52 protein-coding genes and 1 other RNA gene (2 of these 53 running past the window's edge) are annotated in these 56,486 nt (G+C 61.0%); 42 read left to right on the top strand and 11 right to left on the bottom strand.

Annotated features, from left to right (window positions below):
- Window positions 1-1,116 carry the 5' portion of a Do family serine endopeptidase gene (locus CWI66_RS01900; RefSeq protein ID WP_016913495.1) on the bottom strand. 129 nt of this gene lie to the left of the window's left edge, so the window shows 1,116 of its 1,245 coding nt (coding positions 1-1,116); the start codon lies at window positions 1,114-1,116; its stop codon lies off the left edge, out of view.
- Between the two features lie 139 nt (window positions 1,117-1,255).
- On the opposite strand from CWI66_RS01900, the gene CWI66_RS01905 reads away from it, so the two are divergent.
- Entirely contained in the window at window positions 1,256-2,017 is a 762-nt protein-coding gene (locus CWI66_RS01905; protein ID WP_100730782.1) for a Nif3-like dinuclear metal center hexameric protein, read from the top strand.
- A gap of 56 nt (window positions 2,018-2,073) precedes the next feature.
- On the opposite strand, the gene CWI66_RS01910 is transcribed toward CWI66_RS01905, so the two are convergent.
- Window positions 2,074-2,517, bottom strand: a complete 444-nt coding sequence (locus tag CWI66_RS01910; RefSeq protein WP_081194160.1) for a ZapG family protein — start codon at window positions 2,515-2,517, stop codon at window positions 2,074-2,076.
- A gap of 237 nt (window positions 2,518-2,754) precedes the next feature.
- Between CWI66_RS01910 and zapE the strand changes: the two genes are divergently transcribed.
- The 8 genes from zapE (at window position 2,755) to CWI66_RS01950 (ending at window position 9,100) form a co-directional block, all read left to right on the top strand.
- Window positions 2,755-3,936 (top strand): cell division protein ZapE, encoded by a 1,182-nt coding sequence (gene zapE, locus CWI66_RS01915; RefSeq protein ID WP_016913498.1) that lies wholly within the window; start codon window positions 2,755-2,757, stop codon window positions 3,934-3,936.
- 201 nt (window positions 3,937-4,137) lie between these two features.
- Window positions 4,138-4,566: a 50S ribosomal protein L13 gene (gene rplM / locus CWI66_RS01920; protein WP_016913499.1), complete on the top strand. Its 429-nt coding sequence runs from the start codon at window positions 4,138-4,140 to the stop codon at window positions 4,564-4,566.
- A gap of 13 nt (window positions 4,567-4,579) precedes the next feature.
- On the top strand, window positions 4,580-4,969 hold the full coding sequence (gene rpsI, locus CWI66_RS01925) for a 30S ribosomal protein S9 (RefSeq protein ID WP_016913500.1): 390 nt from the start codon (window positions 4,580-4,582) through the stop codon (window positions 4,967-4,969).
- A 208-nt stretch (window positions 4,970-5,177) separates the two neighbouring features.
- Window positions 5,178-5,768, top strand: coding sequence for a ubiquinol-cytochrome c reductase iron-sulfur subunit (gene petA, locus CWI66_RS01930; RefSeq protein ID WP_016913501.1), 591 nt, complete (start codon window positions 5,178-5,180; stop codon window positions 5,766-5,768).
- Window positions 5,768-7,027 carry a cytochrome b gene (locus CWI66_RS01935; RefSeq protein ID WP_016913502.1) on the top strand — a complete coding sequence of 420 codons (1,260 nt, stop codon included), beginning with the start codon at window positions 5,768-5,770 and terminating at the stop codon, window positions 7,025-7,027. The genes petA and CWI66_RS01935 overlap by 1 nt, the downstream gene beginning before the upstream one ends.
- Window positions 7,027-7,794, top strand: coding sequence for a cytochrome c1 (locus tag CWI66_RS01940; protein ID WP_016913503.1), 768 nt, complete (start codon window positions 7,027-7,029; stop codon window positions 7,792-7,794). The genes CWI66_RS01935 and CWI66_RS01940 overlap by 1 nt, the downstream gene beginning before the upstream one ends.
- Window positions 7,795-7,943: 149 nt before the next feature.
- Window positions 7,944-8,570 carry a stringent starvation protein SspA gene (gene sspA / locus CWI66_RS01945; protein ID WP_026001643.1) on the top strand — a complete coding sequence of 209 codons (627 nt, stop codon included), beginning with the start codon at window positions 7,944-7,946 and terminating at the stop codon, window positions 8,568-8,570.
- Between the two features lie 59 nt (window positions 8,571-8,629).
- On the top strand, window positions 8,630-9,100 hold the full coding sequence (locus CWI66_RS01950; RefSeq protein ID WP_039177413.1) for a ClpXP protease specificity-enhancing factor: 471 nt from the start codon (window positions 8,630-8,632) through the stop codon (window positions 9,098-9,100).
- Window positions 9,101-9,190: 90 nt separating this feature from the next.
- Here the strand turns inward: CWI66_RS01950 and CWI66_RS01955 are convergent, their stop codons facing one another.
- The 4 genes from CWI66_RS01955 to CWI66_RS01970 are packed head-to-tail and all read right to left on the bottom strand — an operon-like array spanning window position 9,191 to window position 12,296.
- Window positions 9,191-9,763 (bottom strand): BON domain-containing protein, encoded by a 573-nt coding sequence (locus tag CWI66_RS01955; protein ID WP_016913506.1) that lies wholly within the window; start codon window positions 9,761-9,763, stop codon window positions 9,191-9,193.
- A gap of 46 nt (window positions 9,764-9,809) precedes the next feature.
- On the bottom strand, window positions 9,810-10,403 hold the full coding sequence (locus CWI66_RS01960) for a phosphoheptose isomerase (protein WP_016913507.1): 594 nt from the start codon (window positions 10,401-10,403) through the stop codon (window positions 9,810-9,812).
- 23 nt (window positions 10,404-10,426) lie between these two features.
- Window positions 10,427-10,798: a YraN family protein gene (locus CWI66_RS01965; RefSeq protein WP_016913508.1), complete on the bottom strand. Its 372-nt coding sequence runs from the start codon at window positions 10,796-10,798 to the stop codon at window positions 10,427-10,429.
- Window positions 10,788-12,296, bottom strand: coding sequence for a penicillin-binding protein activator (locus CWI66_RS01970; RefSeq protein WP_016913509.1), 1,509 nt, complete (start codon window positions 12,294-12,296; stop codon window positions 10,788-10,790). Before CWI66_RS01970 ends, CWI66_RS01965 begins: the two co-directional genes overlap by 11 nt.
- A 112-nt stretch (window positions 12,297-12,408) precedes the next feature.
- Here CWI66_RS01970 and rsmI point away from each other — a divergent pair, with 112 nt between their 5' ends.
- The 17 genes from rsmI (at window position 12,409) to lpxC (ending at window position 31,459) form a co-directional block, all read left to right on the top strand.
- Window positions 12,409-13,266, top strand: coding sequence for a 16S rRNA (cytidine(1402)-2'-O)-methyltransferase (rsmI, locus tag CWI66_RS01975; protein WP_100730783.1), 858 nt, complete (start codon window positions 12,409-12,411; stop codon window positions 13,264-13,266).
- 32 nt (window positions 13,267-13,298) lie between these two features.
- An RNA gene (gene rnpB / locus CWI66_RS01980) (RNase P RNA component class A) lies at window positions 13,299-13,670 on the top strand.
- A 52-nt stretch (window positions 13,671-13,722) separates the two neighbouring features.
- Window positions 13,723-14,679 carry a 16S rRNA (cytosine(1402)-N(4))-methyltransferase RsmH gene (rsmH, locus tag CWI66_RS01985; protein ID WP_157808940.1) on the top strand — a complete coding sequence of 319 codons (957 nt, stop codon included), beginning with the start codon at window positions 13,723-13,725 and terminating at the stop codon, window positions 14,677-14,679.
- A gap of 2 nt (window positions 14,680-14,681) precedes the next feature.
- Entirely contained in the window at window positions 14,682-15,017 is a 336-nt protein-coding gene (gene ftsL, locus CWI66_RS01990; protein ID WP_100730785.1) for a cell division protein FtsL, read from the top strand.
- On the top strand, window positions 15,014-16,720 hold the full coding sequence (locus tag CWI66_RS01995; protein ID WP_026001646.1) for a peptidoglycan D,D-transpeptidase FtsI family protein: 1,707 nt from the start codon (window positions 15,014-15,016) through the stop codon (window positions 16,718-16,720). Before ftsL ends, CWI66_RS01995 begins: the two co-directional genes overlap by 4 nt.
- Before the next feature lie 16 nt (window positions 16,721-16,736).
- Window positions 16,737-18,227: a UDP-N-acetylmuramoyl-L-alanyl-D-glutamate--2,6-diaminopimelate ligase gene (locus CWI66_RS02000; protein WP_100730786.1), complete on the top strand. Its 1,491-nt coding sequence runs from the start codon at window positions 16,737-16,739 to the stop codon at window positions 18,225-18,227.
- Window positions 18,224-19,582 (top strand): UDP-N-acetylmuramoyl-tripeptide--D-alanyl-D-alanine ligase, encoded by a 1,359-nt coding sequence (locus CWI66_RS02005; RefSeq protein ID WP_100730787.1) that lies wholly within the window; start codon window positions 18,224-18,226, stop codon window positions 19,580-19,582. The genes CWI66_RS02000 and CWI66_RS02005 overlap by 4 nt, the downstream gene beginning before the upstream one ends.
- Window positions 19,583-19,591: 9 nt before the next feature.
- Window positions 19,592-20,674 (top strand): phospho-N-acetylmuramoyl-pentapeptide-transferase, encoded by a 1,083-nt coding sequence (mraY, locus tag CWI66_RS02010; protein WP_016913516.1) that lies wholly within the window; start codon window positions 19,592-19,594, stop codon window positions 20,672-20,674.
- A gap of 74 nt (window positions 20,675-20,748) precedes the next feature.
- The gene (murD, locus tag CWI66_RS02015; RefSeq protein WP_016913517.1) at window positions 20,749-22,128 is read left to right on the top strand and encodes a UDP-N-acetylmuramoyl-L-alanine--D-glutamate ligase; all 1,380 of its coding nucleotides are present in this window, start codon (window positions 20,749-20,751) and stop codon (window positions 22,126-22,128) included.
- A gap of 11 nt (window positions 22,129-22,139) precedes the next feature.
- Window positions 22,140-23,321, top strand: a complete 1,182-nt coding sequence (gene ftsW, locus CWI66_RS02020; protein WP_026001648.1) for a putative lipid II flippase FtsW — start codon at window positions 22,140-22,142, stop codon at window positions 23,319-23,321.
- Window positions 23,322-23,339: 18 nt separating this feature from the next.
- The gene (gene murG / locus CWI66_RS02025; RefSeq protein WP_269799664.1) at window positions 23,340-24,437 is read left to right on the top strand and encodes an undecaprenyldiphospho-muramoylpentapeptide beta-N-acetylglucosaminyltransferase; all 1,098 of its coding nucleotides are present in this window, start codon (window positions 23,340-23,342) and stop codon (window positions 24,435-24,437) included.
- Window positions 24,438-24,490: 53 nt separating this feature from the next.
- On the top strand, window positions 24,491-25,903 hold the full coding sequence (gene murC, locus CWI66_RS02030; protein ID WP_100730813.1) for a UDP-N-acetylmuramate--L-alanine ligase: 1,413 nt from the start codon (window positions 24,491-24,493) through the stop codon (window positions 25,901-25,903).
- The gene (locus CWI66_RS02035) at window positions 25,900-26,838 is read left to right on the top strand and encodes a D-alanine--D-alanine ligase (RefSeq protein WP_100730788.1); all 939 of its coding nucleotides are present in this window, start codon (window positions 25,900-25,902) and stop codon (window positions 26,836-26,838) included. The genes murC and CWI66_RS02035 overlap by 4 nt, the downstream gene beginning before the upstream one ends.
- A gap of 22 nt (window positions 26,839-26,860) precedes the next feature.
- On the top strand, window positions 26,861-27,583 hold the full coding sequence (locus tag CWI66_RS02040; RefSeq protein ID WP_100730789.1) for a cell division protein FtsQ/DivIB: 723 nt from the start codon (window positions 26,861-26,863) through the stop codon (window positions 27,581-27,583).
- A 304-nt stretch (window positions 27,584-27,887) separates the two neighbouring features.
- Window positions 27,888-29,177, top strand: coding sequence for a cell division protein FtsA (gene ftsA / locus CWI66_RS02045; RefSeq protein ID WP_039177368.1), 1,290 nt, complete (start codon window positions 27,888-27,890; stop codon window positions 29,175-29,177).
- Window positions 29,178-29,210: 33 nt separating this feature from the next.
- Window positions 29,211-30,392 (top strand): cell division protein FtsZ, encoded by a 1,182-nt coding sequence (ftsZ, locus tag CWI66_RS02050; RefSeq protein WP_100730790.1) that lies wholly within the window; start codon window positions 29,211-29,213, stop codon window positions 30,390-30,392.
- Window positions 30,393-30,547: 155 nt separating this feature from the next.
- Entirely contained in the window at window positions 30,548-31,459 is a 912-nt protein-coding gene (gene lpxC / locus CWI66_RS02055; protein WP_081137060.1) for a UDP-3-O-acyl-N-acetylglucosamine deacetylase, read from the top strand.
- A 125-nt stretch (window positions 31,460-31,584) separates the two neighbouring features.
- On the opposite strand, the gene CWI66_RS02060 is transcribed toward lpxC, so the two are convergent.
- Window positions 31,585-32,046 carry a DUF721 domain-containing protein gene (locus tag CWI66_RS02060; protein ID WP_081137062.1) on the bottom strand — a complete coding sequence of 154 codons (462 nt, stop codon included), beginning with the start codon at window positions 32,044-32,046 and terminating at the stop codon, window positions 31,585-31,587.
- A gap of 110 nt (window positions 32,047-32,156) precedes the next feature.
- Between CWI66_RS02060 and CWI66_RS02065 the strand changes: the two genes are divergently transcribed.
- The 4 genes from CWI66_RS02065 (at window position 32,157) to CWI66_RS02080 (ending at window position 37,618) form a co-directional block, all read left to right on the top strand.
- Window positions 32,157-32,507 (top strand): hypothetical protein, encoded by a 351-nt coding sequence (locus tag CWI66_RS02065; RefSeq protein ID WP_081137063.1) that lies wholly within the window; start codon window positions 32,157-32,159, stop codon window positions 32,505-32,507.
- A 93-nt stretch (window positions 32,508-32,600) separates the two neighbouring features.
- On the top strand, window positions 32,601-35,324 hold the full coding sequence (gene secA, locus CWI66_RS02070) for a preprotein translocase subunit SecA (RefSeq protein ID WP_100730791.1): 2,724 nt from the start codon (window positions 32,601-32,603) through the stop codon (window positions 35,322-35,324).
- A 30-nt stretch (window positions 35,325-35,354) separates the two neighbouring features.
- The gene (gene argJ / locus CWI66_RS02075; protein WP_100730792.1) at window positions 35,355-36,584 is read left to right on the top strand and encodes a bifunctional glutamate N-acetyltransferase/amino-acid acetyltransferase ArgJ; all 1,230 of its coding nucleotides are present in this window, start codon (window positions 35,355-35,357) and stop codon (window positions 36,582-36,584) included.
- A gap of 77 nt (window positions 36,585-36,661) precedes the next feature.
- Window positions 36,662-37,618, top strand: a complete 957-nt coding sequence (locus CWI66_RS02080; RefSeq protein WP_026001651.1) for a Nudix family hydrolase — start codon at window positions 36,662-36,664, stop codon at window positions 37,616-37,618.
- Window positions 37,619-37,764: 146 nt separating this feature from the next.
- Here CWI66_RS02080 and CWI66_RS02085 read toward each other — a convergent pair whose 3' ends face one another.
- Window positions 37,765-38,667: a carbon-nitrogen hydrolase gene (locus CWI66_RS02085; RefSeq protein WP_016913531.1), complete on the bottom strand. Its 903-nt coding sequence runs from the start codon at window positions 38,665-38,667 to the stop codon at window positions 37,765-37,767.
- Between the two features lie 66 nt (window positions 38,668-38,733).
- Window positions 38,734-39,804 (bottom strand): agmatine deiminase family protein, encoded by a 1,071-nt coding sequence (locus tag CWI66_RS02090; protein WP_198517422.1) that lies wholly within the window; start codon window positions 39,802-39,804, stop codon window positions 38,734-38,736.
- 198 nt (window positions 39,805-40,002) lie between these two features.
- Between CWI66_RS02090 and CWI66_RS02095 the strand changes: the two genes are divergently transcribed.
- The gene (locus tag CWI66_RS02095; RefSeq protein WP_016913533.1) at window positions 40,003-41,244 is read left to right on the top strand and encodes a lipoprotein-releasing ABC transporter permease subunit; all 1,242 of its coding nucleotides are present in this window, start codon (window positions 40,003-40,005) and stop codon (window positions 41,242-41,244) included.
- A 10-nt stretch (window positions 41,245-41,254) separates the two neighbouring features.
- Window positions 41,255-41,965: an ABC transporter ATP-binding protein gene (locus CWI66_RS02100; protein ID WP_016913534.1), complete on the top strand. Its 711-nt coding sequence runs from the start codon at window positions 41,255-41,257 to the stop codon at window positions 41,963-41,965.
- 11 nt (window positions 41,966-41,976) lie between these two features.
- Here the strand turns inward: CWI66_RS02100 and CWI66_RS02105 are convergent, their stop codons facing one another.
- Window positions 41,977-42,528, bottom strand: a complete 552-nt coding sequence (locus CWI66_RS02105) for a DUF2062 domain-containing protein (RefSeq protein ID WP_016913535.1) — start codon at window positions 42,526-42,528, stop codon at window positions 41,977-41,979.
- A 95-nt stretch (window positions 42,529-42,623) separates the two neighbouring features.
- On the opposite strand from CWI66_RS02105, the gene CWI66_RS02110 reads away from it, so the two are divergent.
- The 7 genes from CWI66_RS02110 to murB are packed head-to-tail and all read left to right on the top strand — an operon-like array spanning window position 42,624 to window position 50,193.
- Window positions 42,624-44,918 carry a DNA internalization-related competence protein ComEC/Rec2 gene (locus tag CWI66_RS02110; RefSeq protein WP_100730793.1) on the top strand — a complete coding sequence of 765 codons (2,295 nt, stop codon included), beginning with the start codon at window positions 42,624-42,626 and terminating at the stop codon, window positions 44,916-44,918.
- Window positions 44,919-44,974: 56 nt separating this feature from the next.
- The gene (gene msbA / locus CWI66_RS02115) at window positions 44,975-46,711 is read left to right on the top strand and encodes a lipid A export permease/ATP-binding protein MsbA (RefSeq protein WP_100730794.1); all 1,737 of its coding nucleotides are present in this window, start codon (window positions 44,975-44,977) and stop codon (window positions 46,709-46,711) included.
- Window positions 46,708-47,724, top strand: a complete 1,017-nt coding sequence (lpxK, locus tag CWI66_RS02120) for a tetraacyldisaccharide 4'-kinase (protein ID WP_081137076.1) — start codon at window positions 46,708-46,710, stop codon at window positions 47,722-47,724. Before msbA ends, lpxK begins: the two co-directional genes overlap by 4 nt.
- Window positions 47,717-47,926: a Trm112 family protein gene (locus CWI66_RS02125; protein WP_026001654.1), complete on the top strand. Its 210-nt coding sequence runs from the start codon at window positions 47,717-47,719 to the stop codon at window positions 47,924-47,926. Before lpxK ends, CWI66_RS02125 begins: the two co-directional genes overlap by 8 nt.
- Window positions 47,926-48,708: a 3-deoxy-manno-octulosonate cytidylyltransferase gene (kdsB, locus tag CWI66_RS02130; RefSeq protein WP_100730795.1), complete on the top strand. Its 783-nt coding sequence runs from the start codon at window positions 47,926-47,928 to the stop codon at window positions 48,706-48,708. Before CWI66_RS02125 ends, kdsB begins: the two co-directional genes overlap by 1 nt.
- Window positions 48,705-49,172 carry a low molecular weight protein-tyrosine-phosphatase gene (locus CWI66_RS02135; protein ID WP_081194104.1) on the top strand — a complete coding sequence of 156 codons (468 nt, stop codon included), beginning with the start codon at window positions 48,705-48,707 and terminating at the stop codon, window positions 49,170-49,172. The genes kdsB and CWI66_RS02135 overlap by 4 nt, the downstream gene beginning before the upstream one ends.
- Before the next feature lie 25 nt (window positions 49,173-49,197).
- Window positions 49,198-50,193 (top strand): UDP-N-acetylmuramate dehydrogenase, encoded by a 996-nt coding sequence (gene murB, locus CWI66_RS02140; protein WP_100730796.1) that lies wholly within the window; start codon window positions 49,198-49,200, stop codon window positions 50,191-50,193.
- Between the two features lie 52 nt (window positions 50,194-50,245).
- Here the strand turns inward: murB and rne are convergent, their stop codons facing one another.
- Entirely contained in the window at window positions 50,246-53,587 is a 3,342-nt protein-coding gene (gene rne, locus CWI66_RS02145) for a ribonuclease E (RefSeq protein WP_198517423.1), read from the bottom strand.
- Window positions 53,588-54,284: 697 nt separating this feature from the next.
- On the opposite strand from rne, the gene CWI66_RS02150 reads away from it, so the two are divergent.
- The 3 genes from CWI66_RS02150 to sppA all read left to right on the top strand — a co-directional run.
- A complete protein-coding gene (locus tag CWI66_RS02150) occupies window positions 54,285-55,235 on the top strand; it encodes an RluA family pseudouridine synthase (RefSeq protein ID WP_100730798.1) in 951 nt (316 codons plus the stop codon).
- Window positions 55,236-55,245: 10 nt separating this feature from the next.
- Window positions 55,246-55,896 (top strand): HAD family hydrolase, encoded by a 651-nt coding sequence (locus CWI66_RS02155; protein ID WP_081137088.1) that lies wholly within the window; start codon window positions 55,246-55,248, stop codon window positions 55,894-55,896.
- A 128-nt stretch (window positions 55,897-56,024) separates the two neighbouring features.
- Window positions 56,025-56,486: the start of a signal peptide peptidase SppA gene (gene sppA, locus CWI66_RS02160; RefSeq protein ID WP_081194094.1), read on the top strand. The gene runs 654 nt beyond the window's last position; the window shows 462 of its 1,116 coding nt (coding positions 1-462); the start codon lies at window positions 56,025-56,027; its stop codon lies off the right edge, out of view.

Below are 56,486 nucleotides of genomic sequence, written 5' to 3' on the forward strand. Positions count from 1 at the left end.
GGAGGCAATCTCGCTCATGGTGGCGCGTGCATCCATGATCACCTGGTCATCGATGGAGAGCAGCACATCGCCAGGCTGAAGCCCTGCCTCCGCTGCTGGCCCACCGCTGACCACGCCGGCCACGATGACGCCTTGGGGAGTACGTAACCCAAACGAGGCGGCCAGTTCCCGCGATAGCGCCTGAGCCTCGATGCCCAGCCAGCCACGAATCACCCGGCCGCGGGTGACCAGTTCGTCGAGGATGCTGTGGGCAAGGTTGGCCGGAATGGCGAAGCCTATTCCCTGTGAGCCTCCCGAGCGTGAAAAGATCGCCGTATTGATGCCTACCAGTGCACCGTCAGGGTTGACCAGTGCTCCGCCTGAGTTGCCCGGGTTGATGGCCGCGTCGGTTTGGATGAAATCTTCATAGGCATTCAACCCCAGGTGGCTGCGCCCCGTGGCGCTAATAATGCCCATGGTCACTGTCTGGCCAACCCCAAAGGGGTTGCCTATTGCCAGCGCCACATCGCCCACGGCCACTTCCTTCGAGTCAGCCAGTTCGATCACAGGTAGGTTGTCCAGTTGAATGCGCAACACTGCCAGATCGCTTTCCGGGTCGGTGCCAATCACTTGAGCCAGTGTTTCGCGGCCGTCGCGCAGCGCCACTTGTATCTGGTCGGCGCCGCTGATCACGTGATGATTGGTAAGCACATAGCCGTCGTCACTGACGATGACCCCGGAACCCAGGCTGGACAGCATGCGTTGGTGGGTCGTGGCGTCGTCACCGCCGAAAAATTGCTGGAAGAACGGGTCAGACATCAGCGGGTGCTGGTCCCGCGACACGATGCGCGACGAATAAATGTTGACCACCGCTGGCGCGGCCTGGTTGACGGCGTTGGCGTAGCTGGCAGGCCCCTGGCTACGCGTAAGTGGCGCGGCCTGGCGTATTTCGGGGGCGGGCCGGTTGGCCGTCGACTCGCTATTGGTCGCGACCAGCGCTGGCTGGGGTTCTACGCTGGCAGGGGGAGATTGACGAAACGGGTTGGGAATCTGTTGAGGGAAGGCCAGCAGAATGACTGCGGCCAGCAGAAGGCCCGTGGTAATGGGCCAGAGATAGGGCAGCACAAGGCGGTGCATGCAAGCATTCCTCAGCGGATGGCGGTCTTCAGCAGGTCGCGAGGTTCGCGATAACGTGCAGCGAGTTTACAATGGAGGTTATGGTAACACTTAACGCCTCGCTTCCCCACGGGGCAGTGGCAACAATTAAGGAGACCACGTGAACCATCGCGATCAACTCGTCGCTGCATGTGACCACCAGCTCCGCGCTGGTCAATTCAAGGATTACACCATCAATGGCCTGCAAGTCGAGGGGCGAGAGACGGTTCGGCGGGTCATGACCGGCGTGACGGCCTGCCAGGCGTTGCTCGACGAGGCGGTGGCCTGGCAGGCGGATATGGTGCTGGTACATCACGGCTATTTTTGGAAGAACGAGCCAGTAGCGATTACCGGGATGAAGCAGAAGCGCATCAAGACGCTGATGGACCACGACATGAGTTTGCTGGCGTATCACCTGCCGCTGGATGCCCATGCAGAGCTGGGCAATAACGCCGAATTGGCGCGGCGCCTGGGATGGAAGGTCGAGGGGTGTCTGGACGGCGAGCTGGGCGAAGGGTTGCTGTGGTCCGGGCGTCTGGTGACGCCGCAGCCGCTGACCACGTTGGCCGATCAGTTGAGCCATGCCCTTCAGCGTCAGGCGCTGGTCGTCGAGGCGCCGCTGGCGGGGCCAGTGGAGCGAATTGCCTGGTGCACGGGTGGGGCCCAGGACATGATCACGGCTGCCCACCAAGCAGGTGCTCAGGTATTCGTGTCAGGGGAGATTTCCGAACGCACTACGCACCTGGCGCGTGAGCTGGGTATTCATTACATCGCGGCAGGGCACCATGCTACCGAGCGTTACGGGGTGCAGGCCTTGGGCGAGTGGTTGGCGAGCCAGTTCGATGTCGAGCATCGTTTCGTGGATATCGACAACCCGGCCTGACTCGGAGAAAAGTGACGTGCGACCAGGGCGCTCAGGGGCGCCCTGGTGAGCGTAGATCAGTAGCGTGGGGGTTGCGCAAGCGTATCGCTGTCTGATTTCTGATGCTCTTTCAGCCCGAAGTCTTCGGAAAGCGTGCCGTTCTTGCCAGCCGCGTAATCGCGGGGCATGGCAAGGTCGGCATCGTTTTCTGCCGTGGCCGCTGCTTTGTGATGGGAGGCCTTGACGCTGGTGAGCTGCCATTGAGCCGCCTCGTCGGCGATCTGGGCTTCGATTTGGTCCGCCTCCTGACGAATGCTGTCAAGACGTTGCTGGATGCCCGTCAGGCTGCTGCCCATGGCTTGTTTAAGTTCCGCGATCTTGTGCTCGCGCTCCAGTAGCGTTTGCTTCAGCGCAGCCATGTCTTTCTCGCTCTTGCTGAACAGGCGATAGCAGGCAAGGCCAATGAGAAAGCCAACGACGAGACCTACAACGGCAAAAATGATTGGCGAGCTTGCTTCCACGGTATTCTCCCTGATAGTGGTGCGCGCCATGTCATCGATGGCATGGCGTCACCGATCGCATGGCTGCATGGTCAGCCCCATTATAGGCGCGTCACGGCTGGTTGGGTCAATCCGCTCATGCGCTTAGCGCTCAGTCGGCGTATAATTAGGCTCTTTTTATCGGTCAGGCCGGTGCTCGGCGGATGTGCAGGTGCGCGTCGATGCATACGCCTGGCTACGCGCTGCGGGAGCATTTTAATGTCATCAGTATCTGCACGTCAGGCGTCTGAACACCCCCATCGCTTGACGCCACTGGAGCGTTATCAGCAGGATTTGACGCGCAGTGACTTTCAATACGACCCGGCTCAGGAGCAGGCGGTCAAGCATCTTCAGCGTCTTTACGATGACCTGCTGTCGACCACCACCACCGTGCCCAAAGCAGTGGTCGCCAGTAAAGGCTTGAAGGCGAAGATGGCGGGGCTGCTGGGCAAGCGCAGCGAGCCAGACAAGCCCCCGGTGCCCCAGGTGAAGGGGCTCTACTTTTGGGGTGGGGTCGGACGTGGCAAGACCTACCTGGTGGATACGTTTTATGACGCCTTGCCCTTCCCTGAAAAAATGCGCACGCACTTTCATCGGTTCATGCAGCGGGTGCATAACGAGCTGACGCACTACAAGGGCGAGAAGAACCCGCTGACGCTGATTGCCGGCAAGTTTGCAACCGAAGCCAGGGTGATCTGCTTCGACGAATTTTTCGTCAAGGACATCACGGATGCCATGATCCTGGCCAATCTCATGGAGGCGCTGTTCGAGCGTGGTGTCGTGCTGGTGGCGACCTCCAATATCGTGCCCGACGATCTCTACAAGGATGGTCTGCAGCGCGCTCGGTTCCTGCCCGCCATCGAACTGGTCAATCGCCACTGTGACGTCGTGAATGTAGACTCCGGCATCGATTATCGGTTACGGGCGCTGGAGCGTGCGGAGATCTTCCATGCGCCGCTGGATGAGGCTGCCGACCAGGAGCTGGCGCGCAGCTTCAAGGAGATTGCCGGTCATGCGGGAGAAGAGGGCGCGCCGCTGGAAATCAACCATCGAGTATTGAAGACGCGTCGACTTCATGAGGATGTCGTCTGGTTCGAATTTGCCGAACTGTGCGATGGGCCGCGTAGCCAGAACGACTATATCGAGCTTGCTCGAGAGTTTCATAGCGTGCTGGTGGCCAATGTGCCGCGCATGGATGCCAAGAGCGACGATCAGGCGCGCCGCTTCATCAATATGGTGGACGAGTTTTATGATCGGGGCGTCAAGCTCTTGATGTCGGCAGAAGTGCCCGTCGAGTCGCTTTACAGTGATGGCAAGCTAACGTTTGAATTTCAGCGGACGCTGTCGCGCTTGCAGGAGATGCAGTCGCGGGAGTATCTGGCGCTGCCGCACAAACCCTGAGCGCCTCTGTTGCCTGAGTGCGATGCCAGGGGCGTGCGAGAAAAGTAAAGATGGCACTTAACTTGTCCACTCTCTTACTGTAGAATGCCGCCTCGCTGTACGTTGTAGCTGTTTTCTGGCTGCAACCAAAAAGAATAGGGATGGTGCTTCGCTACTGTATAGCGTTAGCTACCCAACACACTTAATCTGGTGATTTCATCCATGAAGACGTTCAGTGCTAAGCCGCAGTCCGTCCAGCGCGACTGGTATGTTGTCGACGCTACGGACAAAACGCTCGGTCGTCTGGCAACCGAGATTGCTCGCCGCCTGCGTGGCAAGCATAAGCCCGAATTTACCCCTCACGTTGATACCGGCGACTACATCGTTGTCATCAATGCCGAGAAAGTCCAGGTGACCGGTAACAAGGCGAAGGCCAAGACCTACTACCGCCACACTGGCTACCCGGGCGGTCTGCGCTCCATGACCTTCGACAAGATGCTGGATCACGCTCCCGAGCGCATCATCGAGTCTGCTGTCAAGGGCATGCTGCCGAAAGGCCCGCTGGGTCGCGCCATGTATTCCAAGTTGAAAGTGTACGCCGGTGCCGAGCATCCGCATGCTGCCCAGCAGCCGCTTGAACTGAACATCTGAGGAAATCTTCGCCATGACACAGCAGTATTACGGTACCGGGCGCCGCAAGACTTCCACCGCTCGTGTGTTCCTGAAGCCGGGCTCCGGCAAAATCACCGTCAACAACCGTGAGCTCGACGAGTACTTCGGTCGCGTTACCGGTCGCATGGTTGTTCGTCAGCCCCTCGAGCTGACCGAGACTCTCAACCAGTTCGACGTGTATGTGACCGTCGAAGGTGGTGGTGGCTCTTCACAAGCTGGCGCCATCCGTCACGGCATCACGCGTGCTCTGATGAACTACAACGAAGACCTGCGCCCGACTCTGCGCGCCGCTGGCTACGTCACCCGTGACGCACGTCAGGTAGAGCGTAAGAAAGTCGGTCTGCGCAAGGCGCGTCGTCGTCCGCAGTTCTCCAAGCGTTAATTTTACGCTATGCGGCAAAAACGCCCAGGTCCAGGACCTGGGCGTTTTTTATTGGAATATCAAAAAATTATAGTACCTGTACCACCATGGTCCGGGGCGGTTGTTCTTGTGCAGAGCGCTTTGTTTTTTTAACATAGAGCGTATTTGATATTCGTCGCCGCAAGACGCCTTTGCGGCGAAACGGGTAAGCTGATGGGAGAAACCAGAAATGGCAGATAACGGCGTAAACAAAGGCCGGCGCCGTTTCCTCGTGGGCGCCACCTCCGTTGTGGGGGCGGTGGGCGCTGTCGGGGTTGCGGTCCCCTTTGTGGCATCCTGGCAGCCTAGTGCCAGTGCGTTGGCGGCCGGTGCGCCGGTTCGAGCTAACTTTTCCAAGCTCGAACCGGGGCAGCGTGTCACCATCGAGTGGCGCGGGCGGCCGGTATGGATCATCAACCGTACGCCTGAGATGATTGAGCGTACAGAGAGTCTGGACCCGTCTCGCTTGCGGGACCCGGATTCCGAGGAGGAGCAGCAGCCTGCTTATATCACCGGTCCGTTGCGCTCTGTGCGCCCCGAGGTCGGTGTCATGGTTGGTGTATGTACCCACCTGGGTTGTTCTCCGCTGTACCGTCCCGAGCCCGAGGCCGCAGTCACAGACAACTGGCCGGGCGGTTTCTTCTGTCCTTGCCATGGTTCGTACTTCGATCTCGCCGGACGCGTCTTCAATAACGTACCTGCACCCACCAACCTTGAAGTGCCGCCCTATCGTTTCGAGGGTGAGGACATCATCGTTGGTGAAGACGAGGAGGCCGCGTAATGGGTAATCCTAATCGAGTCAAGGCTGAACGCGGCATCATGCGCTGGGTGGACGACCGCTTCCCCGCAACGCAAATGATGCAAGACCACCTCACCAAGTACTACGCACCGAAGAACTTCAACTTCCTCTACATCTTTGGTGTATTGGCGTTGCTGGTGCTGGTCAACCAGATTCTGACCGGTGTCTGGCTGACCATGAGCTACAACCCCACGGCGGAAGGCGCTTTCCGCTCCGTTGAGTACATCATGCGTGACGTCGAGTACGGCTGGATCATCCGCTATATGCACTCGACTGGCGCCTCTGCTTTCTTTGTCGTCATTTACATGCATATGTTCCGTGCATTGATGTACGGATCTTACAAGGCTCCGCGTGAGCTGGTCTGGATCTTCGGCATGGCCATCTATCTGCTGCTGATGGCAGAGGCCTTCATGGGTTATCTATTGCCCTGGGGTCAGATGTCCTACTGGGGTGCTCAGGTCATCATCTCGCTGTTCGCGACCATTCCCGGCATTGGCCCGGATCTGGCGCAGTGGATCCGCGGTGACTTCCTGATTTCCGGTATCACGTTGAACCGCTTCTTTGCCCTGCATGTGGTGGCGCTGCCTATCGTGATTCTGGCGCTGGTCGTGCTGCATATCATTGCCCTGCATGAAGTTGGCTCCAACAACCCTGATGGCATCGAGATCAAGGATAAGAAAGACGAAACCGGCAAACCGCTGGATGGCATTCCTTTCCATCCGTACTACACCGTGAAGGATCTGGTGGGTGTGGCGGTCTTCCTGTTCGTCTTTGCGGTGGTGCTGTTCTACTTCCCGGAAGGGGGTGGTTACTTCATCGAGCGTCCCAACTTCGAGCCAGCCAACCCGATGGTAACGCCTGATCACATTGCGCCGGTGTGGTACTTCACGCCGTTCTATGCCATCTTGCGGGCCATTACCTTCGACTTCCTGGGATTGCGTGCCGAGTTCCTGGGCGTGCTGGCCATGGGTGGCGCCATCGCCATTCTGTTCGTACTGCCCTGGTTGGATCGTAGCCCGGTCAAGTCCATGCGTTACAAAGGCTGGTTGTCACGTATTGCGCTCATCATCTTTGCGATCAGCTTTGTGATCCTGGGTGTTCTGGGTGCCATTCCGGCGACTCCGCTGCGTACGCTGGTGGCCCAGATCTGTACGGTGCTCTACTTCGCCTTCTTCATTCTGATGCCGGTGTACACCAGTATCGAGAAGACTAAACCCGTTCCTGAAAGGGTGACTGGCTAATGAAAAAGCAACTGTTCGCACTGATGTTCGCGCTGCTGCCTTTGATGGCGGTCGCAGCGCCAGGGCCCGACGTGCCTTACTCCATGACGCCGGATCTGCGTGACCAGGAGTCTCTGCAGCGTGGTATGCAGCTCTACGTCAACTACTGCATGGGATGTCACTCGCTGGAGCATCAGCGCTTCTCCCGTGCAGCAAATGATCTGGGCATGCCGCAGGACCTGGTCGAAGAGAACCTGATTTTCTCTTCATCGCTGGGTTACAACGACCTGATGCACATCGCCATGCTGCCGGAAGATGGTGAAAGCTGGTTCGGCGCTGCGCCGCCCGATCTGACGCTGCATGGTCGTCTGCGCGGTCCCGACTGGATCTACTCCTACCTGCTGAGCTTCTACCGTGACCCGAGCCGTCCACTGGGCGTCAATAACGCGGTATTTGATCTGGTGGCCATGCCCAACGTGCTGGAGCCGCTGCAGGGTGTTCAGGAGATGGTCTGCTCGGAAACCGACCAGCCGGTAGCAGGGCAGTCGCCCGACCCGCTGTCTGGCAAGTACCAGTCTTGTGAAGTGCTGCAAGTCACTCAGCCAGGTTCCATGGAGCCTGCCGAGTTCGAGGAAGCCGTCTATGACCTGACCAACTTCCTGGCCTACGTCGGTGAGCCTTCCAAGCTGCAGGCTCAGGCACTGGCGCCCAAGGTGCTGATCTTCATCTTTATCTTTGGTGTGATCGCCTACCTGCTCAAGCGTGAGTACTGGCGGGATGTTCACTAAGCATTAGCCTATGCTTGGTGGGCGGGGCGCACGGCGAAAGCCGTGCGCCCTTTGTTTGTTTATGTGCCCCCAGGGGCTTTGCGTCGCTTTACCATAAAAGGCGGCGGGCGTGTTACTATCGTCTATTGTTTTGATGCGAGGATGCTTTCATGGGTGTTGTGGCCAAGCGGTCGTCAATGATCTTTTACTCAGGTAATGATGATCATTTCAGTCATCGTGTACGCATTGTTCTGGCTGAAAAGGGAGTGGCGGTCGATATCGTCGATGTTGCTGAGGAACAGCCACCTGAAGAGTTAGCGGACCTCAACCCGTACAACAGTGTTCCCACGCTGCTGGATCGTGATCTGGTGCTCTATGAGTCCAAGGTCATGATGGAGTATCTGGATGAGCGCTTTCCTCATCCGCCGCTGTTGCCCGTCTACCCAGTGGCACGTGCTCAAAGTCGGCTGTGGATGCACCGTATCGAACGCGAATGGTGCCCGATGCTCGAGCTGATCCGCACGGGTGGCAAGAAAGAGGCAGACAAGGCGCGTAAAGAGCTGCGCGAAAGCCTGATCGGCATTTCGCCCATCTTCGAAGATATGCCGTATTTCATGAGCGAAGAGTTTACGCTGGTGGATTGCTGTCTGGCGCCCATCCTTTGGCGTCTGCCCGAGCTCAATATCGAGCTGCCGGAGAAGCAGGTGAAGCCGCTGCTGAACTACATGTCGCGCGTATTCGAGCGTGAAGCGTTCAAGGCCTCCTTGAACGAGCGTGAAAAAGAGATGCGCGCCTGAATTCATATGGCCCCTAGCCTGATGGGCAGGGGCCTCACTTGTCAGGAGGAGGGAGACTTATGAAGTCGAGCCGTCCCTATCTCGCCCGAGCCTTGTACGAATGGCTTCTGGATAACGACCTAACGCCTTACCTGGTGGTGGATGCTACGCAGCCGGGCGTAGAAGTGCCGCGCCAGTTCGTTCAGAACGGTCAGATCGTACTCAATGCCGCGCCAACGGCGGTACGCGATCTGTTCATGGAGAACCAGGCAATTGGTTTCAGCGCTCGCTTTGGGGGTCAGCCCATGCAGGTGATGATCCCCATCCCTGCGTTGATCGCTATCTACGCTCGTGAAAACGGGGCAGGCATGGTCTTTGGCCATGAGCCGGAACTGGATGCCGACGAGCTAGAGGGGGGTGAGGAGTCCTCAGCTGATGAAGCTGCACGACCCGAGCTGACCTTGACGGAAGCACCTTCCAAAGAGGCGTCGGATGCATCGACTGCGTCTGAAAAGCCCAAGAAGAAACCGGCTCTCAGAGTGGTCAAGTAGCCGGGCTTTTAGCCTGATTATGGCTAAATGGTTATATTAAAAAAGCCTCGCCAGTCACGCTGGCGAGGCTTTTTGTTGCCAGGACGAAGCTCAGTTCAGGTAATCGAAGACCTTGACGATGCGCTGAATGCCGGCCACGCCGGACGCAGCATTGACGATTCGGTCGGCTTCCTCACGAGTGACCATGCCCATCAGGTACACGGTGGCATTCTCGGTGGTGACTTTCAGCTTGGAAGAGTCGATCTGATCATTGGTGGCAAGGTGGCTGATGACATTGGTGGTCAACCAGGTGTCGGCCAGACGCTGGCTGGCGGGCAGGTTGGCGGCAATGGTCAGTTCGTTGTGCAGCTGATTGACGCCGCGCAGGTTGGAGGCCACGTTGCCTGCCATGCTTTTCAGCTCGTCGCTGGGTACCTGCCCAACCAGAAGCAGGGTGCCGTTGTAGCTATGGGCGCGAATCCGCGCATCACCCAGCCGAGCATCGGCGCGTGACAGGGAGCGCTCCGCTTCGCGTTCGATGGTGGCATCCACGGCTTGGACATCGCTGCTGCGCTGGCCGTAGTTGGAGGGGTTGGAGCCGCTGTTGTTGGCACAGCCGCTGAGCAGCACCGCGCCGCACAGCGTAGCGACCAGAAGGGAGCGAGAAGCAAAACGTAGGGCCATTGAGATGACTCCTTTATCGATATATTCCGTTGACCTGAATGCGCTGTCAGGCAGCGCCGCCAAACAGCTGTTCGTCAATTAAATCACACAGGCAGTGAATCACCAGCAAGTGGACTTCCTGGATGCGAGCCGTCGAGGTGGCGGGGACGCGAATTTCACAGTCGTCCTGGCCGAGCAGCGACGCCATGTTGCCACCGTCACGGCCTGTCAGAGCCACCACCGTCATGTCGCGATCATGGGCGGCCTGGATGGCTTGCACGATATTGGCTGAGTTGCCGCTGGTCGAGATGGCCAGCAGGACATCGCCCGGTTGCCCCAGCGCACGAATCTGTTTGGAAAATACTTCGTTGTAGCTGTAGTCGTTGGCGATGGAGGTAAGCGTCGACGTATCGGTAGTCAACGCCAGCGCAGGCAGGCTGGGGCGCTCGCGTTCGAAGCGGTTGAGCAGTTCTGAAGAGAAGTGCTGGCTGTCGCCTGCGCTGCCGCCATTGCCGCAGGCCAGGATCTTGCCTTCATTGACCAGGCACTGAACCATCATTTGGCTGGCCACTTCGATAAACGGTGGTAGCACCTCGCTGGCATAGGTTTTGGTGTCAATGCTGGCATTGAAGTGGTTGAGAATGCGAGATTGAAAGTCCATCAGGGCTTCCCGGTTATAGAGTATTAATAAGCGTCAAATGCCGCTTGTTCCCATTCGAACGTCAGCGCGGGCGGCATGCCTGTGATCGCTAGAATATCAAAGCGGCAGGGGCAGTCGAGGTCGTGCCTTGCAAGATAGAGCATGGCGGCGCGTACCAGTCGGCGACGTTTCTGTGCCGTCACGGTCTCCAGCGGGTGCCCGTGCTCCGTGGTGGCGCGATGTTTGACCTCGATAAACACCAAAGTATCCCGATCATACATCACCAGGTCCAGTTCGCCGCCCTTCACATGGTGGTTGCTGCTCACCAGTCGAAGGCCTTGCTCCTGCAGCCATTGAGCGGCGATTCGCTCAATGGCTGCTCCTCGGTAGCGTGCGCTTTGCGGGCTACGGCTCATTGCCCAAGAGGCCTGGGATCAGGATGGGGGCGGGAGTGCCGTTCTGGAATTTTGCCCAAGGGAGTTCACGGTGAATGCGGCCGTCGCTGGCCAATGACATGCGACCGGTGCTGCCGTTAAGGCCATTGATGTCCGAGAGGTCCGACATGCGTTTGGCCAGCTCGTAGGCATCGACGCCCATGGCCATGAGGCGGAACATGGAGGCGTCGGACTCGTCGCGCAGCTGCTGGTAGGTAGCGTAGAAAGGCAGGACTTCTTCTCCGCCGACAGCCGCATCAGGAATCTGCCAGGGGATGTCCATGAACATGACGTCGTTGAGGTCCTGGTCCAGACGAGTCTGTCGGCGGCCTTCATGCAGGTGCGAGGTGGCGTAGATCGGCAGGTCAGGGGCGTAATAGTAATCCATGGTGGGCGGTACCTGGCGTGCATAGTCAGGTAGGGCGAGCAGGAACAGGGCGTCGATGTTACCCAGACGAGCCCGTTCGCCGCTGACATTCAGCGCTGTTTGTACCGCATTGGACACCGGGCTGCTCGGGTTGTAGCGCACGGCATTGGTGACTTCTCCGCCCAGACGCTGGTACTCGTTCCAGAAGGCTTCGCCTACTCGGCGGCCCCAGTCATTATCCGGCACCATGACGGCTACCTGGCGGTGCCCGTCCTGATAAGCACGGCGAGCTGCCTGGCGCGCTTCGTCTTCCGCTGACAGGCCATACTGCAGCAGGCGCTGGGCCTGGTTACTGGAGTTGTGCCCGTAGTTGAGCGCCAGCGTAGGAAGTGGAACGCTGTCGCGCTCCTCCAGCTGGGTCACCTGCTCCTTGTCGAGTGGGCCGATCAGCAGCTGTGCGTTCATCTGCTCGGCACGGCTGTAGATTTCATCCAGAGAGTACTGAGAGGCGTCGATGAAGGTCAGCTGTACGCCATCATTACTGATTTCATTGTGGCGACGCATGGCCGTGGTCAGCGTGCTGGCCACGCTGCTCAGAGGGCCGGATTCCGGCAGGGCCACGGCAATGCGTCGCACATCGGTGCCTTCCAGCTCCGGCAGTGCGACCTGTACCTCGTCAGGACGCTGATCCAGCGCTTCCTGGGCCCATTGACGGCGCTCTGCCAGCGTTTGCTGCTGGTTGGCTTGCATGGGCAGCTCATCATCCAGCACTTGCGTGGCGCGCAGGACCGCTTGCGGGTCGTTCATGCCGCGGGCCAGTTCCGAAAACAGCATGGCCCAGCGTAAACGGTCAGTATCGCCCAGCTGGGCTTCGTCGATGCTGCTGGCGGCTTCGAAGGCACTTTCTCGCTGGCCCTGGCGGGCCAGGATGTTGGCCGCTTCCAGGCGCGTTTGGGCAGCCTGTTCGGGAGCCTGCTGCTCTGCCTGGCTGAGCAGTCGTCCTGCGTCCTGATCGGGGGCTCGGTCAACGACGCTGGGCGGCTGCATGGCACACCCGGTGATGAGAAGTGCCATGAAGGCAGTGGCCAACAGGCCACGAAGTGACTGTTTCATGTATCCTTCCTTAGTTTCCATTTGCGCTGTCGCGGCCTATGAGCAGGTTGATCTCACGTTGAGTAAGCATAGCGCACCGTCAGGGCAAGCTATTAATAAATCGGGAGTCACGATGACACACCAACCTCCGGGCACATTGTACGTGGTTGCTACGCCAATTGGGAATTTGGACGATCTGTCGCCTCGCGCCGCTCGGATACTTGCCAGTGTGGCGCGCATCGCCGCCGAGGATACGCGCCATAGCGGACGTTTGTTGGCCCATCTGGGGGTCAATACCCCCATGATATCACTGCATGAGCATAACGAAGTGCAGCGCGTGGATAGCCTGGATCGTTATCTTGTGGCAGGGGAAGACATCGCTCTGATCAGTGATGCCGGCACGCCGCTGATCTGTGATCCGGGATTCGTGCTGGTGCGCGAGCTGCGTGCGCGTGGGCGTCATGTGGTGCCCTTGCCCGGTCCTTGTGCCTTGATCGCGGCGCTGTCGGCGGCTGGCCTGCCCACGGATCGCTTCACCTTTGGCGGTTTTTTGCCTGCCAAGTCCAGTGGCAGGCGCCAGGCGCTGGAGCGGTGGGTGGCCCGGGAGGAGACGCTGGTGTTTTACGAGTCGCCTCATCGTATCCTGGCGACGCTGGAGGCGCTGGCAGAGCAGATGCCCGAGCGCAGCGTGGTGCTGGCCAGGGAGCTGACCAAGACTTTCGAGACGTTTTTGCAGGGAACCCCTGCGCAGCTGCTGGAACAGATGGAGCAGGATGCCAATCAGGCGCGTGGTGAGTTCGTGATCGTCATTGCCGGAGCGGCGCCCGTCGAGCGGGGTGATGAGCAGTCCGTGGAGGCAGATGCTCTGCTGGCGGCGCTATTGGCCGAAGGTGTCGGGGTCAAGCAGGGAGCGGCGGTGGCGGCGCGATTGATGGGGGGGCGCAAGCAGCAGTGGTATGCCAGATTGCAGGCAATCAAAGGCGAGCATTGAGGCCAGGGCGGGGCGCTGGTATGCTTGCCGCCGGAGTTGGCCAGACAGTCGCCGCTAATATGCTCGCAAGAGCCGTTGGGGGAGGAAAGTCCGGGCTCCACAGGGCAGAGTGCCAGGTAACGCCTGGGCGGCGAGAGCCGACGGAAAGTGCAGCAGAGAGTAGACCGCCTAAGCTTCTGACATCAACCTCAGGAGCCGGTAAGGGTGAAAGGGTGCGGTAAGAGCGCACCGCGCGCCTGGTAACAGTGCGTGGCATGGTAAACCCCACTCGGAGCAAGACCAAATAGGGACCCAATGGCGTGGCCCGCGCTGGGTCCGGGTAGGTTGCTTGAGCGCTGTGGTGACGCAGCGCCTAGAGGAATGACTGTCCACGACAGAACCCGGCTTATCGGCCGACTCCCCATTTCCATGAAAGGCGTGCAGGGCACGCCTTTCCAAATTTTGTGTGAGAGTAACATGCCTTCTGCCGACGCCGATCAGGTCGCTTCCCGTTTTCGTCACACCAGCGTGTTATTGGACGGGGCCGTCGATGCGTTGATCCATGATCCCGACGGTGTCTATCTGGACGGCACGTTCGGCCGCGGGGGGCACTCGCGTCTCATCCTGTCGCGGTTGAGTGAACAGGGCCGCTTGTTGGCCATGGACCGCGACCCACAGGCCATTGCCGCCGCTGCGGAAATCACCGACTCGCGTTTTGAGATCACCCGTCGTGAATTTGCGCGGCTGGCGGAATTCGCCCAAGAGCAGGGCGTGCATGGTCGGTTGTCGGGCATCCTGCTGGATATCGGCGTGTCGTCGCCGCAGTTGGACGATCCCGAGCGTGGTTTCAGCTTCATGCGCAATGGCCCGTTGGACATGCGCATGGACCCCACGCAAGGCGAGAGTGCAGCAAGCTTTCTGGCCCGTGCCAGCGAATCCGAGATAGCCAGCGTCTTCAAGACCTATGGCGAAGAGCGCTACGCCAGGCGGTTGGCCAATGCCGTGGTCAAGCGGCGCGTCGAGCAACCTTTCACGCACACCGTGGATCTGGCCGACGTCCTCAAGGCAGCCCATCCCGCCTGGGAGAAGGGCCGACATCCGGCAACCAAAGCGTTTCAGGGGCTGCGTATTTACCTCAACGGCGAACTGGAGCAGCTGGATAGCGCGTTGGACGCAGCCCTGGAGGCTTTGGCGCCGGGGGGGCATCTGGTGGTCATTAGCTTTCATTCGCTGGAAGACCGTCGCGTCAAGCGCTTCATCCGCCACCATGTCCGGGGAGATACCCACTTGCCGCGCGGCGTTCCCATCCGTGATGATCAGTTGAATCGCCGTCTCGAAGCCCTGGGCAAGGGAAGTCGCCCTAGCGATGAAGAAGTGGATGCCAACCCGCGTGCCCGCAGCGCCGTCATGCGTGCCGCCCGTAAGCGAGCGTGATCATGAGTCTCGAGCGCTTCGAACGATGGCTATCCACGTTGCAGGCCGAGTGGCCATTTCAAGTGCGCCTGCGTCTCTGGCCGCTGGTGTTGCTCGCCCTGTTTGCCTTATGTCTGCTGACGGCGTTGTCGGTGGTGATGACCACCCACATGACTCGGGTGCAGTTTGCCGAGTTGCAGCGTCTGGAACAGGAGAAGAACCAGCTGCAAACCGAGTGGGGGCAGCTGTTATTGGAAGAGGGTGCCTGGTCGACACCGGCACGCATCGAGCAAATTGCCACGGAACGGCTAGAAATGCGTATTCCAGACGTCAACGATGTTGAGGTTATTCGTCCATGAGACGCGAAGGTCGGGGAGGGAAGTCCCGTCAATATCCCATTGCACCGCCCTTGGCTGGCGGTCGTTTCTTTTTCATCTTGCTGGTGGTAGGGCTGGCCTCTGCCATTCTGATTGGCCGTATCACGCTGCTCCAGGTCATCGACCGACCCTTTTTGCAAAGCCAAGGTGACGCGCGCACCCTGCGTCATGAAGCCATTCCAGCACACCGCGGCATGATCACCGACCGCAATGGGGAGCCATTGGCCATCTCGACGCCTGTGGTGACCCTGTGGGCCAATCCGCAAGAGCTGCCTGGCGATGCCATTCAGCGAGTCATGCTGGCCCAGGCACTGGGGATGTCGTTGGATGATTTCGATGCCCGGGTCGCGCGCTTTGCCAGTCGAGAGTTCATGTATCTGCGTCGCCATATGACCCCGGAAGCTGCTCAGCGAGTGCTGGATCTGCGTACCCCCGGGGTGTATCCGCAGCGGGAATACAAGCGCTATTACCCGGCAGGGGAAGTGGTGGCCCAGCTGCTGGGCGTCACCAACGTCGATGACGTGGGGCAGGAGGGGCTGGAGCTTGCCTACCAACCTTATCTGGCAGGTCACCCCGGTCAGCGGCGCGTCATCAAGGATCGGCGGGGTCGTTTGGTGCGTGAGCTGGGGGTGATCCGTGATGCCCAGCCAGGGGGCGAGTTGACGCTTTCCATCGACCAGCGCATTCAGTACATGGCCTATCGTGAGCTGCGCGCCGCCGTGACCGAACATGAGGCAGACGGCGGCGTGCTGGTCATGATGGATGCACGCACGGGCGAGGTGCTGGCCATGGCCAATCTGCCCTCCTACAATCCCAATAACCGCGCCGGACTCGACCCTCGGGGGCTGCGTAATCAGGCCCTGGTGGATGTGTTCGAGCCTGGCTCGGTCATGAAGCCACTGGCTATGGCAGCCATTCTCGAAAGCGGCGTGTTCGACCGCGATGTGGTGGTCGATACCTCACCGGGCTGGATGCGCATCGACCAGTTCACCATCCGTGATATCCGTAATTACGGGCAGTTGGATCTGGCGGGTATTCTGGAAAAGTCCTCCAATATCGGCATGTCGCGGCTGGCGCTTCAGCTCAGCGATACGGCGATCTGGGAAAAGTACAATCAGTTGGGCTTTGGGCAGGGACCGGGCACCGGTTTTCCTGGCGAGTCCACGGGTAGTCTCCCGGCGCCGGTGCGGTGGTCGCGCAGTGAGCGTGCGGCGCTCTCCTATGGCTATGGCTTATCGACTTCTGCGCTACAGATCGCCAGTGCTTACACGGCATTGGCCAACGGCGGCGAGCGCCTGCCGCCCTCGCTATTGAGGTTGTCCGAACCTCCCCCTGGTATTCCGGCTATTTCGCCCAGCGTTGCAGATGATCTTTTGGACGTGCTGGAAACGTCCGTGGGAGCCTACTCTGGTGGGCGGCGTGCGCGGGTCGAGGGCTACCGGGTGGGTGGCAAGACCGGTACGGTACGCAAGACCGGTCAGCAGGGTTACGCCACGGATGCCTACCGCAGCGTCTTTGCTGGCATTGCCCCTATCTCTGATCCGCGCATCGTCACGGTGGTGATGATCGATAACCCCCAGGCGGGGCAGTTTTATGGCGGGGCAGTGGCGGCCCCCGTATTTTCCAGCGTCACCGGCAACGCGCTACGTCTGCTGGATGTGCCGCCCGATCATGACGTTGAATAGCTTTCAAGGAGTAGGCATGACTGTGAGCCTCGACCAGTTTCGGGCCGCCCTGAAGGCGGTGTGGCCGGGTGCCGACTTGCCCGAGCTGCCACCGCTGCCCGTGTCGCTCGATCTGGTGACCGATTCGCGCAAGGTGGCAGAAGGGAGTGTCTTCGTGGCGGTGCCCGGTAGCCAAGGGGATGGCCGTGAGTATATCGACCAGGCGCTGGAGGGCGGTGCCTCGCTGGTGCTGGCGCATACGCGGCAGGCCGAGCTGACGCTGCAGGGCAAGGTGCTTTCACTACCTCATCTGGCACGGCGGCTGGGTGAGCTGGGCCGCTCACTTTATCAAGTGCCTGACGACCTGGAGGTGATTGCGGTCACGGGAACCAACGGCAAGAGTTCGGTCACGCACTATGTGGCGGTATTGAGCGAACTACTGGGCATCCCGGCTGGAGTGATAGGTACCCTGGGCGTTGGACGCCCGGGGCAGCTAATGGATACCGGGCTGACCACGCCCGGGCCGCTGGCGTTGCAGGCTACTCTGGGGCAGTTAGGGCGCCAAGGTGTCCAGCGCGTGGCGCTGGAGGCTTCCTCCCACGCGCTGGACCAGCACCGTCTGGAGTCAGTGAACGTGACGGTCGGCGTGTTCACCAATCTGACCCGAGATCATCTGGACTATCACGGCAGCATGGCGGCCTATGCTGCCGCCAAGGCCAAGCTGTTCCGTCGTCCTGAGCTGACCCTGGCGGTGGTCAACGGTGACGATCCTCTGGCTCGGCTGATGCTGGCGGGGTGTGAGCCCCACGTGCGCGTGCTGGCCACGGGTAGCGATGAGGCGGTGACGCTGCGTATTCTCGATTGGCATCCGTTGGAAACCGGTCAACAGGCTCTGGTTGCCACGCCCGAAGGCGAAAAAGCACTTGAGTTGCCGTTGATGGGGCGTTTTAACCTGGATAACGTGCTGCTGGCCATTAGCGTGTTGTACGGGCTGGGTGAGTCGCTGGATGCGCTGTTTGAGGCGGCGGCGAAGTTAAGCCCGGTGCCGGGTCGTATGACGCGCTTTGGCGGTGGCGAAGCGCCTTGTGTGGTGGTGGACTATGCCCACACTCCTGACGCGCTACAAAATGCGCTGGAAGCCCTGCGCGACCATTTGGGGGGGCAGGGAAAACTGTGGTGCCTGTTTGGCTGTGGTGGTGAGCGCGATACCGGCAAGCGTTCGGAAATGGCCAAAGTGGCCGAACGTCTGGCTGACTGTGTGGTGGTGACCGATGACAACCCCCGCCGTGAATCTGCCGCCCAGATTCGTCAGCAAATTTTGGCGGGTTTTCACGAGCCGCAGCGGGTGAAAGAGATTGGTGATCGGCGTCAGGCCATCCTGCATGCCGTGGCTCAGGCAGGTCCTCAGGATGTGGTGCTGGTGGCTGGCAAGGGCCATGAAGCATATCAGGAAATCGAGGGCGTTCGACACGCCTACCAGGATGATGAGCAGGTGCAGCAGGCCATTCGGGCGCGAGGTGGCTGCTGATGTGGACCCTTGGCGGAGTGGCTGCGGCGATGGGTATTCCGTTGGCAGACGATGCGACTGACGTGTCGATCAGCCAGGTAGTGACGGACACTCGCCAGATCGTGCCGGGTTGCCTGTTCATTGCCTTGAAAGGCCCACGCTTCGATGGCCACGATTTCGTCGAGCAAGCCCGAGAGCAGGGCGCCGTAGCGGCACTGGTGGAGCATCCCGTGGATAGCCCGCTGCCGCAATTGTGCTGCCCGGATACTCGGCTGGGATTAGGGCTGTTGGCGGGCGCATGGCGGCGACGCTTTACGCTGCCGCTGGTGGCGGTCACGGGGAATAGCGGAAAAACCACGGTCAAGGAGATGGTGGCAGCCCTGTTGGCGCCACTCGGTGAGGTGTTGGCGACCATCGGCAACCTCAATAACGATATTGGGGCGCCGCTGACGCTGTTGCGTCTTGGGCCGCAGCACCAGGCGGGTGTCATCGAACTGGGGGCCAATCATTTGGGTGAAATCGCCTGGACGGCCGGGTTGGCGGCCCCCAGGGTGGTCATCATCACCAACGTGACGGGCGCTCATGTAGGTGAGTTTGGTGGCATGGGGCAGATTGCCCAGGCCAAGAGCGAAATTCTGTCAGGGCTCGATCAGGATGGCGTGGCCATCATCAATGCCGATGATCGCTACTTTCCTTTCTGGGCGGCCTGTGCGGCCCCCCGCCGAGTGGTCAGCTACGGGGTGCAGGGCAATGCGGACGTAAACGCTTCGGCTCTTTCCTGCGACTCACAGGGGCGTTATGCTTTCACGCTCGTTGTCGACGGTGAGCCGTTGGGGCGCGTAGCGCTACCTCTGATCGGCAAGCATAATGTCAGTAACGCCCTGGCTGCCGCCGCTGCCGCACTGGCGTTGAATGTCCCCGCTCCGCAGGTCGTGGCTGGGCTGAATCGGTTGTCGGCATTGCAGGGCCGCATGAACGTGGTGCCCGGTATTCGTGGCACGACGCTGTTGGACGACACTTACAACGCCAACCCTGGCGCGGTCAAGGCAGCTCTGGATGCCCTGGCGAGCTTTCCTGCCCCTCGCTGGTGCGCCCTGGGCGCGATGGGGGAGCTGGGGGATGAGTCCGACCGGCTACATGCTGACGTGGGCGCTTATGCTGCGTCGCTGGGGCTGGACATGCTGTTGACGGTTGGCGAGGCAGCCAGGGCTGCCTCGGATGCCTTTGGTCGCGGGCTGCACTTCGACGACCACGAGACGCTAGTGCGTCATGTTATTAATTCTCTGCCACCCGACGCCACGCTGCTGGCGAAAGGATCGCGCAGTGCCGGCATGGAAAGAGTCATTGCTGCGCTGCGTGCGGATGACACAAGGTAAGCGCCGTTCATGTTACTTCATTTGGCGAATTTTCTAGCTCAATTTCAATCTGCGTTTCAGGTGTTCAATTATTTGACGCTACGCGTCATTCTCGCCGCGCTCACCGCGCTGATGCTGTGCCTTTGGCTGGGGCCCTGGGTGATACGCCGACTGGTTGAAGGGCAGATTGGCCAGGCCGTTCGCGACGACGGCCCACAGTCGCATCTTTCCAAGGCAGGTACGCCGACCATGGGCGGCGCCATGATCCTGCTGGCGATTGCGATCAGCACCTTGCTGTGGGGTGACCTGACCAACTATTACGTCTGGATCGTGCTGCTGGTGACGCTGGGCTTTGGCGCCATCGGGTGGGTCGACGATTATCGCAAAGTGGTCGAAAAGAATCCCCGCGGGCTGCCAGCACGTTGGAAATATTTCTGGCAGTCGGTGGTCGGCCTGGGAGCCGCCATCATTCTGTACGCCACGGCCACCACGCCCGCCGAAACCAGCCTGCTCATTCCGCTGTTCAAGGACGTTGCGCTGCCGTTGGGCTTGTTCTACATCGTGTTGAGCTATTTTGTGATTGTCGGTAGCTCCAATGCCGTCAACCTGACCGATGGCCTGGATGGTCTGGCCATCATGCCCACCGTGCTGGTAGCCATGGGGCTGGCGGTGTTTGCCTATGCCAGCGGCAATGCCGTATTTGCCAACTACCTGCATATTCCCTTCATTCAGGGAACCGGCGAGCTGGCCATTTTCTGTGCCACGATTGCCGGTGCTGGCCTGGGCTTTCTGTGGTTCAACACCTATCCCGCCCAGGTGTTCATGGGCGATGTGGGTGCGCTGGCGTTAGGGGCCGCCCTGGGCGTGGTGGCGGTCATCGTGCGCCAGGAGATCGTGCTGTTCATCATGGGCGGTATTTTCGTGCTGGAAACCGTATCGGTCATTCTGCAGGTCGGCTCCTACAAGCTGACGGGGCGCCGTATCTTCCGCATGGCTCCGCTGCATCACCATTACGAACTCAAGGGATGGCCTGAGCCGCGCGTGATCGTGCGTTTCTGGATCATCACCGTTGTCCTCGTTCTGCTGGGACTGGCCACACTGAAAGTGCGTTAGTCATTGGGTAGTCGTGTCAGGGTAGTCGTGTCACGGTGGCCAAGGCCGCTCTAGCCCGGGCCAAGGAGTCGTTCATGGTGAAGGTACCTCAGGGTGTTACCGTTGTTGTTGGACTGGGCATTTCCGGTCAGGCGATCTGTCGCCATTTGGACCGCCATGGAGTGCCTTTCATGGTGGCCGATACCCGCGAGATGCCGCCTGGACTCGCCGCGTTCCAGCAGCGTTATCCGGCGATTGATTGCCACTGTGGGCCGCTGAATGAGCTGGATTTCAGCGATGCGTACGAGGTGGTGGTCAGTCCGGGGGTCGACCCGCATTTGGCAGGCCTCGACGGGCTGTTGGAGCGAGTCAACCCTGCCACCGGCGAGCCGATGCTGGTGGGTGAAACGGCACTGTTCAGGCGTCTGGTGCGTGCCCCGGTGGCGGCGATTACGGGCTCCAATGCCAAGTCCACGGTGACCACGCTATTAGGTGCAATGGCCAAGGCCTCGGGGGTGAATGCCGCCGTGGGGGGCAATCTGGGCACGGCGGCTCTGGATCTGTTGGCCGACCATCCCGGTGCCGAGCTCTTCATCCTCGAACTCTCCAGCTTTCAACTGGAAACGACGCCTCGCCTCGGAGCGGCGTCGGCTGCGTTTCTCAATTTATGCGATGATCATCTGGACCGTCATGGCGATTTGGCGGGTTACCGTCAGGCCAAGCAGCGCATTTTCATGGGCGCCGAGCACGCGGTGGTCAACGCCGATGACCCCATGACCTGGCCTCTGGATGCCCTCGACCGTGTCGAGCGTTTTGGTGTGGGTGTTCCGGCCGGTAGTGACTGGGGGCTGGCCGATATTGATGGACGCCGCTATTTGATGCACGGCGAGACGCCGTGGCTGGCGGTGGATGAGCTGGCCATTACTGGTCAGCACAATCAGTTGAACGCGCTGGCAGCGTTGGCCATGGGCCGGGCGCTGGGGTTTGATCGTCAGGCCATGTGTGAGGTGTTGACCACGTTCAAGGGGCTGCCGCACCGTAGCGAAACCGTTGCTGAGGTGAACGGGGTTCGCTGGGTCAACGACTCCAAAGGGACCAACGTGGGTGCGACCCTGGCCGCCATCAATGGTATTGGCGTCGCGCTCACTGGCAAGATCATTCTGTTGGCGGGAGGCGTGGGTAAGGGAGCCGACTTTACGCCGCTGGCCGGGCCGTTGGCGGACCATGGAAAAGCCGCGCTGCTCTACGGCGCAGACGCCGAGCGTCTCGACAACGTGCTTGGCCCTTGCCTTCACACTCAGCGTGTCGAAACGCTGACACAGGCGATGGAAGCCGCATGGCAGCTGGCCGAGCGAGGGGATTGTGTGTTGCTCTCGCCAGCGTGTGCCAGCCTGGACCAATTCGCCAACTACCAGGCGCGGGGCGACCTGTTTCGCGACTGGATCGAGCAGAAACAGCGTGAGAGTGCCCCATGAGCGACGAAACCATGAGTAGGATGCAGCGACTGCGTGAAGCGCTGGCGACCCGCCACCTGCCTTGCGATGTCTGGCTGATTGTCGCCGCCGTCGCGTTGGCAGGACTGGGCTGGGTCATGGTCAGCTCCGCGTCGATAGGGCTACTGGAAAACAGCTATCACTATGCTCGCCAGCACGGCATTTTTTTGCTGCTGGCGATATTGGCATGCCTGTTCATGGTGTGCGTGCCGCTGGAGCTATGGCGCCAGAATGCGGCGTTGCTGTTGTTGCTGAGCATTGTCATGCTGGTCGTGGTACTGGCCGTAGGCCAGGAGGTCAACGGCAGCAAGCGTTGGATTGCCCTGCCAGGGCCGCTTCCCAGCCTGCAAGTCTCGGAATTTGGCAAGCTGGGGCTGATCTTTTACATGGCCGCCTTCATGTCGCGATTCACTTATGAACTGCGCCAGCGCGCCTTTACCATGTGGCGCCCCTTGGCGGTACTGGCCATTCCTGCCTTCCTGCTGTTTCTTGCCCCGGATTTCGGCGGCATGGTCGTATATGCCGTGTGTGTGATCGGCATGCTGATGATGAGCGGCGCTTCGCTGACGCTGTTGCTGGGCAGTGGCGGGGTGCTGGGGTTTGGTGCCGTGATGATGGTCGTCATGGAGCCGTATCGACTGGCGCGCTGGACCAGCTTCCTGGACCCCTGGGCCGACCAGTTCGCCACCGGGTATCAGCTGACGCAGGCATTGATCGCGTTTGGACGTGGCCATGTGACTGGCACCGGATTGGGCAACAGCGTGCAGAAGCTGCACTATCTTCCCGAAGCCCATACGGACTTCATTTTTGCGGTGGTGGCCGAAGAGCTGGGCATGATTGGAGCGATAGCCGTGGTGCTGCTGTTCACCCTGTTCATCGTGCGGGCCATGTGGGTGGGTCGACGGGCAGAGCTGGCTGGGCATCTGTTCGGTGCCTACGTGAGCTACGGGATCGGCTTTATCGTGGCGGCTCAGGCGTTTATCAATATGGCGGTGAGTGCTGGCTTGCTGCCGACCAAAGGGCTGACCCTGCCGCTGATCAGCTACGGAGGCTCCAGTCTGCTGGTCACTGGCATGATGGTGGGACTGTTGCTCCGGGTGGATGCAGAAACTCGGCATCGCCCGCGCCGATTGTCGACGCCTTATCGTGCTCGCCGAGAGCCGCGGTTGACGTAATTATTCAAGGAGCTGTTTGTGGCGATACATGCGGGTCGACGGGTTTTGGTCATGGCGGGAGGAACGGGAGGGCACGTCATTCCTGCACTCTCGCTGACGCGTGCTCTCCAGTCCCAAGGGGTTGCCGTGGAGTGGTTGGGTAGCCCACGGGGAATTGAAAACCGGCTGGTGCCCGAGGCGGGCATTCTGCTGCATACCATTGCGATCAGTGGGTTGCGCGGCAATGGTGCCGCTGGTTGGCTCAAGGCACCGCTCAACCTGTCGCGCGCGGTGCTCCAGGCACGTGGTGTCATCAAGCGTTTCAAGCCGGATGTCGTGGTAGGGCTGGGTGGATTTGCCAGCGGGCCTGGCGGTCTGGCGGCTCGGCTATCCGGTATTCCGCTGGTCATTCATGAACAGAATGCCGTGGCAGGGCTGACCAACAAGGTGCTGTCGCGCCTGGCCACGCGTACCTATGCCGCGTTCGAAAATGCGTTTGGCACGCGTGCCGAGGTGATCGGCAACCCGGTGCGTGATGATATCGCCGCGCTGGGCGAGCAGCCCCGCCAGGTGGCCGACATGCAGGGCAGGCCGCTGCGCCTGTTGGTGGTAGGCGGCTCCCTGGGCGCGGTAGCGTTGAACGAGCGCCTGCCTGTGGCCTTGGCTGCGCTGCCGCCGGAGCGACGTCCCGAGGTGCGTCACCAGGCTGGCAAGGAGCGCGATCTCGCCACGGCAGACGCCTATGCTCAGCAGGCGGTGGTCGCCGAGGTTTCGCCTTTCATCGATGATATGGCCGCGGCCTATGCCTGGGCGGATCTGGTCGTTTGCCGAGCCGGTGCGCTGACGATTGCCGAACTGGCAGCGGCGGCCAAACCCGCCCTGCTGGTGCCGTTTCCTTTTGCCGTGGACGACCATCAGCGGGTGAATGCCGAGGTGCTGGTTCAGGCGGGTGCGGCGCTATGTGTCGTACAGGCTGAGCTGACGGCTGACTATTTAAGTAACCTTTTGGAACAATTACTCCACCCAGAGACCCTGGCAGAGATGGCCGTCAAGGCACGTCAAGCCGCGTCTTTGAACGCGACCGAGCGCCTGGCCGAAGGCTGTCTCTCGCTGGTGAAGCAAGGAGAAACTGCGTGACCGAGTCAGTCAATCATACGTCGCCGCAGCTGAGTGGCCCGAGCGGCCCGGGTATGCGCCGTATCCAGCGGCTTCATTTCGTCGGTATTGGCGGTGCCGGCATGTGCGGCATTGCCGAGGTGCTCGCCAATCAGGGGTACCAGGTCAGCGGCAGTGACATGAAAGCGTCCAGTGTGGTGGAGCGTTTGCGTCAGTGCGGCGTCGACGTGTTCATTGGGCACGCCAGGGAGAACGTGGAAGGCGCGGATGTGGTCGTCGTCTCCAGTGCCATCGATGAAACCAATCCTGAAATTCGCTGGGCGCACGACCACCGCGTGCCGGTAGTGCGGCGTGCGGAGATGCTCGCCGAGCTGATGCGCTTTCGTCACGGCATTGCCGTGGCCGGTACCCACGGCAAGACCACCACGACCAGCCTGACGGCTACCCTGTTGGCAGAGGGCGGCCTGGATCCAACTTTCGTGATCGGTGGCAAACTCACCAGCGCAGGCGCCAATGCTCGCCTGGGGGAGGGCGACTATCTGGTGGCCGAGGCCGACGAATCCGACGCGTCGTTTCTTCACCTTCAGCCCATGGTGTCGATCGTCACCAATATCGATGCTGACCACATGGCCACTTATGGGGGTGACTTCGAACGTTTGAAAAACACCTTCATCGAGTTCTTGCACAATCTGCCTTTCTACGGCCTGGCAGTGCTGTGTATCGATGATCCCCACGTGCGCGGGCTGTGCGAGCGTATCAAGCGCCAGTTCGTGACCTACGGCTTCGATGAAGATGCCGATTACCGCATCGTGGATTTTAGTCAGCAGGCTGGGGAAGTCTCCTTCACGGCACTGCGGCCCGGTGGCGCGCCTCCGTTGGCCATTCGACTGGCCATGCCTGGCCGTCATAATGCCTTGAACGCCATGGCGGCCATCGTGGTGGCGACCGACGCCGGAGTCAGTGATGACGCCATTCAGCGCGGTCTCATGGGGTTTGCGGGCGTAGGGCGGCGCTTTCAGGTGCATGGCCACTATCCGGCACCGGTCGGCGAAGGCGAGATCATGCTGGTCGACGATTACGGTCACCATCCGCGTGAAGTGGATATGGTCATTCAGGCGGTGCGTGCCGGCTGGCCCGAGCGCCGCCTGGTGATGCTCTACCAGCCCCACCGTTACAGCCGTACCCGCGATCTCTACGAAGACTTCGTGCGCGTACTGTCTCAGGTGGATACGCTGGTGCTGCTCGACGTGTACAGCGCTGGCGAGGCGGTGGTGCCGGGTGCTGAAGGCAAGACCCTGGCAGGCTCCATCCGTCAACGTGGCGATGTCGATCCGCTGTTCGTGGAGCACAAGCACGAGCTGCCTGCCCTGCTCAACAACGTGCTGCGTCCAGGCGATATTCTGATTACCCAGGGCGCGGGCGATGTGGGTGGTATTTCACTGCGCCTTGCCCAAGCCAAGCTGGTCATGAAAGAGGTGGTGCTATGACATCAGGGCAAACGCAGCAGGCTGGCCTGGAGCGTGTCGTCGTGGTCTACGGCGGCATGTCGGCCGAGCGGGAGGTGTCGCTCAAGAGTGGTGCCGCCGTGTTGAGCGCCTTGCAGCGTCAAGGCGTGAATGCGCAGGGTTACGATCTCAAAGAGGGTGGGCTGGCGGGCCTCGAGCGCCTCGATCCCACCGCGGTGTTCATCGCACTGCATGGGCGTGGCGGTGAAGATGGAGCGCTGCAGGGCGCATTGGAGCTGCTCGGTTTGCCTTACACCGGCAGTGGCGTACTGGCTTCGGCGCTGGGAATGGACAAGCAGCGTACCAAGCAGGTGTGGCAAGCCGTCGGCCTGCCCACGCCGGAGTGCATCATGCTGAATGCCGCTTCGGACTGGGAGGCGGTGGTCGCTCAGCTAGGGCTACCCATGATGGTCAAGCCGGTACACGAAGGCTCGACTCTAGGCATTAGTATCGTCCGCAGCCTTGATGAGCTGAAAGCCGCCTATGCCCAGGCTGCTACCTTCGATGCCAGGGTCATGGCCGAGCGCTTTATTACTGGTGATGAATACACCGTCGCACTATTGGGCGATGACGTGTTGCCTGCTATCCGTGTCGAGGTGCCCGGTGGGTTTTATGACTATGAAGCCAAGTATCTGACCAATACCACCCAGTACCACTTGCCCTGTGGCCTGTCTGCACAAGACGAGCAGACGTTGGCTGCGCTGTGCAAGGAGGCCTTCCTTGCCGTGGGTGGCGAAGGCTGGGGGCGTATCGATGTCATGCGTGATGCGGCAGGCAGCTTCTGGCTGATCGAAGTGAATACCGTGCCCGGCATGACCGATCATAGCCTCGTGCCACAGGCAGCAGCCCACGCTGGCATCGATTTCGACCAGCTGGTGATGCGTATTTTAACCACGGCACTGGCGCGCGATTCGTGACAGGGCATGGCATGAGTTTTTTATGAAGAAGCGCAATGCGTGGCTCGGTATCGTTCTACTGGCATTGCTGCTGGGGGCGGGGAGTCGAGCGCTATGGCTTTGGCTGGATCGCCCGATCGAGCGAGTGTCCATTCGAGGCGAGTGGGAGTACGTGAGCGCGGACTATCTGCGTTCACAGTTGGCCCCGCTGGTCCAGAATATCACTTGGCTGTCGGCAGACCTGGGCGAGCTGCGCCGTAATGCCCTGGAGATTGGTTGGCTGGATGAAGTGCGAATCTCCCGAGAGTGGCCCAATGCGCTGGTCTTCGAATTGATAGAACAGACGCCGGTAGCCCACTGGAATGACGACTTTCTGCTTAATCCAAGAGGCGAACCCTTCTCCTATGCGCCTCTTGCTGTGCCTGCCGGATTGCCCGACCTGGCGGGACCCCAGGAAAGCAGTGCGGAAGTGCTGGCCTATTATCAGCGTTTGGCACCGCACTTTGCCGGGCTGTCGCTGACCCTGGCGCAACTGCGCTTGGAACCCCGAGGCGCCTGGCGGCTTCAGCTCGACCAGGGTACCTGGGTAATGCTGGGGCGTCGTCACCATGGGGAGCGACTTGCCCGGCTATCGGCCTCCTGGCAGCGTGAGCTGAGCAGCGTGGGCGAGCATATCCGCTACATCGATCTGCGCTACCCCAATGGTGTGGCAGTGGCCTGGCACGGTGAAACCGAGGTTCCGGAGGAGGAGGGCGAGTCACGATAAGGTACAATGTGCAAAAAAGCGGGTAAATAGGCAGGCAGGCCCGCTAAAAAAACCGCTTATGGGGTATAAAATGCTTTCCTGGCCAATTATCGTTGGTTTGGGCTAGTCGTATTGTGGCTATTGTTTCTATACTATGTCTCAGACGATGCTGTGGGTCAGTATTTATTGTTCGGTCGCGGTTAGCGGCGCTATACAGTTTTAGTCAACTTATTTATTTTATCTTCGGGTTTTGCCTGCTTTTCGTTTAAGCGTTAAAAGGCGACCCCCGTTCTTATAAAACGACGACAAGGAGATTTACCGACTCATGGCAGGCTCACCCAACGCATCCAATATGGTTGTCGGGCTGGACATTGGAACGTCCAAGGTCGTCGCGATAGTCGGTCAACCCACCGATGATGGTGGGATTGAAATCGCCGGTATCGGTTCTCATCCTTCTCGCGGCATGAAGCGAGGAGTGGTCATCAATATCGAATCCACGGTGCAGTCGATTCAGCGTGCTGTCGAAGAGGCAGAGCTGATGGCGGGCTGCGATATCCACTCTGTCTATGTGGGTGTGGCAGGCAGTCATATTAGCTCCATGAACTCCGACGGCGTGGTGGCCATCAAGGAGCGTGAAGTCACTCCTTACGATATCGAGCGGGTCATCGATTCCGCACGGGCTCGGGCTATCTCTGAAGGGCAACGAGTGCTGCATGTCTTGCCCCAGGAGTTTTCCATCGACGCCCAAGGGGGCATCCGCGAACCGCTGGGAATGTCCGGGGTTCGTCTGGAGGCGCAAGTGCATCTGGTCACGGCTGCCTTGAATGCCGTACAGAACATCGAAAAGTGCGTGCGGCGGTGCGGTCTCGATGTGGATGCCATTATCCTGGAGCAATTGGCGTCCAGCATGGCAGTGCTTACCGAAGACGAGCGCGAGCTGGGTGTCTGTATGGTCGATATCGGTGGAGGTACCACCGACATGGCCATCTTCAGTGAGGGCGCCATCCGCCATACGGCAGTGATTCCGATCGCCGGTGATCAGGTCACCAACGATATCGCCATGGCGCTGCGTACGCCCACTCAGCACGCGGAAGAAATCAAGGTAAAATACGCCTGCGCATTGACGCAGTTGGCGGCCAGCGATGAAATGATCAAGGTGCCCAGCGTGGGTGATCGCGCGGCACGAGATCTGTCGCGCCAGGCACTGGCGGAAGTCGTGGAGCCTCGTTATGAAGAGCTCTTCACGCTGGTCAGAGACGAATTACGCCGCAGTGGCTATGAAGATATGGTGGCTGCGGGTGTGGTGCTTACCGGCGGCACTTCACGCATGGAAGGTGTCAGCGAATTGGCCGAAGAAATTTTTCACATGCCGGTTCGTATTGCCTGCCCACAAAATGTCAGAGGCCTGGCAGATGTGGTTCGTAATCCTATCTATGCGACGGGCGTTGGCTTGCTGCACTATGCACTGCAGGAAACGCGTCATGGGCAAGGCCTGGAAAGCCACGGGGGAAGCGCTGCGGGACACAAAGGACGCAGTGAATTTGCCCGGCGTGATATCAAGGATGGCCATTCGGCGCTGGCAAGAATCAAAGGCTGGTTCAAAGGAAATTTCTGATAGGGCCGCGACGCGGTTCAGGAGACGGGGCTTATGTTCGAATTGGTAGATAACGCACCCTCGAGCAGTGCGGTCATTAAAGTCGTCGGTGTTGGCGGCGGCGGCGGTAATGCTGTCAACCACATGGTCGAGAGCAGCATCGAAGGCGTCGAATTCATTTGCGCCAACACCGATGCACAGGCGCTCAAGCGAGTGTCGGCAAAAACGGTGCTTCAGTTGGGGGGGGAAATCACCAAAGGGCTGGGCGCAGGCGCCAACCCTGAGGTGGGTCGCCAGGCCGCGATGGAAGATCGAGATCGCATTGCCGAGCTGCTCAGTGGCGCCGACATGGTCTTCATCACTGCCGGTATGGGCGGTGGCACGGGGACAGGAGGCGCTCCAGTAGTTGCCCAGGTCGCCAAGGAGCTGGGTATCCTGACGGTTGCTGTGGTCACGCGCCCCTTCCCGTTCGAAGGGCCGAAGCGTATGCGAGCGGCCGAGGAGGGCATGAAAGAGCTTTCCGAGCATGTCGACTCGTTGATCACCATCCCCAACGAAAAACTGTTGTCGGTGCTGGGCAAGAACGCAACCTTGCTGACGGCATTCAGCGCTGCCAACGACGTGCTGCTGGGGGCGGTGCAAGGCATTGCCGAGCTGATTACCAGCCCGGGCATCATCAACGTCGACTTCGCAGACGTGCGTACTGTCATGTCAGAAATGGGTATGGCGATGATGGGCACTGGCGGTGCCACTGGTGAAAACCGTGCCCGAGAAGCTGCAGAAAAAGCCATCCGCAGCCCGCTGCTGGAAGATATCGACCTGCACGGTGCCCGCGGCATTCTGGTCAACATCACGGCTGGCCCCGACCTATCCATTGGCGAATTCAATGACGTCGGTGCCACGGTGCAGGAGTTCGCCTCTCAGGAAGCCACCATCGTCGTGGGTACTTCCATCGATATGGAAATGTCCGACGAGCTGCGCGTGACCGTTGTGGCGGCTGGCCTGGATGGCAGCAAGGCCAAGGCCGTGTCTCGCGAACCGGCACGCCGCTCCGCTGCAGATGCCGGTGGCTCCGACTACCGTAAATTGCAGCAGCCCACCGTCATGCGGCAACAGGCTACCGCGCGTGCCGAAGCGCCGGAAGCAGCAGCCAAACCACGCCCTGAAAAACGTCGTTCGGCCGATGCCGATGACTATCTGGATATCCCCGCGTTCCTGCGCCGCCAGGCAGATTGACTTGCGCTATCAGGTTTATTGAGGCAGCAAACGAGAGTTTTATTGGTAAGACGCTCGTTTGCTGTTAAAGTGAACACTGTTTGATAACTTTTCTCCCCCTGCGGCTGGGTAGCGACTCGTTACACGCCGCCGATATTAGAGCTTGACCACTGCCCATGATCAGACAACGCACACTACAAAACGTCATCCGCGCCACTGGAGTGGGTCTGCACTCTGGCAAGAAAGTTCATCTGGCTTTGCGCCCGGCGCCGGCCAACACGGGTATTGTGTTTGTCAGAACCGATCTGGACCCAGTGGTTCACGTGCCTGCCCGCGCCGAGCTGGTGGAAGACACTACCTTGTGTACGGCACTTTCCCATGAAGGCGTCAAGGTAGCCACCGTCGAGCATCTCATGTCGGCCTTTGCGGGGCTGGGCATCGACAATGCCTACGTGGATATCAGTGCCGCGGAAGTGCCGATCATGGACGGTAGCGCTAGCCCGTTCGTTTTTCTGATTCAGTCTGCGGGTATTCTCGAGCAGGACGCGGCCAAGAAATTCATTCGCATCAAGCGTCGTGTGGCGGTCAGTGATGGTGACAAGGAGGCCGTATTCCTGCCCCATCAAGGCTTCAAGGTGTCGTTTGCCATCGACTTCGACCACCCTGTCTTCGAGCAGCAGAAGCAGACGGCATTGATCGACTTTTCCACGACCTCGTTTGTCAAGGAAGTCTCTCGGGCCAGAACCTTTGGCTTTATACGTGACCTTGAGTACCTGCGCTCGAACAATCTGGCGCTGGGTGGCAGTCTCGACAACGCCATCGTGGTGGATGACTACCGTATCGTGAATGAAGGTGGTCTGCGCTACGAGGACGAATTCGTGAAGCACAAGGTGCTCGACGCCATCGGCGATCTCTATCAGCTTGGCTATAGCCTGATTGGCGAGTTCCGTGGCGTGAAATCCGGCCATGCCCTCAACAATCGTCTGTGTCGCGAACTCATGGCGCAGCCCGATGCCTACGAAATCGTGACCTTCGAAGAAGAGAAGGCTGTTGCGCCGATCTCCTACGCGGCACCTGCCATGGCCTGAGGTGGTTTTTAAGGGTCGTCGCTTGAAAATCGGGGAGTGTCCCCTCACTAAAGATAAAGCACCGCCATGCGGTGCTTTATTGCGTTTGGCCTAATGGTGGGCGAGCGGCCTGTTTTGCGTAGGTTTCATGACGTACGCTGAGCGTGCGAAGCAAGGCGCTCCAGGGCCTGCTTTAGCCTAGGGTGTTCGGTATCTTCGGCGCACTCCTTGAGCGTTGTGCCAGCACTGCTGGAAAGGGTGCGTGCATAGCGTGCTGGTGGCGCCACGGTGCGTACCGGGCGCACTTTTAACGTGAACCCCGTTACCCTTGTAAAGCCGGGGAGCTGGTGCAGCAGGCTCAACAAATGCGGTTGCTCATAGCGTAACCAGGTCAACCAGCTGGCCTGGCTGCTGATCAGGGTTAGCCGCCCGTTGCTGAAGCCGCCTACGAAGACATGCTCGCGCATCTCTTCAGGCAGATGGGCGCGCAGATGAGTCTGGGCTTGATCGATCAGGCGCGATTGGCGCATCAGGTGGCCGGCGCCAGCGGAGGTGTTCAGCAATTGGGTAATGGGCTGTGCGCGGGAACGCTTAACCTTTATACTCATTCACCTGATTCCTGGGGTGTTGCGGATAGTTTCGTGCTGACGAGTGCGCGCAGCACCCATGTTTTTTGTCTATCGACAGAGCCTAACACGCTCAGGAGCCACGCCACAGCATGCCATCAACGCTCGATACATTATCTGCTCTGCCACGGCGGCATCGTCGCCATGGGCTGGCGCGTTGGTGGCTTGCGGGCCTGCTGGTGAGCTGTCTGCTGCCCGCCAGTTTACACCCTTCTGATCTGCGCAGCAGCGACCGGAGCGTGTGTATCTGCTTTTGGGTGCCCGCCATGCTGCGTGCCCAGTCGCAGTGGATCGCCAAAAAGCGCCGCGCGCTAAGGCGCTGGGTAGCACGCCAGCAGCGTCAACTTCCTGTTCTGAAAAGCTTTATCTCTTTCTTTTCCGTCATGCCCCGCCAGACGGTCGCTCTGGATGTATGCTCTCCTCGAGGGCCGCCAGCCCGTTGACCTGCTGCAAGCGGTACGTTCATTTACCCGACGTTAATTGACCCTATGAAAGAGTGCGCCTGAAGAGGTCGCTCCTGTTGATGTGGATATTTCATGATTAATTCCTTGTTACGCAAAGTCGTTGGCTCCAAGAACGACCGTGAAGTCAAACGCATGCTCAAGAGCGTGCAGAGTATCAACGTGCTGGAAGAGACCCTGGTCGGCTTGAGCGATGGCGAGCTGCAGGCCAAGACGGCCGAGCTGCGCCAGCGTCTGGAGTCTGGGGAAAGCCTGGATAAACTGCTGCCTGAGGCCTTTGCGGTAGTGCGCGAAGCCAGCAAGCGAGTCATGGGCATGCGTCACTTCGATGTGCAGATGGTCGGTGGCATGACACTGCACCGCGGCCGTATCGCCGAAATGAAAACCGGCGAGGGCAAGACCCTGGTGGGCACGCTGGCGGTATACCTGAATGCCTTGACGGGCAAAGGGGTACACGTGGTCACGGTGAACGACTATCTGGCCCGCCGTGATGCCGAGTGGATGCGCCCGCTGTATGAGTTCCTGGGGCTGTCGATAGGGGTGATTTTTGCTGGCCAGACCGGTGAAGAGAAGCGCCACGCCTACCAGTGTGACATCACCTACGGCACCAACAACGAGTTTGGCTTCGACTACCTGCGCGACAACATGGCGTTCTCGCTGGAGGACAAGGTACAGCGCGGTTTGCACTATGCCATTGTCGACGAAGTGGACTCCATCCTGATCGACGAAGCGCGTACGCCGCTGATCATCTCCGGTGCGGTGGACGAGAACACCGAGCTGTACACCATCGTCAACCGTCTGGCCCAGCAGCTGGAGCAGGCGGAAGTGTCCGAAGACGAAGACGCGCCTGTCGAAGGCGACTTCGTGCTGGACGAGAAGCAGAAGCAGGTCGAGCTCACCGAGCAAGGCCATAACAAGGTCGAGGAGTTGATGCGCGCCGAAGGCTTGCTGGGCGAAGGCGATTCGCTCTATGCGGCGCAAAACCTCAACCTGTTGCAGCACATGCACTCGGCGCTGCGGGCGCGCCACCTCTATCATCTTGACGTCGACTACATCGTCGCCGACGGGCAAGTGGTCATCGTCGATGAACACACTGGGCGCACCATGCCTGGCCGCCGCTGGTCGGAAGGCCTGCACCAGGCGGTCGAGGCCAAAGAGGGCGTTACCGTTCAGCGTGAAAGCCAGACCCTGGCATCGACCACCTTCCAGAACTACTTCCGCCTTTATGAAAAACTGGCGGGCATGACCGGTACTGCAGATACCGAGGCCTTCGAGTTTCGTCAGATTTACGGCCTCGACGTCATCGTCATTCCCACCAACCGGCCTCTGGCACGCAAGGATCTCAACGACCTCGTCTACCTGAGTGCCGAAGAGAAGTACGAAGCGATCATCAAGGACGTCTCTGCCGAGACCGAGGCGGGCCGCCCGGTGCTGGTCGGTACGGCTTCCATCGAGACCTCCGAATATCTGGCACGCCTGATGCGTGACGCGGGCCTCAAATTCAGCGTGCTCAATGCCAAGCAGCACCAGAGCGAAGCCGAAATCATTGCCCAGGCCGGGCGCCCCGGCGCCATCACCATTGCCACCAACATGGCCGGTCGTGGTACCGATATCATGCTGGGCGGCAACTGGGAGGCCGATGCCGCCAAGCTGCAGAACCCGACCCAGGCCCAGCTCGATGCCCTGAAAGCCGAGTGGCAGGAGCGTCATGATGCGGTATTGGCAGCTGGCGGGCTGCACGTGATCGGTTCCGAACGCCACGAATCGCGTCGTATCGACAATCAGCTACGTGGCCGTGCGGGCCGTCAGGGCGACCCTGGCTCCACGCGCTTCTTCCTCTCGCTGGAAGACAGCCTGATGCGACTGTTCGGCTCGGACCGGGTGAAGCGCTTGATGCAGGCGCTGGGTCTGGAACGTGGCGAAGCCATCGAGCACAAGATGGTGTCCAACGCCGTCGAGCGTGCCCAGAAGAAAGTCGAGGGGCGCAACTTCGATATTCGTAAGCAGCTGCTCGAGTACGATGACGTCGCCAACGACCAGCGCCGCGTCATTTACGAGCAGCGTAACGAAATTCTCGCCTCTGACGACGTATCGAGCGCCGTGCTGGGCATTCGTGAGGAGGTGATGGAAGAGGCCATCAGCACCTACGTGCCGCCGCAGAGCTTGGCCGAGCAGTGGGATCTGCATGGCCTGGAGTCGCATCTGAAAACCGAGTTCAATCTGGATGCACCGGTGGTTCAGTGGGCGGAAGAGGATGAGCGCTTCAGTGAAGAGAAGCTGCGCGAGCGCCTGCAGACCATGCATCGTGAAGCTTACGAAGCCAAGATTGCCTCGGCGGGCGCGGCGTTGATTCGTCGCTTCGAGAAGCAGGTCATGCTGCAGGTGCTGGATACGCGCTGGAAAGAGCATCTGCAATCCATGGACCACCTGCGTCGCGGTATCCATCTGCGTGGCTACGCCCAGAAGAACCCCAAGCAGGAGTACAAGCGCGAGTCCTTCGAACTGTTCCAGCATCTGCTGACCAACATCAAGGCCGATGTCACCCGCATCCTGAGTCATGTCCAGGTGCGCCAACCAGAAGAAGTGGATGCGCTGGAGCAGAAGCGCCGCGAAGAGCTGGCGCGTGAGAAGGCCACGGCGGCCAGCCGCCACGATGCGCCCAGCGAAGATGGTGAGGCAGCCGCGCCTGGTGCCGATGGGCGCCCGCTGCGCCGTGAGGGGCCGAAAGTCGGCCGTAACGATCCGTGTATTTGTGGTTCCGGCAAGAAATACAAGCAGTGCTGCGGCAAACTAAGCTGATTATCGTTAGCGCACGTTAAGGAGAGAAACATGGCGGTGGGTAACCTTCCCTTTCCGGAGTTGCCACCCCTTGAAGGGGTGCGTCTGGGCACTGCAATGGCGGGCATCAAGAAGCCGGGCCGCCGCGATATGGTGGTGATCGAGCTACCCGAAAGCGCCAGTGTGGCGGGCGTGTTTACCCGCAATGCGTTCTGCGCAGCGCCGGTCACCGTGGCCAAGGAGCACATGGCGCAGTGCCAGGCGGCGGGGAAGGCCCCTCGCTATTGGCTGATCAATACCGGTAATGCCAATGCGGGTACCGGCGATTCAGGGATGCAGGATGCTCGTGAGAGCTGCGAGGCACTGGCCGCGCAGGCAGGCGTTTCGGCGCAACAGGTGCTGCCGTTTTCGACCGGTGTGATCGGTGAGCCGCTGCCCATGGCGCGGCTGTTGGCGGGTCTGTCGCCAGCGCTGGATACCCTGGCGGCGAGTAGTCAGGCTTGGCAACACGCCGGTGAAGGTATACTGACCACCGACACCCGCGCCAAAGGGGCAACGGTGACGCTAGCGCTGGGGGACCAGCAGGTCACCATCAACGGCATTACCAAAGGGTCGGGCATGATCAAGCCCAACATGGCCACCATGCTGGGGTTCGTGGTCACCGATGCGGCCATCGAGCAAACGCTGTTGGCAACCCTGCTGCGTGAGACCGTCGACCGGTCGTTCAACTGCATCACGGTGGATAGCGACACCTCCACCAACGACGCCTGCATGCTGGCGGCCACGGGTACCGGCGTTCGCATCGAAAGCGATGAGCAGGTGGCGATTTTCCGCAACGGCCTGCAGCGCGTGATGACCGAGCTTGCACAGGCCATCATTCGTGATGGCGAAGGAGCGACCAAGTTCGTCACTTTGCAGGTCGATGAGGCGCGTACCCGCCAGGAGGCACTGGATGTCGCCTTCACCGTCGCCCACTCACCGCTGGTGAAAACCGCGCTGTATGCCTCGGATGCCAACTGGGGGCGTATTCTGGCCGCAGTGGGCCGTGCGCCAGTTGAGGCCTTCGACGTCAGCCGAGTGGTCATCGACCTCGGGGACGTGCGCCTGGTGGAGCAGGGCGGTCGCGCCAGCAGCTATACCGAGGCCGCTGGCAGTGCGGTCATGGCGCAGGAGGAGATCACCATTCGGATCACGCTGGGTCGTGGTGAGGAGGGGGCTACCGTGTGGACCTCCGACCTTTCCCATGACTATGTGTCCATCAATGCGGATTACCGCAGCTAGGCTGTGGCATCGTGCTCAACAAAGCCAGATAGCGCCGTACCTGTCCCGTGCGGCGCGCACAGAGTGGATTAGACGTAATGAGTGTAATGGTAAAACGACGGGTTCATGTCGCGGCAGCGGCCATCATCAGCGCTGATCAGAAGCACGTGCTGATCGCGCGTCGGCCGTCCAATGTCGATCATGGCGGCCTGTGGGAGTTTCCTGGCGGCAAGCTGGCGCCCTATGAAACGGGCCTGGAAGGTCTGAAGCGTGAGCTGCATGAAGAGCTGGGGGTAGAGATCGTGCGCGCCCAGCCTCTGATTCGTGTGCACCACGAGTACCCGGACAAGCACATTCTGCTGGACGTGTGGCAAGTGCATGAGTTTGCCGGTGAACCTTTCGGGCGTGAAGGTCAGGCCGTGCGCTGGGTACCCATGGACGAGCTGGTGAACTACCCGTTCCCCGCCGCCAATCTGCCCATCCTGCGCGCAGTGATGCTGCCTACCGAATACCTCATTACCGGTGAAGAGGCCGATGATGAGCGGTTTGCGGCACTGCTGGAGCGTGCCCTGCGTGAGGATAGTGTTCGGCTGGTGCAGCTGCGGGCCAAGTCGCTGGATAAAGCGGCTTACCTGACGCGGGCAGAGCGTGCGTTGGCGCTGTGCCGCCAGTACGGCGCCAAGCTGCTGCTCAATGCCGAGCCGGAAGTGCTGGAGCAGGTGGATGCCGACGGTATTCATCTCACCAGTGCCCGTCTGATGTCGCTGGACCGCCGCCCCATTGCCGAAAACAAGTGGCTCTCTGCCTCGACCCATGACCAGACGCAGCTGTCTCAAGCCGCCGTGCTGGGCTGCGATTTCGTGACGCTGTCACCCCTGCGTACCACGCCCTCCCACCCGGAAGTGGCCCCCATGGGGTGGCACGACTTCCAGCAGTTGGTCGAGCGGGCGGGCATGCCGGTGTTCGCGCTGGGTGGCATGACGCGCTTCGATGCCAACCATGCCCGCGCCGTGGGGGCTCAGGGGATCGCGTCGATCCGCGATTTCTGGAAGTGAGCCCGTGACGTCCGGCCCTGCTTGCTGGCAGGCGACGGGCGACATGGCGTGAAGAAGGGACGCCTCGTGATGCAAATGAAAACGCCTGCTCGGGTTACCCGGGCAGGCGTTTTTTTATGATGGCGGTGGTTGAAAGAACGCTTGGCTCAATCCCGGTAGCGGCGCGTCAGGTCACCGTAGGCATCGATACGGCGGTCGCGCAGATAAGGCCAGATGCGTCGCGTGTTTTCACTGCGCGCCATGTCCAGGGTCACCACCAACTGCTCGCGCTGCTCGCCAGCGTGGGCCAGCAGTTCCCCCTGGGGGCCGCAGATGAAGCTGCCTCCCCAGAATTCGATACCCTCGCCGACGCCCGAATGGTCGACTTCGAAGCCCACTCGGTTGGCGACCAGTACCGGCAGGCCATTGGCGACGCCGTGGGCACGCTGAATCAGCGTCCAGGCTTCCTTCTGGCGAGCTTTTTCGGCAGGGTCGTCGCTGGGGTCCCAGCCAATCGCCGTGGGGTAGAGCAGCAGCTCCGCGCCCGCCAGCGCCATGAGTCGTGCGGCTTCCGGATACCACTGATCCCAACACACCAGGATGCCCAGGCGTCCCACCGAGGTGTCGATGGGGGTGAAACCATCGCCACGGGCGGCATCGGCATCGCCGGGGGTGAAGTAGAATTTCTCGTAGAAGCCGGGATCGTCGGGAATGTGCATCTTACGATACTGGCCCACGCGACCCTGGGCGCGGTCATATACCACGGCGGTATTGTGGTAGAGGCCTGCGGCGCGCTTCTCGAACAGCGAGCCCACCAGCACGATATCCAGCTCTTTTGCCAGGTCGGCCAGGCGCTGCCCGGTGGGGCCATCCAGCGGCTCGGCCAGATCGAACAGCGCCGGGTCTTCGTATTGGCAGAAGTAGTGGGTAGCATGCAGCTCCTGCAGCAGTACCAGCTGGGCACCCTGGCGGGCTGCTTCGCGAATACCGGCTTCGCTCTCTGCCAGGCTGCGCGCCTTGTCAGGCCAGGCAGCCTGTTGAATGACCGCAACGTTCAGCGTGTGTGACATGCCGTTCTCCTCAAGACGTTCACTTCAAGACGTTAGTTTGAAGACATTATCTTCAAGACATTATCTTCAAGACATGGAAACAATCGGGGCGAGTGTGCCTTTGGGTAGCTGCATGGTCAGGCAGTGCAGGCTGCCGTGCTGGCGAATCACGCTGACGCACTCGATCGGGATCAGCGTGTGCTCCGGAAACGCCGTGGCCAGGGCTTGCAGGGCAACCACGTCGGCGGGGTCACCATAGGTGGGCACCAGTACCGCCTCGTTGATGATCAGAAAGTTGGCGTAGGTGGCCGGCAGCCGGTGGCCATCTTCCGGGTCGAAACAGGCCTGCGGCCAGGGCAGAGCGATCAGGCGGTAGGGCTCGCCATTGCGCTGGCGGAATGCCTTGAGCTCCTGTTCCATGGCCTGCAGTGCCGGATAATGCGGATCTGTTGGATCGTCGCAGCGCACGTAGGCAATGGTGGTGGGGTCGCAAAAGCGTGCCAGCGTGTCCACATGGCTGTCGGTGTCGTCGCCTTCCAGGTGGCCATGAGCCAGCCACAGAAAGCGGTCCACGCCGAAATCTTCTGCCAGCCGGGCTTCCACGTCGGCGCGGCTGAGGGTCGGGTTGCGGTTGGGGTTCAGCAGGCAGGCTTCGGTCGTCAACAGCGTGCCTTCGCCGTCGGTCTCGATGCCGCCCCCTTCCAGCACCATGGCTCGGGAGGCGACGGGGCAGGCCCATATTCCGGCGTCGGCCAGCCATTGGGTGAGCTGGTTGTCGTGCTCGGCAGGAAATTTGCCGCCCCAGCCAGTAAAGGTATAGTCCAGCAGCAGGGGCTGATCCTCTTCGTCCAGCACCGTGATGGGGCCGTGGTCGCGTGCCCAGGTATCGTCGGTGGGTGCGACAATCAGCTGCAGCTGCGCGTCGGGGATACCGTAAGCGCTGAACGTGGCGAGCAGGCGTTGCCGAGTCGCCTCATCCGGCACGCTGATGATGACGCGTTGATAGCGTGCGGTGGCCAACACAATGCGCTCAAGGGTCGCTTCGATCCGCGATAGCATGGGCGCCCAGTCGCCGTCTGGGCGGGGCCAGGTCAACTGTAGGCCATCCTGAGGATGCCATTCGGGGAGCAAGCGATACGTCTTGATAGCCAATGTCACGGGTACTCGTGTCGAGGTAAGAGAGCTCGCCCAGCGGGCAAGAGGAACGGGCGCAATTTAGGGGGTTACCACGCAACTTGCAAGCGTTACCGTGTGCCAGGGAACAGCCGCTGCTTTCGCTACTCTAAGGCTGCGTTTGTACATGCAGCCATGCTGAAAAAACCGTACCATGGACGCTCATTATTAAGGAATGAAGCCATGCTTGATCGTTTGCCTTTCCTGGTGGGGCTGCGCTATGTGCGCGCTAAACGCCGCAACCATTTTATTTCGTTCATTTCGCTGACCTCGATGCTTGGGTTGATGCTCGGCGTGGCGGTGTTGATTCTGGTGTTGTCGGTCATGAATGGCTTCGATCATGAGCTGCGCACGCGTATCCTCGGCATGGTGCCGCACACCAAGATCGAAGCGCAGGAGGGTCTGGTCGAATGGGAGGCGCTGGCCAACCGGCTGACGCAGCGCGAGCGAGTGATTGGCGCGGCGCCCTACGTCGAGCAGCAGGGTATGTTCTCGTCGGGTGGGCGTAATCAGGGGGCCATGGTGAACGGCATCCACCCCGACTGGGAAGGCCAGGTGTCGATCATTGGCCAGCACATGCGGGAAGGTGAGCTGGCCGATCTGGTGCCCGGTGAGTGGAATGTGGTGCTGGGCTCCATGCTGGCCAGGCGTCTTGGCGTCGGGGTGGGTGACCGCGTCACGCTGCTGGTGCCCGAAGCGTCGATTACGCCCGCTGGGGTCTTTCCCCGGCTGAAGCGTTTCACGGTCAGTGGAATCTTCAGCGTGGGCGCGGATCTGGATGCCAATCTGGCCTATGCCAACATCGAAGACATGCAGACCCTGGCGCGCATGGGCGACGCCGTAGGCGGGCTGCGACTCGAGCTGGATGATCTGTTCGTGGCCGGGAGCGAAACCCAGGCCATCGTCAGGGAGCTGGGCTCGGGTTATCGTGGCACCGACTGGACGTTCTCCCACGGCAACCTGTTCCAGGCCATCCAGATGGAGAAGCGCATGATTGCACTGCTGCTGACGGTGATCATTGCGGTGGCGGCGTTCAACATCGTGTCCACCCTGGTCATGGTGGTGACCGACAAGCGTGCCGACATTGCCATCTTGCGCACCATCGGTGCCACGCCGCGCTCGATCATGGGTATTTTCATCGTCCAGGGGTTGGCCATCGGCTTGATCGGCATTGCCGTTGGTGTGGCGGTCGGCATTGCGCTGGCGCTGACCATCTCCGATATCATCGGCTGGTTCGAGAGTGCTTTCGGCATCCAGTTCCTCGATGCTGGGGTCTACTTCATCAGCGACTTGCCCTCGCGCTTGCAGTGGAGCGATGTGCGGGACATCGTGCTGGCCGCCTTCGGCCTGACGTTCCTCTCGACACTTTACCCTGCCTGGCGAGCAGCTCGGGTTCAACCGGCTGACGTACTGCGCTATGAATAAGGATGCTCCGATGACTTCGACGATTACTCAACCACCCGCCGTCATGCTGGAATGCCGTGGCCTGACACGGGTGTATAGCGAAGGGCCGCAGGATTTGACGGTGCTGGACCAGCTGGATCTGCAGGTACATGCCGGGGAGCGCGTGGCCATCGTGGGCAGCTCCGGTTCCGGCAAGACCACGCTGTTGAACCTGCTGGGGGGGCTGGATCGCCCCAGTGAAGGCAGCGTGGTGATCGCTGGCGAACCGCTGTCGGACCTCAACGAAGCCGCACTTGGCAAGTTTCGCAATCGCTATATCGGTTTCGTTTACCAGTTCCACCACCTGCTGGCCGAGTTCACTGCGCTGGAAAATGCCGCACTGCCGCTGATCATTCGCGGCCAGGCGAAAAAGGTCGCCGAACAGCGCGCTTTGCAACTGCTCGACCGAGTGGGCATGAAGGCGCGTGCCGACCACAAGCCTGGTGAGCTTTCCGGCGGCGAGCGCCAGCGTGTGGCCATTGCCAGGGCGCTGGTGACCGACCCGAGCCTGGTGTTGATGGATGAACCCACTGGTAATCTCGATCAGACCACCGCCAGCACCATTCTGGACTTGATGGATGAGCTGGCCAAGGAGAGCGCCTGCGCCTTCGTGATCGTGACTCACGATGTGAGCCTAGCGGCTCATCAGGATCGGGTCATGAAGCTGGATGGTGGGCGGCTCGTCGAGCAACTCCAGAGTTAATCGCTCAGGGGTTAATCGTCGAACTGCGATTCGATGCAGGCTCTGCGCCGTCGCCTTTTCAGGCGGCGGCGTTTCCAGTTATGGGAGACGTGCCAGCGCCAGATGAGCCGAATCGCGACGTTGGAGATGATGGCCAGCACGATGGCACTGATCAGGGAACCCAGCAGGAGGGGGGGCAGGATGTCGTGCATCTGCTCGGCTATCCAGCGGGTCGAAATGCGAGAAGGCGCCTCTCGCACCGGAGCGCCCAGCAAAAAAGTACCGATCCGATAATTGATATAAAAGATCAACGGCATGGTCAGCGGATTGGTGACCCACACCAGACCCACCGACAGGGCCAGGTTGCAGCGAGCCAGCCGTGCTCCCAGCGCGGCCACGACCATTTGAAAGGGAATGGGCAGCATGGCACAAAAAAGCCCGACGCTAAACGCGTTGGCAACGCTGCGTCGAGTGAGTAGCCACAAACCCGGATCGGCAATCAACGGCGCCATGAAGCGTAGCGATCGTTGGCGCCGGATGGTGTCCGGTTTAGGCATGTAGCGCTGCAGGAAACGGCGCGGCATGTCAGGTACTCTTGCTATTGGTGCAGGCTATTATCCACATAGCGCAGGGCTTAGGCTACGCTACTGAGGCGAAGGGTTTCGGCCAGGGAGGTGGAATGGGGCGAGGGAGTGCGGTGCCAGCGGCCTTGGCTGCGCTGTTGGGCGGTGCGCTGGCGGGTTGGCTGGGGGCCGAGCGAGACGCCACTTTGGCGCTGGCAGTGCTGATGGTGGCGGCCGTAGTCATGGCGACGACGCGCCCACGCTGGTCGATATGGCTAGCGCTGGTGGCACTGATGGTGCTGACCCTTCAGCAGGAGTGGGGCAAACGACTGCCCGACGGCTTGAGCGGCCAGGACCTGACGTTGGAGGCCCGCGTGCTCCACGTACAAAGAGAGGACGGGAGCAGCCAACGTTTGAGGCTGGCGGTAGAAGCGTGCCGCTCGCCGGAGCCCCTGCTGCCCTGTGATCGGCTGAAGCAAGTGCGGGTCAGCGCCTACTCGGCTTTTCCCTCGTCTGCCACCCAGTCCAGTGCGGTTTACGCCGTTGGCGAGCGCTGGCAGCTGACCGTTCGGCTGCGTCCACCCAGAGGCTTTGCCAACCCCAACAGCTTTGACTATGCCCAGTGGCTGTGGCGTGAAGGTATTCATGCCACTGGCTATGTACGCAACGACCCTGCGCCCGAACGTTTGTCGGAGGCGCCTTTCCAACTACGTCAGCAGGCGGTGGCCTACCTGGAGAGTAATGCGCCAGAGGCGCGTACCCAGCGCTGGCTGGCCGCGCTGACGCTGGGCGATAGCGACCAGCTGACGCAGCAGGACTGGGCGCTGTTGAATGCCACCGGGACCACGCACCTGGTGGTGATTTCCGGTTTGCACGTTGGCCTGGTAGCGTCCTTTGCGCTGCTGTTGGCCCGCTTGGCAGCACGGCTGATGTCTCCCGGTGACTGGCGCCTGCGCGTCTGGCCCTGGTGGGTGGCGGGGGCGGCTGCCGTGGGCTATGCACTGCTGGCAGGGCTGGCGCCGCCTGCCATGCGCGCCATGATCATGACCCTGCTGGGGCTATGGGTGTTGAGCGGGCGCCATGCGCCGGGCCCCTGGCAGGCCTGGTGGCTGGCATTCGCCATTATCGTGGTGGCCGACCCGCTCTCTCTATGGCGGCCCGGCTTGTGGCTGTCGTTCGTGGCGGTGGGCTGGCTGATCGTCATCTGGCAGGGGCGCCCTCGTCCTCGGGGTATCAAAGGCTGGTGCTGGGCGCTGCTGCGTTCCCAGCTGCTGCTGGCGCCGCTGATGGCGGCGGCAGTGCTGTTGGCATTTGGCCGAGTGGCGCCCGCGGCTCCGCTGGTCAATCTGCTAGCCGTGCCCTGGGTCAGCTCGATCATGGTGCCCTCGGCGCTGCTGGGGTGGCTGCTCGCACCGCTGCCTGGCATCGGGCTGGCCGCCTGGTGGGTGTTCGCACAGGCGCTGGCGCTGTTCCATTATCTACTGGAGGCTTCGTTGGCCCTGGCACCGCTGTGGCAGCCACCGCCCGAGCACGTCTACCCGCTGGCGTTGGCCTGGCTGCTGCTGGCGCTGGGCTGGGGATTGCCTGCCACGCCCAGCGGGGTGCGCATACTGGTCACGCTATTGGCGCTGAGCGCTCCCTGGTGGCCAAGTGAGCGCGTCGAAGAGCGTCGGCTGGTCGTCACCGTGCACGATGTGGGGCAGGGCCAGCTGGTCGAGCTGCGCAGCGCCGATTATCGGATGCTTTACGACACGGGGCCGCGTTTTCGCAGCGGTTTCATGCCCTTGCAAACGCTCTGGCCGCCTGGTCAGGCCTTCGACCTGGTGGTGGTCAGCCATGCCGATACCGACCATGCAGGCGGTGTCGAAGCGTTGCGGGACGAGCATCAGGTGGCGGACTGGCGTGCCCCGCTGGACGAGCCGCTGATCGTTGCCAGCACGCCCTGTGAGCAGGGCCAGCAGTGGCAGCAGGAGGGGATCATCTATCGTTTCCTCTGGCCCCCGGCAGGACATCAGCAGCTCTCTTCCAATGACCGCTCCTGCGTGCTGGAAGTCCAGGTGGGAGAGCATCGGCTGCTGATCACCGGGGACGTGGGGCGTCAGGTGGAACGCCACTTGCTGCCCCTGTTGGCTGGTGACGTCACGGTGCTGGTGGCGGGCCATCACGGCAGTCACACCAGCTCCGGTGTGCAGTTCGTCCGTGAAGCGATGCCTCGGCATGCCATCTTCAGTGCCGGACGCGATAATGCCTTCCAGCACCCGGCCGATGAGGTGGTACGGCGCTTTCGCCATCAGCACAGCTGCCTGTGGAGTACCGCCCATGATGGCGCGGTGCGTATCCGCCTGGAACCGGGGGTGCCCGTGCAGATAGATACCCAGCGGCGTGTTCCCGGTGGCCAGAAGCGGTGTTGAAGCGAGCCACCATAGGGTAGAATCGCCCCCACTGCACACTACTGCCGGGAGCGCGTGTGACTGATTCAGGTTGGGTACTCTATAAACGTTTGTTGAGTTATGTGAAGCCACACTGGCGCGCTTTCTCGCTTGCCGTGATCGGGTTTCTGATTTACGCCGCGTCCAGCACCGCGCTGGCCGAGATGATGAAGCGCCTCATCGATGGCATTCAGCATCCCGATGCCGCGTTTCGGCTGTTTCTGCCCTTGTTCGTCGTGCTGATGTTCGCAGCCCGAGGGTTGGGCACTTTCCTCAGTACTTATTTCATGGCCTACGTGGGGCGCTACGTGATTCATACGCTGCGCTGTAACGTATTCGATCACATGCTGCATTTGCCGGGGCGGTTTTTCGATCACCACTCCAGCGGCCATCTGGTGTCACGGGTGACCTACCATGTCGAGCAGGTTGCCGGGGCGGCGACCAACGCGGTGACCATCATTCTCCGTGAAGGGCTCTTCGTGGTGGGTCTGATTGGCTACCTGTTCTGGACCAACTGGATGCTCACTCTGCTGTTCATGGGCGTGACGCCGTTGATTGCCGCTGTGGTGAGTTACGTCAGCAAGCGCTTTCGGCGCATCTCCAAGCGCATCCAGCACTCCATGGGCGATGTGACGCACGTGGCTTCGGAAGCCCTCTCGGGGTATCGCGTGGTGCGCACCCATGGTGCCGAAGCCTATGAAAAGCAGCGCTTCGAACGTGTCAGTGAAGAGAATCGTCGGCAAAGCATGAAAGAAGCCATGACCCGGGCGGTCAGCTCGCCGGTGATTCTGATGCTGGTGGCCATTTCCATGGCCCTGCTGGTATGGCTGGCCATGGCCCCTCGTTTGATGGCCAACATGACGCCCGGTGAATTCGTTGCCTTCATTACTGCCGCTGCGCTGATGATCAAACCAGTACGTCAGCTCACCGAAGTGAACAGTGAGATTCAGAAGGGCATTGCCGCTGCTGCCGAGCTGTTCGGTCTCATGGACCTGGCCCCGGAGCGTGACGAGGGCGACGTGGTGCCGAGCCGCTTGACTGGCGAGGTGGTCATCGACCATGTCAGCTTCCGCTACGCCGACGACCAGCCCAACGTGCTGCACGATATTCAGCTGCGCGTCGCCCCCGGCGAATTGGTCGCTATCGTAGGGCGCTCGGGAAGCGGCAAGTCTACCCTGGTGAGCCTGCTGCCGCGCTTCTATCGACCCACCGAAGGCCAGATCCTGATCGATGGCATCGATGCCGACCGCTACGCGCTGGGGCCGCTGCGGCAGCAGATAGCGCTGGTTTCCCAGCAGGTCACCCTGTTCAATGCCACCATCGCCGACAATATCGCGTATGGCGTGGAAAATCCGGACATGGCCGCCGTGAAAGCTGCCGCAGAAGCCGCCTACGCCAGTGAGTTCATCGAGAAACTGCCGGAAGGCTATCTCACCGTGGTAGGCGAAAATGGGGTCATGCTCTCGGGCGGGCAGCGCCAGCGGTTGGCGATTGCCCGAGCCATCTTCAAGGATGCGCCGATTCTGATTCTGGACGAGGCCACGTCGGCGCTGGATACCGAATCCGAACGCTATATCCAGAAAGCCCTGGAGCGGGTCTGTGAGGGGCGCACCACGCTGGTGATCGCCCACCGCCTGTCGACCATCGAGCGTGCCGACCGCATTCTGGTCATGGACCAGGGGCGTATCGTGGAGCAGGGCACCCATCAGGCGCTGCTGGAAAAGTCAGGTGCTTATGCGGCCCTGCACCAGCTTCAGTTTCAGGAGCACGAGTGAGCCTGGCGAAGCGCTGGCTCGACGCCGCCTATGGGGGAAGCCCGTGGCTGGCGCCGCTGTTTCCGCTAGGCAGCTTATACCGTTATCTTATGTATCGTCGAGCACGCGATTACCGACGGGGGCGCAAGCCCGTCTGGCGGGCGGAGGTGCCGGTGATCGTGGTCGGCAATATCACCCTGGGCGGCACCGGCAAGTCACCGCTGGTGGCCTGGTTGGGGCGCTGGCTGGTCGCGCAGGGCTACTCGCCAGGCATCGTGACCCGGGGGTATGGTGGCACCGCACCCCATTATCCGCTTCATGTTACGCCCGCCACGGATCCCGCGCATAGCGGTGACGAACCACTCATGCTGGTTCAACAGACCGGGCTGCCCGTCATCGCAGACCCGCAGCGGGCTCGGGGCGCCCGAGCGCTGGTCGAGATGGGCTGCGATATCGTGATCAGCGATGACGGCTTGCAACACCTGGCGCTGGGGCGCGATATTGAACTGGTGGTGGTCGATGGCAGCCGTGGGCTGGGCAACCAGCGCTGCCTGCCTGCAGGACCGCTGCGCGAAGGCGTTGCTCGCTTGCAACAAGTGGATGCGGTGATCGTCAATGGCACGCTGACGGCTCCCTTGCCGGTGCCTTCGGTGGCCATGCAACTGGTACCCCAGGGCTGGCGCAAGCTGGCCAGTGGTCAGCACTATCCGCTGGCTCCTTTGCCCTTTACGCTGCCAGCACATGCGCTGGCGGGGATCGGCAACCCGCAGCGCTTTTTCAAGACCCTCGAAACGCTGGGGGTTCATGGGGAACAGCACCCCTTGGCGGATCATCACGCTTTCGATGAGCAAACATTCAAGCCCATGGCCTTCGGACCGGTGGTCATGACGGCCAAGGATGCGGTCAAATGCCGTGAGTTGGCCCCGGCGGACAGCTGGGTGCTGGAGGTGGAAGCGCGGCTTCCAGAAGAGTTTGAAGATTGGCTGGCTTCCAGGCTGGCAGAACTGACACAAAGGGGAAGCACCGATGGATAAGGAACTGTTGGCAATGCTGGTTTGCCCGCTCTGCAACGGCAAGCTGAAGTATCAGCGCGACGCACAGGAGCTGTGCTGCCACTATGATGGTCTGGCCTATCCCATACGGGACGGGATTCCGGTGATGCTGCCTGAAGAAGCGCGGCAGATGGACGCCGATGAGAAGCTGGCCACTTCACCTGGCCGTACCGGGGAGGTGTGATGGGCTCTGCGGCGCAATTCATCGCGGTCGTCCCGGCACGGTTCGGCTCTTCACGGCTGCCTGGCAAGCCGCTTCTGGATATCGCCGGTGAGCCCATGGTGGCCCACGTATGGCGTCGTGCCTGCGAGAGCCAGGCGCAACGAGTCATCGTAGCCACTGACGACGAGCGTATCCGTGACGCCATGCAAGCCTACGGCGCGGAAGTGGTCATGACCCGGGCCGACCATCCCTCCGGCACGGACCGGTTGGCCGAAGTGGCCGAACAGCTCTCACTGGCGGGCGACACGCTGGTCGTCAACGTACAGGGTGACGAGCCATTGATCCCTCCCGTATTGATCGACCAGGTAGCCCAGCGGCTGGCAGATGACCCCGAGGCGGCCATGGCCACCCTGGCCGAGCCCATCGGCGATGTGGATACGCTATTCAACCCCAATGTGGTCAAGGTGGTGCGTTCACTGCAGGGGCGCGCGCTCTATTTTTCCCGAGCGCCGATCCCCTGGGACAGAGAGCAGTTCAAGACTCCGCCCGATTGGCTCACCACCGATGCCTGGCTGCGCCATATTGGCATCTACGCTTACCGTGCCAGCTTTCTGGCCACCTACCGTGATCTGACGGCGTCCAGCCTGGAGCAGTTGGAACAGCTCGAGCAGCTGCGTGTATTGCAGCACGGTCACGCCATTCAGGTGGCGCTGGCCGCGGCGGCGAACCCGGCAGGGGTCGATACTCCGGAGGACCTGGCACGGGTACGCGCCCTGTTGTCGTCATCGGAGGATCGTCCATGAAGCGCGTGCTGTTCGTCTGTTTAGGCAATATTTGCCGCTCGCCCACCGCGGAAGGCGTTTTTCAGCAGGCCGTGGTGCGAGCAGGGCTGGATGACCGCGTCACCATCGACTCCTGCGGAGTAGGTGACTGGCACGTAGGGAAAGCCCCGGACCCCCGCTCCCAGGCGGCGGCGCGTCAACGAGGTATCGAGATTGGCCATCTTCGCGCTCGCCAATTGAAAGCCAGTGACTTCCACGAGTTCGACTACGTGCTGGGCATGGATCGCGAAAACCTCGCCGCCATGCGTGCTCTGCAACCGGCCAATAGCCAGGCCCAGGTAGGGCTGCTGCTCGATTACGCCGGGCTGCCGCAGAGCGATGTGCCTGACCCCTATTACGGTGGCGACGACGGTTTCGAGCAAGTGCTGGACTTGATCGAGCGTGCATCGCAGGGTCTGCTCGATGAGTTGCAGCGTGAACGCTAGCGCTGTCTCCCGCCCTGAGGTTCTGATGGCATCCTGGGATCTGACCCAGGCCAATACGCTGCGCTTGCCCTGTGTGGCCGAACAGTACGCGGCGCCGACCACGCTGGCGGCGTTGCAGGACGTGTTGCATCAGGCACGGCAGCAGCGGGGGCCGATGACGCTGCTCGGGGGGGGCAGTAACGTCCTGTTGCCGAGCCAGTTGTCAGGAGTGGTCATTCGTCCTTCGCTCCAGCAGTGGTGGTTGGAGCGGCGTGGCCGGGAGGTGTTGGCCTACGTAGGGGCGGGAGTGAATTGGCACGCCCTGGTGATGGCGCTGGCAGCGCGTGGCCTGTGGGGCTGTGAGAATCTGGCGCTGATCCCCGGTGACTGTGGGGCCGCTCCGGTGCAGAACATAGGTGCCTATGGTGTCGAACTGGCCGACGTGCTGGCGGCGGTGCAGGTGGTCGAACTGGCCTCGGGGGAAGTGCGCTGGCTGGATGCCGAGGCGTGTCAGTTTGGTTATCGAGACAGTCTCTTCAAACGTGAGTTGGCAGGCAAGGTGGTCATTACGCAGCTCGTCTTGCGGCTCTCGGAAACACCCAATCCGCAACTGGGGTATGGCGACCTGGCCGCACGGGTGTCTGCCGCGCCCGACCCGCTGGAGGTGGCGCGTGCCGTCTGCGCCATTCGCCAGGAGAAACTGCCGGATCCCGCCGTGCTGGCCAATGCCGGCAGCTTCTTCAAGAACCCGCTCGTGAGCGGTGACCATGCCCAGCGGCTGTTGAACGACTATCCTGGTATACCGCATTTTCCCCAGCCCGATGGGCAGGTGAAGCTGGCGGCCGGATGGCTGATCGACCAGTGTGGCCTGAAAGGGCACCGCCAGGGAGCGTTTGGCGTGCATCAGCATCAGGCGCTGGTGCTGGTGCACTTTGGTGGCGGTAATCGTGAAGAGCTGCTGGCGTTTGCGGATGTCGTGGCAGGTGCGGTCGTCGAGCGTTTTGGCGTCAGCCTGGAAGCGGAGCCACGAGTGATCTCCTGACGATAGCGCATAAAAAACCCCGCCGAGGCGGGGTTTTTTACGGCTGTCAGCATTACTCGGGTGAGTTTTGCTGGGCCTGCTGCTTGCGCTGTTCACGCGGGTCGTTATGAGCCCGGCGGCGGCGACGACGCGGCTTGGAGGCCTCTTCGTCAGCGGCGGGTTCGCCACTGGCGGCGGCGTCGGTCGCTGCCTGAGGGGCTTCGGGGGCTTTCTCTGCTGCTGCGTTTTCTGCAGCAGGCGTCGAGCGCTCCTGAGTCGCTTCCGTGGGCGCTTGCTCCTCGGCCGTGGCGGGCTTTTCCTCAGTGGTGACGGAAGATGGCGCTTCAGTGGCTGCTGAGGTGTCTTCTGCTGCTACTGCAGAAGACGCTTTTGAAGGCTCTTCCTCAGCTGCCGCTGAGGCTTTTTCTTCAACTACCGCAGAAGATATCTCTTCAACCACCGCCGAAGGCTCTTTCTCTACCGCCGCTGAGGGCTCTTTTTCAACCACTGCTGAGGGCTCTTCCGTAGTGGCGGAAGATTGGCTCTCATCGGCAGAAGGTGCTTCTGCCACGGTCGTTGAAGACTTTTCTTCAGCAACCGCTGAGGGCTTCTCTTCAACCGCCGCTGAGGGCTCTTTCTCTACCGCCGCTGAGGGCTCTTGATCAGCCGCCGAGGTTGGCTGTTCCTCACGTGGAGCTGTCGGCTCTTCTGTGGCTGCAGCGGGCTGCTCATGGGTGGCCGCCGGTGTCTGGGACTCTGTGGCGGATGCGGCGGGGGTGCCGTTGTCGTCTCCGGACGCGTTGGCTTGCTTGGCCGCTTCGTCGCGAATGGCCGGTTGACGGCGCTGGCGCGTTGACTTGCGTGCTTTGTCCGCACTGCTGGCGCGAGCGGTGGCCGTGGTGTCTTCTGCCGCGGCCTCTTCGGTGGCCTCCTGACGTGTGTCAGTGTGCGCTTCTGCCGCTTCGTTTGGCGATTGAGCCGCGGGCTCTTGCGTGGCTGTCTCTTGAGCAGCGGTGGCTTGAGTCGCCGTTTCTGACGCTGACGTGGCTTTCTTTGCAGGCGTTTCAGCGTCTGCCGCTGCTGGGGCAGGGGCTTCCTCAGGTGCCTGCTGGGCTTCTGCCTGGAGCTTCAGCTGTTCGGCTTCGGCCTGCGGGCTCAGTGCCTGCTTGCGTGAACGCTGGCGCGGGTTGTTGCGCGTGCGCTTCGGCTTGCCGTCATCCTTTTGCGGCTCGTCCTGCTGAACGGCTTCCGGGCGCTTGTCGTCCTGCTTGGGCTTGTTGTCGCGGGGTTTCTCGCGACGCTGCTCCGGCTGCGGGGCGCTGCTGGAAGCATCGTTCTGCGATGACTCCTTGGCGGTCTCTTTCTGACGCGTGTTGCGAGGCGTGCTTTCCTGAGCCCGGCTGTCGTCCTGCTGCGGATGACGACGACGGTTGCGGGTGCGGCTGGGGCCGCTGCGCTTGTCGTTGCTGTCGTCGTTGCGAGCAGCAGGTGCCTTGGTGGCATCGTTACGCTGGTCGCGTGAAGCGCTGTTTTCCTGGCGCTCCGGTGCTGAGCGCTCCTGAGACTGGCGCTCTTGCGCAGGCTTTTGACGACGCTCATTGCGCGGCGGGCGGCTTGGGGCTGCCGACTGCTCGGGCTTGCGGTTCGTCGAGCTGGCTTCCTGTGTGGCCGTCGTGCTGGCCTCATCGCCACCCAGCAGCTTGGCAAAACCGCGAATGAAGCGGCCCAGTACGCTGGGTTGCTCTGCAGGCGCTTCGGCCGCGGCTGGTTTGGCGGGCGCTTCTTCGGTTTGCAGCGACTCGGGGGCCGGAGCGTTGTGAGCGATGCTCTTGACCGCGGCTTCTGCCCGCTGAGCCGGAGCTGCGAAGCTGGGAGGCGGCTCTTTGCCAATCTCGGTATCCGTGGAGAGTTCGAAGCTCGACAGGGTGTGGCTGTCGTCTTCGTCCAGGTGGTCATCGCGCAGGCGTTGCACGTCGTAGTGCGGGGTATCCATCTCCGGGCTGGGCAGGATGACCACGCGCACGCCTTGGCGTGATTCGATATCCGCCAGCACGCTGCGCTTTTCGTTGAGCAGATAAGTGGCGACCGGCACGGGCAGGATGGCGCGGATCTGGGCGCTACGCTCTTTCATGGCCTCTTCTTCGATCAGGCGCATGATGGAGAGCGACAGCGAGCGCACATCGCGGATGGTGCCCTGGCCGTTACAGCGCGGGCAAACCACGCCGCTGGTTTCGCCCAGCGAGGGGCGCAGACGCTGGCGCGACATTTCCATCAGGCCGAAGCGCGAAATGCGGCCGATCTGTACGCGGGCGCGGTCCAGTTTGAGCGCATCGCGCATGCGGTTTTCGACTTCACGCTGGTTGCGAGCCGGGCCCATGTCGATGAAATCGATGACCACGAGCCCGCCGATGTCACGCAGGCGGAGCTGGCGAGCGATCTCGTCGGCGGCTTCGGTGTTGGTTTGCAGGGCGGTCTCTTCGATATCGCTGCCACGGGTGGCGCGGGCCGAGTTGATGTCGATGGAGACCAGCGCTTCGGTGTGATCGATGACGATGGAGCCACCGGAAGGCAGTTTCACTTCCCGCTGGTAGGCCGTCTCGATCTGCGACTCGATCTGGAAGCGCGAGAACAGCGGCACTTCATCGGCATACAGCTTGATCTTTTGCTGGTAGGAAGGCATCACCTGGCGGATGAATGCCAGCGCCTCGGCGTGGATGTCGGGACTGTCGATCAACACCTCGCCAATATCCTGGCGCAGGTAGTCGCGCATGGCACGGATGATGACGTTGGATTCGCGGTAGATCAAAAAGGGCGCAGGGCGCTTGGCGGACTCGGTGGTGATCGATTCCCACACCTGCACCAGGTAGTCCAGGTCCCACTGCAGCTCTTCGGAGCTGCGGCCAATACCGGCGGTGCGTACGATCAGGCCCATCTTGTCGGGAACCGTCAGCTGGCCCATGGCATCCTTGAGCTGGCTGCGGTCATCGCCTTCGATACGCCGCGATATGCCACCTGCACGGGGGTTGTTGGGCATCAGTACCAAAAAGCGTCCGGCCAGGCTGATGAAGGTGGTCAGGGCGGCGCCCTTGTTGCCACGCTCTTCCTTGTCTACCTGAACGATGACTTCCTGACCCTCTTTCAATACTTCCTTGATGTTGGGGCGGCCCGAAACATCCTTGATGAAATATTCGCGAGAGATCTCTTTCAGCGGCAGAAAGCCGTGGCGCTCGGCGCCGAAGTCGACGAAGGCGGCTTCGAGGGAGGGTTCTACCCGGGTGATTTTGCCCCGGTAGATGTTGGCTTTCTTCTGTTCGCGTGCGCCGGACTCGATGTCCAGATCGTAGAGGCGCTGTCCGTCTACCAGGGCGACCCGCAGCTCTTCGGGCTGGGTCGCGTTAATAAGCATCCGTTTCATGTGGTCTCACGTAGCATGTCGTGCCGTCAAACGAGGAGTCGTCGACGAACCGCTGTGTGCTGCGTGCTTGTGCTCGGCGCATGGTTATGCTGACGCATCAAGCCGGGAAGGCATCGTAGCCGACCCGGCCAATAGGGCGTTGAGTACGTGGCGGAGGCAGAACGTGTTTCGGTGGCTGTCACGTCCATCCGGCTCTGCTGACACCGCCTACACCTGGCATTCATCGATTCGTCAACGCCGGTTGTCGGCACAGCGTTGATCTTTGCGCCCCGGCATGACAGCGCCTTGTGACGAATAAGGTAACTGCCTGGCAGGGGCGTAACGTTTTTTTGCCAGTCGAGGCTGGCGGTATTCTTTTCCCTCTGCCGCGGTCAGGCGACAGAGGTGCTGCATTTCATTACGTAGAAGGCGGGCAATGCGTACACTGGCCTGGCCTCGTTGCTCTGACCTGCATGTTGGTCGGGCAGGTGCTTAGGCGAACGTGACGGACAATTCGCTAGACGACAATTTGCCATGCAAGGTGGCTTATTGCGTTTCAGATCAGCAAGTCACGTTGGCCGATGAGCGTCCTGGAATATAACAGTAAAGAGAAGCGTCAGCAATTGACGCAATGGCGTAAGGTCTACGCTAGAATGCCGCTTTTCAATCAAGGTCACTTTCCACCATGTGGCGTGGATGAGACCAGGAGTACAAGGTAATGTCCGAAGGGCGTGAAGTGCAGTGGGTGGAAATCGCCCCGGAGCAGGCGGGTCAACGAATCGATAATTTCCTCATGACACGATTGAAGGGCGCTCCAAGGGCGCTGATCTACCGCATCGTGCGCAAGGGGGAGGTTCGAGTGAACAAGAAGCGCGTGAAGGTGGACTATCGCCTACAGGGGGGAGACCTCGTCCGCGTACCACCTCTGCGCCTGGCACCCAAGGAGGCGGTCAAGGAGGTCAGCGATAACCTGCGCGACGTGCTGGTGGGTAGCGTCATCATGGAAGGGCCGGACTGGATGGTGTTGAACAAGCCTTCTGGCCTGGCGGTGCATGGTGGAAGTGGCGTCAAGATTGGTCTGATCGAGGCATTACGTCAGGTGCGCGACGATTTGAGCTTTCTCGAGCTGGTCCATCGTCTGGATCGTGATACCTCCGGATGTCTGCTGTTGGCCAAGTCGCGTGAGGCGCTGGTGACTCTTAACGAGGCGCTCAAGAAGCACGGCATGGACAAGCGCTATCTGGCACTGGTGGCAGGACGCTGGCCTGCCAGAAAAACCTATGAAAGTGCCCGGCTGGACCGCTTCGATGCCGGTAATGGCGAGCGGCGTGTGCGGGTGGATCCCAACGGCAAGGTATCACGCACCCATTTCTCCGTCGTGGAGGCCTTCGAAAAAGTGACGCTCATCGAGGCCGAGCCGGTAACCGGTCGTACCCATCAGATTCGTGTGCACGCAGCCCATGCGGGCCACGCCTTGCTGGGCGATGACAAGTACGCGACGCGGGAAAGCGAGCGGCTGTCTAAACAATTGGGTCTGGGACGCTTGTTTCTGCATGCGCGCTCATTGACCTTTCCCGAGCCTGGTAACGGTCGTCCGGTGACGGTCAAGGCGCCGCTGCCTGAAGCGCTGGAAGAGACGCTGGCGCGTGCGCGTCAGCCAAGCAAGTAGGGGGAGCCTGATGCGTTACGAACTGATCATCTTCGACTGGGATGGGACGCTGATGAATTCGGTGCCCAAGATCGTGTCGTGCATGCATGCCGCCGCAGCGGATGTACGCTGGCCGCCCCTGGAAGACAGCGCCATCGAAAACATCATTGGTCTTGGCCTGCCCGAAGCCATTGCAACGCTGTGTCCGGGCATTTCGCCGGAGCAGGCAGAGCGCTTGCGCCAGCGCTACTCGCATCACTTTGTGAGTGGCGACACGACGCCCATGCCTTTTTTCAACGGTGTCGAGGAGCAGTTGGCCAAGCTGCGTCAGCGTCCCCGGCAGCGGCTGGCCGTGGCCACGGGCAAGAGTCGTCGCGGCCTGGATCGTGTCTTTCGAGAAACCGATAGCGGCCAGTGGTTCGATGCCAGTCGTACCGCAGATGAAACCCGCTCCAAACCCCATCCACAGATGCTGCTGGAGCTACTCGCCGAGCTTAATACGCCGGTAGAGCGTGCGGTGATGGTGGGGGATACCGAATACGATCTGGAAATGGCACGCGCCATCGGCATGGATCGGGTCGGTGTGACCTATGGGGTGCACTCTGCCGAGCGGCTGGCGGCGTGCCAGCCTGTCTGGATGACGGATGACATTCCCACGCTGTTCGAATGGTTGCATGGCTGACGCTGGGTGACAGAGGGGCTGAGTTTTATATAGCTGATCCACGTGTACACAGCTATTGGTGGTCAATGCCCGAGAGGCAGACAGTATGAGAAACATCGTATGAGGGGAAATATCATGAGGGAAATAGTATGAGCGACGATCAGTCCCGCGATAGAGAGCAAGGCAGCCCCTCCCATGAAGAGCCGTCGGGAAGCGCGCAGGATCCTTGGACGCAGGGACCGCAAGTCGCTGCGACCGCGTCGAAAGCATCGGCCGCAGGTGAGCCGAGCGACGATGCCGAAACGCTGCGCGAACGTCAGCGTCTGGCCCAGCTGGAAATGATGGACCGCTGGATTGGTGGCGTCTTGACCGAGCAGCGCCGGGCGCGGCGGTGGAAGCTGTTTTTCCGTTTCGTCGTATTGACGCTGGTGCTGGTATCGATCACCACGACGCTGTACCGCGTTTTCGTGGCAGAGCCGACCTCAAGCGTGCCGGAACAGCAGCATCTGGCGTTGGTCGAGGTGCAGGGCGTCATTGCCAGTGATGCGCCCGCCAATGCCGAACGCATCATTCGCGGTTTGAATCGTGCCTGGGAGAGCGAGAGCGCGGCG

Origin of the sequence: Halomonas sp. 141 (assembly GCF_002810305.1) — a bacterium.
In the GTDB taxonomy this organism is placed as follows: Bacteria; Pseudomonadota; Gammaproteobacteria; order Pseudomonadales; family Halomonadaceae; genus Vreelandella; species Vreelandella stevensii.

What these genes read in the sequence shown, in the direction of transcription:
- ftsL (WP_100730785.1), top strand. Translation starts at nt 14,682, where the DNA reads ATGAGTCTCGAGCGCTTCGAACGATGGCTATCCACGTTGCAGGCCGAG.
- CWI66_RS01950 (WP_039177413.1), top strand. Translation starts at nt 8,630, where the DNA reads ATGAAGTCGAGCCGTCCCTATCTCGCCCGAGCCTTGTACGAATGGCTT.
- CWI66_RS01970 (WP_016913509.1), bottom strand. Translation starts at nt 12,296, where the DNA reads ATGAAACAGTCACTTCGTGGCCTGTTGGCCACTGCCTTCATGGCACTT.
- CWI66_RS02110 (WP_100730793.1), top strand. Translation starts at nt 42,624, where the DNA reads ATGGGGCGAGGGAGTGCGGTGCCAGCGGCCTTGGCTGCGCTGTTGGGC.
- rsmH (WP_157808940.1), top strand. Translation starts at nt 13,723, where the DNA reads ATGCCTTCTGCCGACGCCGATCAGGTCGCTTCCCGTTTTCGTCACACC.
- mraY (WP_016913516.1), top strand. Translation starts at nt 19,592, where the DNA reads ATGTTACTTCATTTGGCGAATTTTCTAGCTCAATTTCAATCTGCGTTT.
- rplM (WP_016913499.1), top strand. Translation starts at nt 4,138, where the DNA reads ATGAAGACGTTCAGTGCTAAGCCGCAGTCCGTCCAGCGCGACTGGTAT.
- rsmI (WP_100730783.1), top strand. Translation starts at nt 12,409, where the DNA reads ATGACACACCAACCTCCGGGCACATTGTACGTGGTTGCTACGCCAATT.
- ftsW (WP_026001648.1), top strand. Translation starts at nt 22,140, where the DNA reads ATGAGTAGGATGCAGCGACTGCGTGAAGCGCTGGCGACCCGCCACCTG.
- CWI66_RS01955 (WP_016913506.1), bottom strand. Translation starts at nt 9,763, where the DNA reads ATGGCCCTACGTTTTGCTTCTCGCTCCCTTCTGGTCGCTACGCTGTGC.
- CWI66_RS02085 (WP_016913531.1), bottom strand. Translation starts at nt 38,667, where the DNA reads ATGTCACACACGCTGAACGTTGCGGTCATTCAACAGGCTGCCTGGCCT.
- CWI66_RS02150 (WP_100730798.1), top strand. Translation starts at nt 54,285, where the DNA reads ATGTCCGAAGGGCGTGAAGTGCAGTGGGTGGAAATCGCCCCGGAGCAG.
- secA (WP_100730791.1), top strand. Translation starts at nt 32,601, where the DNA reads ATGATTAATTCCTTGTTACGCAAAGTCGTTGGCTCCAAGAACGACCGT.
- CWI66_RS02100 (WP_016913534.1), top strand. Translation starts at nt 41,255, where the DNA reads ATGACTTCGACGATTACTCAACCACCCGCCGTCATGCTGGAATGCCGT.
- CWI66_RS01960 (WP_016913507.1), bottom strand. Translation starts at nt 10,403, where the DNA reads ATGGACTTTCAATCTCGCATTCTCAACCACTTCAATGCCAGCATTGAC.
- zapE (WP_016913498.1), top strand. Translation starts at nt 2,755, where the DNA reads ATGTCATCAGTATCTGCACGTCAGGCGTCTGAACACCCCCATCGCTTG.
- rne (WP_198517423.1), bottom strand. Translation starts at nt 53,587, where the DNA reads ATGAAACGGATGCTTATTAACGCGACCCAGCCCGAAGAGCTGCGGGTC.
- lpxC (WP_081137060.1), top strand. Translation starts at nt 30,548, where the DNA reads ATGATCAGACAACGCACACTACAAAACGTCATCCGCGCCACTGGAGTG.
- CWI66_RS01965 (WP_016913508.1), bottom strand. Translation starts at nt 10,798, where the DNA reads ATGAGCCGTAGCCCGCAAAGCGCACGCTACCGAGGAGCAGCCATTGAG.
- CWI66_RS02105 (WP_016913535.1), bottom strand. Translation starts at nt 42,528, where the DNA reads ATGCCGCGCCGTTTCCTGCAGCGCTACATGCCTAAACCGGACACCATC.
- CWI66_RS02135 (WP_081194104.1), top strand. Translation starts at nt 48,705, where the DNA reads ATGAAGCGCGTGCTGTTCGTCTGTTTAGGCAATATTTGCCGCTCGCCC.
- CWI66_RS02065 (WP_081137063.1), top strand. Translation starts at nt 32,157, where the DNA reads ATGCCATCAACGCTCGATACATTATCTGCTCTGCCACGGCGGCATCGT.
- kdsB (WP_100730795.1), top strand. Translation starts at nt 47,926, where the DNA reads ATGGGCTCTGCGGCGCAATTCATCGCGGTCGTCCCGGCACGGTTCGGC.
- sspA (WP_026001643.1), top strand. Translation starts at nt 7,944, where the DNA reads ATGGGTGTTGTGGCCAAGCGGTCGTCAATGATCTTTTACTCAGGTAAT.
- ftsA (WP_039177368.1), top strand. Translation starts at nt 27,888, where the DNA reads ATGGCAGGCTCACCCAACGCATCCAATATGGTTGTCGGGCTGGACATT.
- CWI66_RS02080 (WP_026001651.1), top strand. Translation starts at nt 36,662, where the DNA reads ATGAGTGTAATGGTAAAACGACGGGTTCATGTCGCGGCAGCGGCCATC.
- CWI66_RS01940 (WP_016913503.1), top strand. Translation starts at nt 7,027, where the DNA reads ATGAAAAAGCAACTGTTCGCACTGATGTTCGCGCTGCTGCCTTTGATG.
- murD (WP_016913517.1), top strand. Translation starts at nt 20,749, where the DNA reads ATGGTGAAGGTACCTCAGGGTGTTACCGTTGTTGTTGGACTGGGCATT.
- CWI66_RS02060 (WP_081137062.1), bottom strand. Translation starts at nt 32,046, where the DNA reads ATGAGTATAAAGGTTAAGCGTTCCCGCGCACAGCCCATTACCCAATTG.
- CWI66_RS02095 (WP_016913533.1), top strand. Translation starts at nt 40,003, where the DNA reads ATGCTTGATCGTTTGCCTTTCCTGGTGGGGCTGCGCTATGTGCGCGCT.
- rpsI (WP_016913500.1), top strand. Translation starts at nt 4,580, where the DNA reads ATGACACAGCAGTATTACGGTACCGGGCGCCGCAAGACTTCCACCGCT.
- CWI66_RS01995 (WP_026001646.1), top strand. Translation starts at nt 15,014, where the DNA reads ATGAGACGCGAAGGTCGGGGAGGGAAGTCCCGTCAATATCCCATTGCA.
- murB (WP_100730796.1), top strand. Translation starts at nt 49,198, where the DNA reads ATGGCATCCTGGGATCTGACCCAGGCCAATACGCTGCGCTTGCCCTGT.
- CWI66_RS02155 (WP_081137088.1), top strand. Translation starts at nt 55,246, where the DNA reads ATGCGTTACGAACTGATCATCTTCGACTGGGATGGGACGCTGATGAAT.
- argJ (WP_100730792.1), top strand. Translation starts at nt 35,355, where the DNA reads ATGGCGGTGGGTAACCTTCCCTTTCCGGAGTTGCCACCCCTTGAAGGG.
- petA (WP_016913501.1), top strand. Translation starts at nt 5,178, where the DNA reads ATGGCAGATAACGGCGTAAACAAAGGCCGGCGCCGTTTCCTCGTGGGC.
- CWI66_RS02035 (WP_100730788.1), top strand. Translation starts at nt 25,900, where the DNA reads ATGACATCAGGGCAAACGCAGCAGGCTGGCCTGGAGCGTGTCGTCGTG.
- CWI66_RS02000 (WP_100730786.1), top strand. Translation starts at nt 16,737, where the DNA reads ATGACTGTGAGCCTCGACCAGTTTCGGGCCGCCCTGAAGGCGGTGTGG.
- ftsZ (WP_100730790.1), top strand. Translation starts at nt 29,211, where the DNA reads ATGTTCGAATTGGTAGATAACGCACCCTCGAGCAGTGCGGTCATTAAA.
- CWI66_RS02040 (WP_100730789.1), top strand. Translation starts at nt 26,861, where the DNA reads ATGAAGAAGCGCAATGCGTGGCTCGGTATCGTTCTACTGGCATTGCTG.
- CWI66_RS01935 (WP_016913502.1), top strand. Translation starts at nt 5,768, where the DNA reads ATGGGTAATCCTAATCGAGTCAAGGCTGAACGCGGCATCATGCGCTGG.
- murC (WP_100730813.1), top strand. Translation starts at nt 24,491, where the DNA reads ATGCGCCGTATCCAGCGGCTTCATTTCGTCGGTATTGGCGGTGCCGGC.
- CWI66_RS02125 (WP_026001654.1), top strand. Translation starts at nt 47,717, where the DNA reads ATGGATAAGGAACTGTTGGCAATGCTGGTTTGCCCGCTCTGCAACGGC.